We start from the raw sequence: 57,671 nt of genomic DNA, 5'->3' as shown, positions 1-57,671 counted from the left end.
GGACAAATATGGTGTGGCAAGCCATATAAAATATCGCCTACTTTATAGTGATGACCTTCACCTGCATCGGCTACTAAATGTTCTTCGCTTTGGCCTGTGAATTTTAATTCGGAAGCGTTTAAAAAGTAAACCCGTTTGTTCAATTCGTTTTCTGCCGATACCGATTTATGGCCAAGGTCGATACATATCTTACCCTCATCGGGCAAGGAAACAACCCTTGCAACCATAAGAGCTGCTGTTTGGAAAGCTTGTTCAGGGAAAGCCTGCTGATAACCCCTGTCCCAATAAGCAAATGTACCGGGGCTAACCTCTATATCCTTTAATTTGGCAAGTATGGGGAATGTTGGCGATCCTCCTGCAATCACTTTGGGATTTGGATATCCTTTAGCCAAAATATCATCAACTAACTTCAACACTGGCTTAATGCTTTCTAAAGACCGTTTCTTACGAATGCTATAATCAGCGTCGTGGATATGGCCATCGTAGGCATGCAGTCCTTTCAGCACCAGTCCGGGTAATGCTGCACATAGTTCATATAAAGCAATTGCTTCTTCACCGGGTATAATACCTGTACGGTTCATACCCACATTCAGGTCGATATAAACAGAGATGTTGATACCTGTATCTGCTGCCTCTTTTGATATGGCATTTGCGGTAGCCGTATTATCTACCAGGCAAGAATATGCTGTTTGTGGATATGCACTTATCAACCGCACAAAACGCCTGAGCTTTGGCCCGGTTGGCTGATAGGCCAATAATACATCATTTGCACCGGCCATACCCAGCATTTCTGCCTCGGCAATGGTGGCACATTTGAATTTTTTGATGCCCGATTGCATCATTAAACCTGCGGCATCAATACTTTTATGCGTTTTAACATGCGGGCGCAGGCGAGATGGATCATCAATCATGGTTTTAAGAAGATTGATATTGTATTGCACCCTATCGGGGTATACGACCAACGCGGGCGTATCCAGCTCGTCAACGTTATCTATGATATACCAGTCGGTGGCTAACATGCTTATACTAATTCAAATAAGGCTTCTATTTCTACAGGGATATTATCAGGTAACGAGCCCATACCCACAGCGCTGCGTACGCCAATGCCGTTCTCTTCGCCCCAAACTTTAGCAAACAGTTCGCTTGCGCCGTTGATTATGAAAGGATGTTTCTCAAAATCGGGCGTGCAGTTAACCATACCCAATACTTTTATCACGCGCTTTACGCTGTCCAGGCTACCTAAGTTGGCTTTAATAGTTGCCAGCATAGCCAATCCCACCTGCCTTGCAGCAAGTTTACCATCCTCCATATTGATGGTATCGCCAATGCGGCCTATGATCAAACTACCATCGTCCTGTACGGTGCCATGTCCCGATAGATATAGGTATTTGCCATCAATTAAACACGGTTTATAAACCCCAAGCGGTTTTGGCGCAGGTGGCAGGCTTAAGCCTAAATCTTTAAAATTTTGTTCAGCTGAGTTCATTTTGTAAATCTATTATTTTAAAATAAAAAGCATCCGCAATTAAACAAAAAAGGCCGGAAACCACCCCGACCTCTCACTTATATAACCATTATTATCATTTACAATTTAAACGATACGCCAAAGTTTATAACGTAATCTGCAAAGGCTGCATCACCAATAACATATTTGCCGGTAGTTACGCTATTTTGTTTATCCGTAACACTTTGTGTACGGTCTCGTTTTACAGCGATAGGAACATTGGCAAATATGTTGAACCTTTTGAAGCTGTAGTTTACAGATGGTTCTACAGATAATACATAGCCGGGACGGCGGAAATCGTCGCTTTTACCAATTAGGTCATAAACTGGGATACCCTCTAAACGGCCACCTGCAGAAAGCGTAAGCGCTTTAAAAGCACCATCAAAAGTATAATTGAAACCTACCCGTGCCAAAAACTGATCGGGTACGCTCATGATGGTTTCGTTTGCCAAAGCGGCATTTATGGTTTCGCGATAGGTGCGGGTGCCATTGTTATTGCGTGGGTTAGCCATGTAATACAGGTTGGTATAACCACCAAAATGGTTGGTGATGTTTAGGAAGCCATTGAACTCGGCAATGATACCTACCCCACCATCACCTAACTGGATAGACTGATCTACCGGGCGCTGCGATGGTGTAACATTATAAAAGTGGCTCATATAGTTGTAATTACCTGTAGGTAATTTAACACCAAGGCCAACCTGGATATTGCCTTTTTTAGCGGTATGGCTATCAAACAACCACTTGTTACCCACAATGCGCATATCACCAAAACCTTGTGAATATGAATTATGCCTTTCTTTTAAACCATGCTCGTACAAGGATGACCGGGTATTGATCAAATAAGGGATGCCGACCGTTACCGACCAGTATTTATTAAAGTTACGTGTTAGGCTTAGATCAATTGTGTTTTGATAGTTTATTACTTCGTTATGCAGTGTTTGCCTTTGGGGTTGCTCGTCTGTTCCCTTAAAATGGCGAAAGGATTTAAAGTAACGGTACGATGCCGTAACATACCAGCTTTTATAAGAACCCGGTGCTGTGTTGCTATCCAGCATTGGGTGCTCCATAGTAGAGAACGAGCCGTTGCCACGAATAGCCACGCATCCCTGGGCATTAACAGCAGTATTATTGAACAATAAGTATATAGCGATCCCGATGAAGAATTTATATGTAAGTTTCATGTTTTAAGTATGTTATGAATTAAATGTAAAGTACAGCCAAGCCAACCGGCCCGGCCATGACCTGTAATACAGGATATATTTAGGTTGAAGTCCTTTAATTATTTATTAGTATGTGGAGACGCAATTGTGAGATTTGAGAAAAAGTGTTTAGTTGCAAACCATAAAGCTATTAAAGTGCCGTAGCTGCCGCCACGTTCAATCCACTCAAATAACTCATAGTGCGGGTATAGCAATTCGCTTGAGATCTTCCAGAGGATGAATACTAACAGCACCGTGCGGACGGGTTTAATCAATATAATTAAAGCGGCCGCTATTTCAAAAACACCGACAAATTGCGCCATTTTTGCAGGGCTTGTAAACCCAAGTGATGCATATTGGCCAAGCAGGCTCTTCTTTTGTATGAGATTTAACCAACCATGGCCTATCATTAACAAGAAGCCAACTATTTTTAGGCAATTGAATACATTGTTAATGGTTTTTTCATCTACCGAAGCATTAGCATCTATCCGCGCAAATAATTGGCGGAAGCTTTTTATACCACCCGACAGAATCAACAAAGCGAGCGGAGCACCAAAGTTACCCGCGCGCTCAATAAATTCGGCAAATGGCTCACCTGATGCGGGGCGCAAAAATGCTGTAATAGTTGCCCATATCACCAGCCATAAAGCAATAGCGCGTATTGGATAAAACAGCATTACAACCCCCATCAGTATATCCACCGCCCCTACCCATGGCATTAAAGCGTAGGCGGTATCGGTACCAATACCAAAAACGGCAAAGTAATTACACCATACTTCTTTTGTAATGATGCCAAAAATACCGTGCCCAATAAAGCACATGGCTATGGCAACCCGTAAAACGTAATGTATCTTTTGTTCAGTCCTAAGCATTGTGTCTCATCTATTAATTAGACCCATCTGCTTTGCCACGGGCAACAGCATATTCGCCAACTTTTATACCGGTTTGTAAGCCAACTTCGCAATCGCTGCGGTAGTGGATAGCACCGTAAAGCCTCGACATTGCCGCTTCATGCGCCATATCCATAAAAGCACTTGCTTTCTCCGGAACTAAATAACCTAACACTGTTGCAGCCGCGCCGCTAAAGTTTGAGTGTCCTGATGTATATGACGGAAAGTTAGGGATTCCTATGAGCGTTTTAATATTCATTACCATCTGCGTGGGGCGTGGGTTAAAGTAAAAATACTTAGCATCCCAGCACACAATGGCAGCATCCATTTCGGCCATATTAAGTAAAGCGAGATTGCGTGCCCAGCGTACTTCGCTGTAATTATGTTTTACAAACTCATCGGCTGCAATGGTGTTCCAGTGGCCCGGGGGGGTTACCGTACCTACACCATCTGCCCAAAAAGCGGTGATACGCTCATGTTCGCGGCTATGGTTGTTACTCATTGCCAATACCTCGTCGCTTTCTTTCTGAAACTCGGTACTACCCGGTTTGTATGGCGGCGCAGGGCGTAAAGCAACTACGGTAGTTGTTGGGAACAAGAACGGTATAACCTTTGTAAACAACGGCAACATCGGCGGGCGTTTAGGCAATTCTAAACTTATCCATGGGGTGTTACCCGCTGCGGTAGTTGTAGTTGCAAAGTTATCCCAATCGGCCTGCGTACCAATAGCTGCACCTGCTTTATCAGAACGGGCGCGGGCTAAAAATATGGCAGCAACCTGTTTACCTAGGTTTTCGCCTGCATCCATATCAGAGCGGGTGTTGGCACCGGCCATAATACGGTATAGTTTTTCTTCGGCAACTTTCTTTTGGATATAATCCAAGTCGCCTGGGAAAAGGAGTTCCATCATTTTACCGGTAACACCTGCCACAACCGCATCCTCGCTTGGGTATGATGGCAACGTTGATTTTGGCACCAAAGCCTGCACGTTTACATCGTTAATATATGGTGCTGCGCGGTTAAACTGTTTCTTAAACTTCCATGCCTGCACCAGTGCATCATATTGCGCCGCGCTTACATAAGCGTAGGCACGTGCTGCATAAGGTGGGTTAGAGAAAGGGAACAACGGATAAGCCAGCGGGTTAGCCGCACTTGGGAACGGGTAAGTGCCATCCTCCTTTTGGTATGGCGGCAGGTTGTGTTTTGCAACCAGTTCGCGCAAGATCTCGTTCCAGCGTAACACCGAGCCTGCGCTCCAGTATTTAATAATATCCCTTTGTTCGCTGGTAAGGTTACGCTGGTAGCTTTTTATCTCATTTAGGTCGGCCAAATAATTTGGCGTGGTGATCGCATCCGGCGCAGCAATTGTAAACGTGTTAGATGCAGTTAGGATCGGTGTCCACACATCAGCATTAAGGTCTAAATTGCTTGGCGCCAAAGCAGGGTAATCCTCGCTGCGGTCCTTTTCCTGGATATCTTTTTTACATGATGAACTGAAAACCGCAAGGGCGATCATCATCATAATTGGTAATACTTTATATATATTCTTTTTCATCACAATTCTTATTTATCAGATTTATCCTTTTTAACAGAAAATACATAGTAAACACCGGCAAAAAACGACTTGTTTTGGCCAACGTTACGGCCATCAACTACGTAGCTACCCCCTCCGGTAAGTTCTAAACCCGCAACATTTTGAAAGCTGTATTTAAAAATGGCACCCACAGAGGTAGCGTCCATATTATTGCTTGGGAAAGGCATATTATTTTTGGTGATATCAAACCCACCAATGGTGTTTATTTTGGTTACAACCGCTTCCGCGTTGAATTTTAAGCTACGGTAACCGGTGCTGAACAAAAAGTTAGTCATATTTGGCAATGCAACCTGGTCGGTATAATGCATTTCGGTAGTGTAGTAAGAATCTTTATCAATGGTGATGTTACTCCTGCGTAAGTACTGACCGGAACCGGCTACGAAAAAACGGCCTGTTTGATAGTTAATCAATGCTTTTAAGCCAACGCTTTTGCTGCGCGAGCCAATTGCTAATGGCAAATAATCTGCCTGGTAATTGCCTAAAGGTAAGCTACCGTTTAAAATAGCATGTAAGCTTAGTAAGCCACTGCCTACCTCCTGCTTTATAGCCATCCATTTAACGGCAAGGTTAATATCCTGTATGCCGCTTTGGCCCCTAAGGGTACCTGCAGATGCGTTTGTTTTGATATAAGGAATCATGAACAATAAGTTAACCCTGTTACTTAACCCGTAGTTACCACCCACAGCATAAACGTTGCTACTGATGGTTCCTAAGTTTAGGTTTTCGCGTTTGAAGGTGCCTTCCCAGTATTTATCCCAGCTATTGTGGGTATATAGGCCGGCAGCGCAGAAGAAGTTTTTGGGTATCATTAGTGCATCATTTTCGGTTTGGGCGCTTACCGATTGAGTGAAAGCGACGCAAGCCAAAATGGCAAAAAAATACCTGCTTATATATTGTAAACAGTGTTTCATATAATAATTTAAAATAATGGACTTAGATAGACTTTATAAAGCATCAGCTGCTAAAAATCTCACAAATCAGTAGCTGATGCTTGATATTTTTCATCTTAATTAGGCTTAAAAAAACATGATGCATACGACAAATGCACAGATCTTTCAACAGTCTTAACTAAGAAACAATAAATCTTTTGGAATATATTAATCAGCTGATGTAATTGGGAGGTTTACCCGGCGATTTAATATAAGGACTTGTCAATTTGGAAGATATAGGGATTACTATTCTTTCTACAGAATCATCAAAACAAAGGAAGCTATAACTAACCACAGGGTTGTTGTATTCCGAAACTGATGAGGGTGCTTTTTTTGCAGGTGCTTCGCCCTTTTTACTTAAGGGGGCATCACTTACATTTTTTGCTACTATAATATTGGCATTAAATAATTTCGTTTTTGTGCTATTGGCAACACAAACTAAAAACATGGTATCCTGCGTCATTTTAACGCCAACGTAGTTATAAAAGCCATCCTTTAGTTGAATTTGCCCTTGTACACGTTCATAATCGGGCCAGTTGGTTATGCCTTTATTGTTTACAGGTACCTTAATTTGGACAAGTTGAGTAGCATCTACTTTGTTTTCGTAAATGTTTTTAATAATGCTAAGCTCGGACTGGTGGATGAAATATTGAAAGGCAAAAGTATAGCCGCCCGTGTTAAACAGATGTATGCTTAATAAGAATAGGGCAAAAAACCTTTTCACTTATCTGGTATGCTGGTGCACTAATTAGGGTTATATTTTGTAAATATATATAAAATTTCAATTCCAGCAAAAAAATTACAATTGATGAAAACAATATATTAAAAAAAATTGTACATAAGCTTTATTAGATACACTTATATAGTGTCCCACAATTTATAACCAGATAATTATAAATATACAACTACTTGATATTTAATAATTTGTATTTTTAAAAAATACCACCTTAGCTAAATAATTACTTTACACAAATAATTTTATATACTTGTTAAACAATTAATTAAATAAAAAAACAAAGGTGTCTCACTTATTTCTGAATGGGACAGAATGGGACACCCTCACTTACTGCTTTGTTTAGCGGATTAAAGACGGCTACCCCCACCCTAGAATCAGCACACCCATAATAAAGGAACCATTTTTTTTTAAAATATACCAATCCTTCCATAAATACGGTGCCTGCCGGGTACTGCCCGCTTTTTTCAAATGCTTCTTGCGGTACAAAAAACGGTTTATCTAAACGGCTTATAGCCTTTGTTGGGTCTGTTGACGAAAACATAACCTGTCCGCCGCAATATGAGTTGGCGGTGTAATGCTTATCCCCATGGTCTTTATTGTTTTTACCGTTGTATAGTAACAAGATGCCTTTAGGTGTCATGATAGCGGGCGGGCCGCATTCGGTAAGGTCACTATCGAAATAGTTTTTACGGGGCGATATCAGCGCTTTTAGGCTACCATCTTCATTCATCAACGGCGACCAGTTTATTAAATCGGTTGATGTGGCTGCAAACACCCCCAGTTCGCCCCAATACATCCAATATTTACCGTTTATTTTGGCTATAACCTGCTTGCCATTTACCAATTTGGTGATGATAGATGCAGATTTACTGGCAATGTTAAAGAATTTACCATTATAAGCTTTACGAAAGATAGGACCGTGCTTTACCCATTTCTTTAAGTCTTTGGATGTAGCTACGCCAAGGCGCGGCATATCGTGGTTCCATTGGGTGTAGAAAACCACGTAGGTACCGTCGGCTACCATGGCTACACGCGGGTCTTCGCAACCGCCTGTCCATTCAAATTCTTTCTGGCTGTCGTTATCCGGATAAAGCACTGGCACCGGCAAACGTTTAACCGTTGTGCCGTTACTGCTTTCCGCCAAACCAAGGCGCGATGTACGGCCGCCTATTCCTGTTCCAGATTTATCTTCGGCGCGGTAAAGGATATAGATCTTACCGTTTTTTATGGTTGCTGCCGGGTTAAACGTATCGTTCGATTCCCAATCCATTTGCCGTTTGCGCATAGGGTCATAAAAACGCGTGGTGGTATCGGGGCTGATGAGCGGGTTTACCCCTGTAGGCCTAGTAAAGGGGCCAAAAGCCCAGGCAGGCAATTTTTCATTTTGTGCCGATACCGTGCCTGCTGTTAATATCAGCAGGACTACAATCTTGATGAACCTGTAAACGTTTTTCATACTTTCTTAATTAACCGGTGTTAACCTCGCCAGGTATTGATCCATATCATCTTCATACAAAACCTCTGCCGCCCAGCCTTCTTCGGCAGCTATGATTTTTAGTTTTTCTGCATCAATATAAAGCCACTTAAACCAATCGGTTTTATGGCTTTGATAGGCGTACCTATAGGATAACTCGCCGTAGTAGTCTAAGCTATTAGGCAGGTCACCTTCATACAAGTAAGCAATATCAGAAGAATCGAATAATAATTGCCCGCCCTTGTTCAGAAGCGTTTTGGTATGCTGTAAAAACAAGCGTAATTGTTGAATGGTACCGCATAGTCCGATACCGTTCATCATCAGTAATAAGGTGTCGTATTCACCTTGCTGATAAGTAAATATATCTGCAGCTATCGCGTGTTTAACGCCACGCTGCAGCATTATGGTTACGGCAAGGTCAGATATATCCAGCGCGTTAACATCCAGGCCTTTATCCTGTAAGATTAAAGCGTGGCTACCTGCGCCTGCGCCAATATCTAAAACCTTACCCCTGCAGTTATTAAGGGCAATAAGTTCCAGTTCGGGCATTTCCTCTTCGGTGCGGAAATAAATATCCTGCGGCATTTCCTCTTTAGGTCCGTAAGTATTATTTATCCAAAGTTTATGCCCGCCTTCGCCTTTAAAATAGTCGAATAGTGCCTGTCCAAAAATATCTTTCAAGTTTGTCTTTAATTTGTCAAACAAAGAAAAGAAATGTTAGCTGATTTGACAAAGGCTATAAACAAAAAGAGACTGGTTAAAAACCAGCCCGTCTTCTATTACAACTTGAAATTTAATATTTACCGGGTATTATTCCTATTCCCAGGGGTTTAAAACAACCTTAACACAGTCGTCTTCCTTCTTGTCGAAGATCTCTTAACCTTTGATAACCCCGCTAAGCGGTAACCTGTGGCTAATGATGTCATCTAACACAACCTTTTTTTCTTTCACCAACTCGATCAAATGATCGAGTTGGTCATTACCGGTGTCTGACCTTGTTTTACCGTGTTGCCTTTATCAAACATGCGGTGAATTGGGAAGTTATCGTAAGTAGAACCATATACGCCCATTATAGATACCGTACCCGTCCGTCGAACCGCTTTATACCGTAGTCTCTTTGAGGTACACCGCCGCTCAAAATATGCAGGTCGGATCCGCAAATGGCGGTTGAGGTTACTTCAGGATAACATCCCTTGGGTTTTCTATCAGTGGGTCTTCTACAGTTTCGTATCTAATATCGCCAGGTTTGTGAAATACTGCTGCTTTCGTAATATTTTTTGTTTTCGTTAGTTTCAAATTACATCACGGGTTACAGAATAATAATTTTAAGAAATATTATTATTTAAACTATGCAATTAAAACTCATAAAAGTATTTAACCACAAGAGGCACTAAGAAAAAACACAAAGAATACAGAGCGTAATGCACGGCTTTTTGACCTATGTAAAAAACCTCTGTGTACTTTGTGGTTAAAATTTTACTTTCACTTTTTAATAAACCGAGTTACCATGAAGCTACATACCATTGATACCGGCTTTTTTAAACTGGACGGCGGCGCGATGTTTGGCGTTGTACCCAAGGCTATATGGCAAAAAACAAACCCCGCCGACGATAAAAACTTGTGCACCTGGGCCATGCGCTGCCTGCTGATAGAGGATGGCAATCGACTGATCCTTGTTGATACGGGCATTGGCGATAAGCAGGACGAGAAGTTTTTTAGTCATTATTATTTGCATGGCGATGCTACCATGGATAGTTCGTTAGCCGCTAAAGGTTTCCACCGCGATGATATTACCGATGTGATTTTAACCCACCTGCATTTTGACCATGTTGGTGGAGCTGTAAAGCGCGATGGTGAAAAACTATTACCCGCGTTTAAGAATGCAACCTACTGGAGCAACCCGCAGCACTGGGACTGGGCAGTTAATCCTAACGACCGCGAGAAATCATCGTTCCTGAAAGAGAATATTTTGCCGATACAGGAAAGTGGCCAGCTCAAATTTATAAACGCTGAAGAAGGTGTAAGTTTTACAGGTGACATCAGCATAAAGCTTGCCTACGGCCATACCGATGCTATGATGCTGCCGCTGATAAATTATAAAGGCAAACAGGTTTTATACATGGCAGATCTGCTGCCATCTGTAGGCCACGTGCCCCTACCCTATGTAATGGCTTATGACATGTTCCCGCTGAAAACGTTGGAAGAACGTAAAGTTTATTGGAATGAGGCGGTAGAAAAAGAATACATCCTGTACCTGGAACACGACCCTATAAACGAATGCTGCACGCTGCAACAAACCGAAAGAGGCATCAGGGTGAAAGAGGTGTTTAAACTGGCCGAGTTTTGATTTTTTAACGATAAAGAAATTTATCGTGGCAATGATTATAAATCTACAACCACAAATATTATTCCAAAAACGGGTGTTTAAAACTTTCTCATAAATTAGTAAAATACAGGTGATTTTCTGTGTGAAAATACTATTTTTAGAAACAAATTAATAGTTTTGCACGTTCAATTTTAAATTAAAGATTAGAGGTTAATTAAATAAATGAGACAACTCAAAATAACTCAATCCATTACCAATCGTGAGTCGCAATCCCTCGACAAATATCTTCACGAAATTGGTAAAGTTGACCTGATAACTGCCGAAGAAGAAGTAATCTTAGCCCAAAAAATAAGAGAAGGTGACCAGGCTGCTTTAGAGCGTCTAACCAAAACGAATTTACGTTTTGTGGTATCAGTAGCTAAACAATATCAAAACCAGGGCCTTACCCTTGGCGACTTAATAAACGAAGGCAACTTAGGCCTTATTAAAGCTGCAAAACGCTTTGACGAGACCAAAGGTTTCAAATTTATATCATACGCCGTTTGGTGGATCCGTCAATCGATACTACAGGCTATTGCCGAGCAAAGCCGTATCGTTCGTTTGCCTTTGAACCAGGTAGGCTCTTTAAGTAAAATAAGCAAGGCATTCTCTAAATTGGAACAGGAATTTGAGCGCGAGCCATCGCCCGAAGAACTTGCCGACATGCTTGAGACTACTGTAGATAAAATATCTGATACGCTAAGTAATAGCGGCCGCCATGTATCTATGGATGCGCCGTTTGTACAAGGTGAAGAAAATACGCTATTAGACGTACTGGAAAACTCTGAACCGAATACAGATTCGATCCTGATCAACGAATCGTTGTCTGAAGAGATCAAACGTTCGCTATCTACCCTAACCGAGCGTGAGCGGGAGATCATCGTGTTGTTCTTTGGCTTAGGTAGCAACCATCCGTTATCGCTGGAAGAAATTGGCGAAAAATTCAATTTAACCCGCGAGCGTGTACGCCAGATAAAAGATAAAGCATTGCAGAGATTACGCCATACCTCGCGTAGTAAGATCCTTAAATCATACTTGGGATAAGCCTTTAGTTAAAAAAATATGAAACACCCGTTTAAACAAGCGGGGGTTTTTTTGTTATGAAGTTATGGATCCATTCGGCTACTAACATATATAGAGAACTGTAATAAACCCATCCCCTAATACAATTTATTAGATTGATTTACGTATTGTAAGCAATCAAAAATGAAAAGGCTGATTACTCTTACCCTGCAGTATTATCGTACGCTACTTGTTTACAATATAACTTTTACTTTTCTCTGCTTTTTTTTTATTGGCTTAAGTGCCGGCAACAGCTCTGTTAGTTTATTCTTTTCTAAGTTCGTTGGCTTTGTAGGGGCTGTCGCCTTGCACAATTACTCGTCAGCTAAAACTTATTTTTACTACCGTAATGCAGGCCTAAGCATTAGGCGATTATATGCATACGCTTACTTAGTTGATTTCATTGTATTGTTAATTTCGGTCATCCTATTAGCTATATGTCGGCACTTATTTTAAAAGTTGATAGCGTCCGGTTGGCGTTTGAGGATCGCAAGATATTACAGGATGTGCATATTACGTGTCGCCAGGGCGAGGTAATAGGTTTATTAGGCAGGAATGGCTGCGGTAAATCGTCTCTTTTAAGAATCATTTACGGCACCTTAAATGCATCCTATAAATACGTGAGTATTGATGATCTGTTTATTCATAAAGGATATCATAAAAACCGAATCGCGTATCTTCCTCAGCACAGCTATTTACCTGACAGTTTAAAAATAAAAAATTTGGCAAAAATGCTGGTAGATGAAAACTTTTGGGACGAGTTTATCGATCTAACTATATATAAGGTAAACTGTCACAAAACAACGGGCCAACTCTCCGGCGGTGAATTGAGGCAATTAGAAATGCTAATGATCATCCATAGCAAGGCCGATTTTATTTTACTTGATGAACCTTTCACCCACATCTCCCCAATCCAGGCTGACGAATTTAAGCCTGTCATCCGCGCGTGTGCCAAACGCAAGGGCATTATCATAACAGACCATCAGTATTATAATATTTTGGAGGTGAGCGATAAGGTGATCCTATTAAAAGATGGCGTTACAAAACACATTACAAATAATGATGAATTGGTTACTTACGGTTATCTTAGCGGTAAGTAAAGCGATGGTTTATTTGAAAGGCTCCATTGAGATAAAAGCATAAAGCCAAAAGCAATAAAGCTTTGTGCTTTCAGCTAAAATCGTTATTTTCCCATCCTGTTTTTTAATACTACCGTACTAATTAATGCAACTTACCAGGTTAGAAATCAAGGGCTTCAAAAGCTTTGGCGATAAAATCACCATTAATTTTAATGAGGGGGTTACGGCTATTGTAGGCCCTAATGGTTGTGGTAAAAGCAACGTGGTAGATGCTATCCGTTGGGTTTTAGGCGAGCAAAGCACCCGCGCCCTGCGTTCCGAAAAAATGGATAACATCATTTTTAACGGAACCAAAAGCCGCAAGGCCGCCAACCTTGCAGAGGTTTCTCTAACTTTTGATAATACCAAAAACGCACTCCCTACCGATTTTTCGCAGGTTACACTTACGCGTAGGCTTTACCGCACCGGCGAAAGCGAATACCGTTTAAACGATGTACAATGCCGCTTAAAGGACATTACTGACCTATTCCTGGATACCGGTATCGGCTCTGACTCCTACGCTATCATCGAACTAAAGATGATTGATGAAATCATCAATAACAAAGAGGGGTCGCGCCGTAATTTGTTTGAGGAGGCATCGGGTATCTCCAAATATAAGCTCCGTAAAAAACAAACATTCAGCAAGTTAAAAGATACCGAAGCTGACTTGGAGCGCGTTGAGGACCTGCTTTTCGAGATAGAAAAGAACTTAAAAACGCTGGAGAACCAGGCTAAAAAAACGGAGCGTTATTATAAACTACGAGATCAGTATAAGTCGCTGAGTATTTCACTGGCATCATTCAGGATCGCCAATTTTAGCAAATCGCTTGCCGAGATTGAAGAAAAAGAACAAAAACAGCGCGAGCAAAAATCAGGCATCGCAACCCAAATTGATAAACTGGAAGCTACCCTGCAGCAAAACAAACTAGACAGCCTTACCAAAGAGAAAAACCTTGCCGCGCAGCAAAAAGCCAGCAACGAATTTTCGGCCAAGATCCGTGCTTACGAAAGTGAAAAACGGGTAAAGAACGAGCAGCTTAAAAATCAGCAGGATAAAGAAAGCCGTTTAAAGGAAGAATTAGAACGCGATAACAACCAGTTTAAACACGTCCAATACAACATTAAACGCCTTAACGAGGAAAAATTGCAGGAAGACGAAAATCTGCAAACCATCACCTCCCGTGTAGGAGAATTGAAAGAAGCGGTTGATGAGCTTCGCGCCCAGCAGGCAGAAGCCCGTAACGAGCTAAACGAACTTAACAGCATAAACGGCCGCCTGCAAAACCAGGTTTACAAGGCCGAAAAAGATATCGACATCCTTAACATACAACAACAAGCGCTTGAGCAGGAAAGCCAGCGCAATATGGAGGATACCACCAACAAGGAGGCCGAACTTTCGCATTTCAACAAAGTTATTGCCGAATTAGATAACTGCGTTGCAACCCTTGAAAGCGAATACGACCAAGCTGTTGAAGCAGAAAACAAACTACAGGAACAAGTTGCCGAAACAGAAACCGAACTTAAAACCGTTACCGACAGCATTGCCGCCAATGGCCGTAAACTGGATGCCAAACAAAACGAATACAACCTTACCAAAAGCTTGGTTGATAATTTAGAAGGCTTCCCGGAGAGTATCCGCTTCCTAAAAAAGAATGCCAACTGGGCAAAAACAGTCACCCTGTTTAGCGATATATTATTTTGCAAGGAAGAATACCGCGTAGCGATAGAAAATTACCTGGAGCCGCTAATGAACCATTATGTGGTGAACACTTATGATGAGGCCATCGCGGCGATAAATCTGCTAAGCAATTCGTCTAAAGGGCGCGCGCAGTTTTTTATATTAGATAATTACGAGGCAGCCCCACTGAAGCCCTCCCTTTCAGAGAGGGCTTCAGAACAAAAAATTTCCCCTACCGGGAAAGATTTAGAGGGGCCTCCTGCCCTATCTGTTGTGGAGATTGAGGAACGTTATAAGCCGCTTTGTAACTATTTGCTTAAAAACGTTTATTTGGTAAACGATGCTACCGAAAACGACATCAATGGTATACAACTACCGGATGGTGTGGTCCTGATCGGTAAAAGCGGTAAGTTCAATAAATCTAAATATACCATGGCCGGCGGGTCGGTTGGGTTGTTTGAGGGCAAGCGTATTGGTAGGGCAAAGAATTTAGATAACCTGCTTAAGGAGATCAAACAAGCCGAAAGCCGCATCCAGAATTTCAAGAATAAAAGCGAGGAACTACAAAGCCGTTTAGCTGCGCTAAAGGTATCTAACAAAACAAACGAACTACGCCAGCAACAGTACGAACTTAACCAAGTCAATACCGAGCTGATCACCGTTAAAACCAAGCAAGAGCAATACCAGGCCTTTATTGAGAACAGCCTTAACCGTAAGCAGGATATTGCCAACAAGGTTGCGGGCATCAAAAATAATATTATTACCCTTGGCCCGCAGTTAATACATCTAAAAGAACAAAAGCAGGCACAGGCGGTTCTGATGCTGGATAAGCAACAGGCCTTCAACGAACTGAACGAGATGGTTACGGTGCAATCAAACACCTATAACCAGGAGAATATCCGCTTCCACCAGCAGCAAAATAAAGTTTCGGGGTTATTAAAGGACCTGGATTACCGCGAAACTCAACTTGAACACCTGGATGTACGCATCCGCCAAAATAATATCGAGCTTGAAAAAGCAAAGGCTGCCATATTAGAGAACCTTCAGGAAACCGGCGACAGCGACGAAAGCCTGCTGGAAATGTACGGGCAAAAGGAAGCATTGGAAAAAGGAACAGCCGAAACCGAGCAGGAATATTACGCATGGCGCGCCACCATTACCGAAAGCGAAAACGAAGTATTAAAACTCCGCCAGCGTAAAGACCAAACCGAGACCCTGGAGAACGAATTAAAAGATGAACGCAATAACCTTAAACTGGAGCTGAACGCCCTGCGAGAGCGCCTGTCCGTTGAGTTTAATGTAGACATCAACGACCTGTTAGAGATCGATATCGCCGAAACCAGCGACGAAGACGAGATCCGTGATAAAACGGAGAGAATGAAACGCCAGTTGGACGACTTTGGCGCCATTAACCCAATGGCTGTTGAAGCCTATAACGAAATGAGCGAACGCCATACATTCATCCAAACACAAAAGAAGGATCTGGCTGAAGCTAAAGCATCGTTACTGGCCACTATAAAAGAGATAGATGATACGGCCAAAGAGAAATTCATGTCGGCGTTTACGATGGTGCGAGAGAATTTTATTAAGGTGTTCCGCTCGTTATTTAACGAGGAGGATTCGTGTGACCTGATCCTGAGCAATCCCGATCAGCCTTTGGAATCTGAAATTGATATCATCGCAAGGCCAAAAGGTAAACGCCCGCTATCTATCAACCAGTTATCAGGTGGCGAAAAAACACTTACGGCTACTGCCATCCTGTTCTCGCTATACCTGCTAAAGCCTGCCCCATTCTGTATTTTTGATGAGGTGGATGCCCCGTTGGATGATACCAACATCGATAAGTTCAATAACATCATCCGTAAGTTCTCTAAAGAATCGCAGTTCATCATTATATCGCACAACAAGCGCACCATTGCCTGTACCGATATTATTTATGGCGTTACGATGGTAGAGCAAGGTATCTCGAGAGTGGTGCCTGTAGACCTGCGCGAACTGGCAGATTAAAACTCGTAAGTGGTCTTTATTGGTAAAGTTTGAATAATAATATTCTTATATCCCGCAAACGAGAGATATCTTACAGTTGTAGGTCTGTAAAGCCCTTCGCCTTGAACGGGCGGGCCAAGTATTTGTTGAGATAACTTATTTAATACCTGATAATTATATCCGATAGAAAAATTAAATCCGCGTTCGCTTGTAGGGCTAAGCAATGAATATCCTATACCAAAACCACCTTTAAAACCTGTATGCCAATCCATTCCTGTTATAAAGGAATAGCCTGCCTGGCCGTATACGAAAAAGCCCCTTTTTGTATTATTAAAAGTATATTTCAGATCTCCAAAAATTGCACTGTACGGCTTGAGCGGCCTTCAGATAGGTTATTGTAAAAGTCAACATCTATCCCCAACCCTAATCTCAACTTTGGTGACACATATTGGCCATAACCAACACCAATAGTTGTGCTGGAAAAGGTATCCCCATTCATATTTTGATCCCCTTCAGACGATAAAGTATTTATCCAGGGGGTATTTTCCCCCTGGATATTTACATTGCCTAAAGTTGGCATATAACCAATATGTATTTCGAAATAAGACTTTTTTTCAGATTGTCCGAAGGATAAACTACTGATCAAAATGAAAAAAGATAAGAAAAAAAAATAAAGTGTATTTTTATTAAAGGGCATTAACTTAAACATTGATTATAGGTTTAGAAATGGGGGTTATTGACATTGAGTAATCTTTAGTTACCTACAAAAAAGGTCGAAATTAAATTCCGACCTTTTTTCTTGTTATAATATGTAACTTATTTTTTAGCTTTTGAGTTGTTGTAGATCATCCCTCTAAACACTTTACCTTCCGACTGGATACCAGCCTCGCGAGATTGATCGACAGAGAAAGTTTTTAAGCTGCTTAAGCTCTGTGTTTGCTGATTACTACCGGTAAGCACATAGTTACCTTTTGTAACAAAATTGATGGCATATTTCAACAGGCTTTCCGTAGGGTCGCCAAAATCTTTGGTAACATCATCAGATGCCTGTTTGCCCGGGTAATCTACAGTGCCCGGGGTCATACCGGCGTAATATCCACCTTTACCCAGGCTATTCTTAGTCTCAAACTGAGGGATATACATTTGGTATTTGTTAATGTCAATATCAAAGAAACCAACCGGCTTGCCATAGCTTTTTGTACCTATAAGATTAACATTTAAAGAAGTTACCGGCAACAGGTTGTTAATGGTAAGTTCACTTGCTGATGCGGTTGAACCTGTCACAATAAAAAACACGTGGCTTAGGTTAAGCGTTGTTGAAACGCCATCTTTAGAAAACTTAACTGTGTTACCGGCTACCGTGTAATCAAAGTCGTAATATGAATATATTGCGCCTTTATCATCTTTTCGTTTTTGATTAGCCAGTATGGTCGCTTTACGATCAACCATTGTTTGATTAAAATAGTAACTAAACATGGTAGTATTGGTTTTATTGGCCGGTGCAATCAGGTTACTCAAATATTCGGCTGTAGATACGTAACCGCCGCCATTATAACGCAAATCCACAACCAGATCGGTAACTCCTGCAGCAGCGAAAGTTGCAAAAGCTGCATCAAGTTTCGGCCTTGCGTTAGCATCAGATGTAAAACTGTTGAATACAAAATAACCAACTTTTTTGCCACCACCTGCATCAATAACCTTAGTTGCTAATACCGGGTTTACATTATAACTACCAGTAGACATAGTCACATTAAAAGTAGTTAAGTCGGGTCTTTTAAGCGTTAAAGTAATGTTTGAAGAATTAGCGTACGCATTAATTAAAAAGTTAACGTTTGTACCGGCATCATAAGTAAGGCCCGAACCTGTTCGGCCGTTAATGCCTATAATTTGGTAACCACGTTTAAGGTCATTTACATCAGCCGGCGAACCCGGGTAAACATATTTAACCCTAATATCGTCGTCGCCGATCCAAACAGGCGCAAAACCAAAATCGCCTTTTACACCGTTTAATTCACCAGATACGCTACCATCATCTATAAAAGAATATTTTGCTGTACCGGGGTCCTTTTTACGATATTCATACGGCTTGCCTGTTGAAGGGTCAGTACTGTATTGTGTCATCGCGTCGATCTCGGTTTGCAATGCGTCCAAATCATTAGCGCCCGGAAAAGAACGTGGCTTAAATGCCGAATAAGATGGCAGGCTTTCGTTCCAGTAGTAAACCTGTTTCGCATATAAAAATACCGAATCTTTAATAAAATCAAGCGTTGAGCCGGATGTCGGCGGTAAATCAGTGCCGGTTGTACCGCCCGTATTGTCTGTATTACCGGGAGTGATCTTTTTATCTTTTGAACAAGAAATAATAATCACTGTAGCAGATAATAGTATTAAGTAAAATAATTTCTTCATGGTTTAATTAATTATATCGAGTAAACGGTGTTATTGTATTTATATTATCAAAATTTAGTTATATGATTTCGCCGGTATTAATATAGTCAATTCCGCAGGTTTCGGCACATAACCTATCTGTTTCAGAGCCTGATATCATTAACAGATCGCGGCGATCTAAATTGTGTTCCTTCATTAATAAATGTATTACATCCGGCTCGGGCTTGGGTAAACTTTCATCAGCAAAATAACATGTTAAATAGGGTTCTAAACCGTGCCACTCTATCTGCCTTAACTTATTAAGCTGCTGTTGCGGGCTGCCGTTTGTAACTATAAATAGCCTTTTACGGTCGGTAACAACCTCCTGCATAAAGCTAAGCATATTTTTAAATAAGAGCAATTTTAAAGGCAACCGCGATGTTAACAACATTATCTCCAACTTATCGCGATACTTCTCTTCAATGCTAAGCTGTGAAACAAGCTCACTATATACCTTTCCTGCTCCTTTTTTAATATACGTATCTATCATCAATTCGGTTGTCCTGGCAGCACTATTAAATTCGGTGTACTCCAAAAGGTTGGCAAAAAGGTAATAAATCTGGTAGTAGTAATCTTTTGCGGGATACAGCACATCATCCAACTCAAATATGAATGCTTTTTTACCCGGGTCTATATCGTTATAACTTATCGCAGGCATTTATAATAATGATGTTGTATTCGTTAAAGAGTTGTTCGGATAAGATAAGCACGTCCAGTTCCTGCTTATTTAAAAGGTAAATATTTTTGAACCCATTATCTAAGCTAAGGGTCAGCATTTCGTGCGCATAGGTGTCATTTGCCGGGTTAGGTAATTTTATGATACCCATAAACGATGGAAACTCATTAAAATCGCCTAACACAACCTCATCACGGGTAAGTGTATTTTTAAGCTTATGCGCTTGCGCGGATGTAGCAGATGTGATAAGTACTTTCAACTTATAAGTTATTTACAATTAAACCATCCTTCATTAATATGGTACGGTCGCTCATATCTGACAGGTGCTGGTTATGGGTTACAATTACAAAGGTTTGGTTAAAATCCTTACGGAGTTTGATGAAAAGCTCGTGCAGTTCAAGCGCATTCTTAGAGTCGAGGTTACCCGATGGCTCGTCGGCAAATATCAAAGCCGGGTCGTTTATAAGCGCCCGTGCTACTGCAACACGCTGCTGCTCGCCGCCGGATAGTTCCGCAGGTTTGTGGGTAACCCTGTCGCCAAGGCCAAGCATCTGTAAAAGTTCAGTGGCTTTCTTTTCGGCTTCGGCACGTGGCACACCTGCTATAAAAGCAGGGATACAAACATTTTCCAGCGCGTTAAACTCAACCAATAAATGGTGAAACTGGAAGATAAACCCGATCTTTTGATTGCGGAACGCACTAAGGTTCTTATTGTTAAGCTTGCTCACCTCAACATCATCAATAAACAACTGGCCACTATCGGCATTATCTAAAGTACCTAGTATGTTTAACAACGAGCTTTTACCCGCGCCCGATGCCCCTACTATGGTTACAATTTCGCCGCGTTTAACTTCAAGGTCTACCCCTTTTAAGATATGCAGGTTGCCGTATGATTTATTTATAGATAGCGCTCTAAGCATGGGCGAATTTAGTGAATAGTTGATTAGAGAACAGCGATTAGTTAAATATTTTAACAGATGTTTAACATAAGCCGCGCTTGTATTATTTCATAATTATTGCGATAAATATTACAAACAGCCGTATCCGGGCTGTAATCTCTAAAAACAAAATAGTAGCTTTACCGCAAATTCTTCAACAAATATGAACATTCACGAATATCAGGGCAAAGCGATATTGAAAAGCTTTGGCGTACGAGTACAGGAAGGCATTGTTGCAGACACACCTGAAGAGGCTGTTGCTGCTGCTCAGAAAATGAAGGAAGACTTTGGGTCGGACTGGACAGTTATAAAAGCACAAATACACGCAGGTGGCCGCGGTAAAGGTGGCGGTGTAAAAGTAGCTAAGAACGCAGACCAGGTTAGGGAAATTGCAGGCAATATTATTGGCATGCAGTTAGTAACCCCGCAAACCGGCCCCGAAGGTAAACTTGTTAAAAAGATTTTGGTTGCGCAGGATGTTTACTACCCCGGCGAAAGCGAAGTAAAAGAATATTATATAAGCGTATTGCTTGACCGTGCCAAGGGCCGTAACATTATCATGTACAGCACCGAAGGCGGTATGGACATTGAAGAAGTAGCGCACTCTACACCAGAACTGATCCACAAAGAAGAGATTGACCCTAAAGTTGGCTTGCAAGGTTTCCAGGCGCGCAAGATCGCGTTTAACCTGGGCTTATCCGGTGATGCCTTTAAGGATATGGTTAAATTTATCACTGCTTTATACAAAGCGTACGATGCTACCGATTCTTCTCAATTTGAAATTAACCCCGTATTAAAAACATCTGATAACAAAATTTTAGCGGTTGATGCTAAGGTTAACATTGATGATAACGCTTTATACCGCCACCCTGATTATGCAGCCATGCGCGATACGGATGAAGAAGACCCTACCGAGGTTGAAGCAAGCAAAAGCAACCTTAACTACGTAAAGCTTGACGGTAACGTTGGTTGTATGGTTAACGGTGCAGGTTTAGCTATGGCTACTATGGATATCATTAAAATTGCCGGTGGCGAGCCCGCTAACTTCCTTGACGTTGGCGGAACCGCGAATGCACAAACGGTTAAGGCCGGTTTTAATATCATCCTTTCGGATCCAAACGTTAAAGCTATCCTGATCAACATTTTTGGTGGTATAGTACGTTGCGACCGTGTTGCACAAGGTGTTATTGATGCTTATCATGAAATTGGCAACATCCCTGTACCTATCATCGTTCGTTTACAAGGCACAAACGCCGCTGAGGCAAAAGAACTGATCGACAATTCTGGCTTAAAAGTATTCTCTGCTATCCTTTTAAAAGAAGCTGCAGACAGGGTTAAAGAAGTGTTAGCATTATAATTAAAGTCCCGATAGCTATCGGGAAGTATAAACAAAAAAGGGAGCCATAAGGCTCCCTTTTTTTGTTTATTATCATATTGTAAAATTAAAAGTTTAAACAAACAATCCTTCTATTGCGCAGATATTTAGTAATGTATGTATGTTTTAATTCTTTAATAAACCAATGTACGTTTAAACATCTACTAGTATATTTGTATTATCACTAATAGAGAACCAACAAAAAATATCATGGCAAAAACTAAATGGGTTTTAGATTCAATGCACTCAGAGGTTCAATTTAAATTAAAACACTATGTAATATCAACCGTAACAGGTTATTTCAAAACATTTGAAGGTGCTTTAGAAACAGAGAACGAAGACTTTAGCGGCGCAATCGTTGAGTTGTCCTTAGATGTTAACAGCATTGATACTACCCAACCACAACGCGACGAACACTTAAAAAGCGCTGAGTTTTTTGACGCGGCAAGCTTCCCTAAGATCAGCTTTAAATCAACGTCGTTTACCAAAGACGGTGACGATTATAAATTAGTAGGTGAACTAACTATTAAAGATGTAAGCAAACCGGTAACATTTGCTATTGAGCACGGTGGCGTAGCAGGTGACTTTTATGGCAATACCAAAGCAGCTTTTGAAGTAACTGGCAAAATTAACCGTAAAGATTTTGGCCTTACCTGGGATGGCGTAACCGAACCAGGTTCTATTGTAGTAGGAGAAGATATTAAATTGATTGCCAGCATACAGTTTGCTAAACAAGCGTAATTAATTTTGGATTTCGAATGTTCGTTTTCGGAATTATAAAATTAAAGCCGCCGGGTTTATGCCTGCCCATTGGCAAATGCAATCTCAAACGAGGTTGCATTTGTTGTATATTGCAAAACTAAATCAGGCTTTTTTAATTATATATATATAATAATAAAAAAAGTTAAATCCGAAATCGAAAATTCGAAATCCGAAATACAAACATGCTGATACGAATTTACCCCGAAAACCCGAACGAGAAAGCCATTGAGCAGGCGGCTGATATATTGCGCAAAGGCGGCATCATCATCTACCCTACTGATACAGTTTATGGGTTGGGCTGCGATATTACCAATCAAAAAGCTGTCGAGCGGATTTGTAAGATCAGGAATATCAAACCTGAGAAAGCTAATTTCTCATTCATCTGTTACGATCTTAGCCATATCTCAGATTATATCAAACCGATAGACAACGCTACCTTCCGTGTGCTAAAGAAAGCATTACCGGGGCCGTTCACTTTTATATTTAATGCCAGCCATGCGGTGCCTAAGTTGCTAAGTAGTAACAAAAAAACTGTAGGTATCCGTGTACCGGATAATAACATCGCTCGCGAAATTGTAAAAGCCCTGGGAAACCCTATCCTATCTACCTCCATCCACGATGAGGATGATATCATCGAATACTCTACCGATCCCGAACTGATCCACGAGAAATATGAAGATCTGGTCGACATGGTTATCGATGGCGGCTATGGCGAAAACATCCCATCAACCGTTGTAGATTGCACAGCGGGCGACTTTGAGGTTATCCGCGAAGGTAAAGGCGACCTGCGAGAATATTTATAACCGTATCTTTACGCAATAACATCGACAAAATTTGATCAGCAACATTAAACAATTCGCCGAATTTATCCGCTCTTATGCAACCGGCGGGGTCATCCTTATTGCCTGCGTGATTATTTCGCTGGTAATTGCAAATACAGGACTGCATACCCCTTTCGCCCATTTTCTTAATACTCATATCGGCCCATACAGTAGAATAACCTGGATTAACGACGGGCTGATGGCTATCTTTTTCTTGCTGGTGGGGTTAGAAATTAAAGACGAGGTATTAAACGGGGAACTATCCGACAGGCCATCAGCTACATTACCTGTTTTTGCGGCAATTGGTGGCATGCTGGTACCGGCCGGCATTTACGCGCTTATCAACTTCCATACAAACACCAGCGCGGGTTGGGGTATCCCTATTGCTACCGATATCGCTTTTGTGGTGGCTATAATCAGCGTTATTAAATCGAGGGTACCTCAATCATTACAGGTATTTATAAAGGCATTGGCTATTGTTGATGATTTGGGCGCGATATTGGTTATAGCTATCTTCTACTCGGCAGGGTTGCACACCACCTACCTGCTCTTAGCATTGGCGATGTTTGTATTACAATTGCTACTTAACAAGTTTAATGTTCGGTATTTGTTGGCCTATTTAATTCCCGGTGCATTCATGTGGTATTTTATCCATCATAGCGGTATCCACGCGACAGTTGCAGGTGTACTTACGGCAATGACTATCCCACATAACGTAAAGCTTAATTATTCGCCTTTAAAGAAACTCATCCACCTGTTAGAGAACCCTGTAAATTTTATCATCATCCCAATATTCGCGTTAGCAAATTCAAACATCAATATTGGTGAAAGTTTGGCGGGTGGTAATATCATCAATCCATTATCTGCAGGGATCTTACTGGGGCTGATGTTGGGCAAACCCATAGGCATTACCCTCTTCAGCTGGCTTGCTGTAAAACTAAAGTTATCCAAACTGGCCGATGGTGTTAAATGGATGCAGGTTTGGGGGATCGGTCAGTTGGCCGGTATAGGCTTCACCATGTCGATATTTATGGCGCTGTTATCCTTTGCCGACGTGAGTTTGCAAAGCCAGTCAAAATTTATTATTTTAGTTACTTCGGTATTGGCGGCGGCTGTAGGTTATACCATACTCCTTAAAATTAAAAAAGCGTAGAGACGCAATACTTTAAATCTCCGTTAGGTAATCATATTCAATCAGACGCGAAGTATCGCGTCTCTATAAATTTTTGATGCCTTTAATAAACGCCGGGATCTTCTCCATAAAATTATCCTCACCCAAAAGTTTCACAAAGGCGCTGCCTACAATGGCACCATTGGCGTATTCGCAGGCTTTACTGAACGATCTTTTATCCGAGATCCCGAAACCTATAATAGTTGGGTTATTCAATTCCATAGCTTTAATGCGGTTGTAATAACCCGCAATACTATCGGTTAACTGCAAGCTGCCACCGGTGATAGATGATGATGAAAGCAGGTAAATAAAACTATTGCTCAAGGTATCTATTTTACGGATGCGCTCTTCGGACGTTTGCGGGGTAACCAGAAAGATATTGCTTAAGCCGTTATCCTTAAAGTGGTTGATATACAGCATCTCATACTCATATATCGGCAGGTCGGGAACGATGATGCCATCTACACCAACCGATGCCGCTGCTTTGCAAAAGCGTTCTACACCATACTGTACAATAGGGTTAACGTAACCCATTAATAAAATCGGGATGCTTACCCGGCTGCGTAGATCTTTCAATTGCTCAAACAGCAGGTTAAGCGTCATACCATTATCCAACGCCGTTTGTGAGCTATGCTGAATGGTTGGCCCATCAGCAACCGGGTCAGAATATGGAAAACCTATCTCCAGGAAATCAGCACCCGCTTTTTCCAATGCTTCGGCAATATCTACAGTAGCATTAAGCTTTGGGTAACCGGCGGTAAAATATATCGAAAGCAGGTTTTTTTTCTTAGTTGAGAAAAGTTGGTTGAGACGGTTCATGGGAGTGGTTGGATTAGCCATGTGCAAAAATATCTTTTAATAAACGTCTTTTATAGTATAAAAAATGATTTTTTACCACAAAGCACACAGCGGTTTTTCACAGAGTGCACAAAGCTTTGCGAATTATTAATCTCTGTGCTCTTCGTGGTTCTTTCTTGGTACCCTTTGTGATTAATTCTAATTCAAATATTTTTGCTTTGCCACCTTAAACTCCTACTTTAGAGCAATCTGCTTTTGGCAGGCATGCATTTAAACCTGAAGAATATGTCGCCCGGAATATTACTCTCATTTATAATTGGTTACTTTTTGGTACTGCTGGTTATCTCCTACTTCACCTCCAAAAAATCATCAGATAACGATACCTTTTTTGTGGCTAACCGCAATTCTAAATGGTACCTCGTAGCTTTTGGGATGATAGGTACAGCCTTGAGCGGGGTAACTTTTATATCCGTTCCCGGCAAAGTTGGCGCGCCAAGCGGCGATCAGTTTGCTTATTTTCAATTTGTACTGGGTAATGCTGTAGGGTTCCTCATCATTGCCACCGTTCTACTGCCGCTCTACTATCGTTTGAAACTAACCTCTATTTATAGTTATATTGAACAGGCTTTAGGTACGTGGAGCTATAAAACAGCTGCGGGTATCTTCCTCTTAAGCCGTACTATAGGCTCATCATTCAGACTTTATTTGGTGGTTATTGTGCTGCAAAAATTCATCTTTGACAGTTATGGCGTGCCCTTCGCGGTAACGGTTTTGATTTGTTTGGTACTAATCTGGTCGTACACCTTTAAAGGTGGGCTAAAAACCATTATTATTACTGATAGTCTGCAAACCCTGTTCCTGGTATCATCTGTGTTCCTGTCCATTTATTTCATTTGCGATAGCCTTCATTATAATATATTCCAGGCTGCGGAAGCCATTAAAAATAGCAGCTACTCCAAAATCTTCTTTTTTGACGATTTCACGATCAGCCACTTCCATATCAGCAAGCAATTTCTCGGCGGGATATTCATTACCATTGGTATGACCGGCCTTGACCAAGACCTGATGCAGAAAAACCTGAGCCTTAAAAACATCAAGGAGGCACAAAAAAACATGTTCAGCTTTACGGCTATTTTCGTGGTGATCAACATCTTCTTTTTAAGTGTGGGCGCACTTTTATACATTTATGCGCAACGCTATGGCATCAGCGTAGCAAAAACCGATTACCTATACCCTACCATTGCCCTGCAATACTTAGGCATAATTCCTGCTATGGTATTTATGCTGGGCTTAACTGCGGCCACATTTGCTACGACCGATTCGGCTTTGACCGCATTAACAACTTCTTTCTGTGTAGATTTCCTGAACTTTAACAAACGTGGCGATGTAAACAGCAAAAAAATGATCAATGTTCGCCATTATGTGCATATCGCTTTTTCGGGGTTAATTTTCCTAACGATCATAGCGTTTAACGCTTTAAATAACGATGCTGTAGTTACTGCCATCTTTAAAGTAGCATCCTACACTTACGGCCCGCTTCTTGGCCTTTATAGTTTTGGTTTATTTGTGAGCAAAAGGCAGGTTAACGATAAGTTAGTGCCATTTATTTGTTTGATCTCGCCTGCGGTTTGTTACTTCCTCAGCACAGAGTCAAAAGAACTATTGGGCGGTTATGTTTTCGATAACGAACTCATCATTGTAAACGGTTTAATTACTTTTGCAGGCCTGTGGATATCATCGAGCCCGAAAGTCGGGAAGACTGCAAGTCTGCAAGTGGCTTAAATTCACATTATAAAACTTAAAGGAAATTTTGTTGTAATATCTATCACACATACTTCCGGACTTAACCGACTTCTCGGACTTCCGGACTAATTTACTAACATGACTGGTGAAGAAAAAATAAGACAAGCATTTGAGAATAAAAACTGGCAGGAAATTAAGGTGACCGATTCCTGGCAGATCTTTAAAATTATGGCCGAATTTGTAGACGGCTTCGAGAAGCTAGCAAAAATAGGCCCATGTGTATCCATCTTTGGATCGGCACGCACGCATAACGATAACCCATACTACAAGCTGGCCGAAGATGCTGCCCGACTGCTTACCGAGCGTGGTTACGGTGTGATATCCGGCGGTGGCCCCGGTATTATGGAAGCTGCCAACAAGGGCGCTTACGAAGCTGGAGGTAAATCGGTAGGGTTAAATATCGAGCTGCCGTTTGAGCAGTTCCATAACAAATATATCGACAGGGACAAGATCCTGGAGTTTGATTACTTTTTTATCCGTAAGGTAATGTTTATGAAATACTCGCAGGGTTTTATCATCCTGCCCGGTGGTTTTGGTACTATGGACGAATCTTTTGAGGCCATCACGCTAATCCAAACCGGCAAGATCGCCCGTTTCCCAATCGTATTTGTCGGGGTTGATTATTGGGGTGGATTATTTAAATGGGTGGAAGAAAAAATGCTTGCAAATGAGCACAACATCAGCCCAGATGACCTTAACCTTTACCGGGTGGTTGATACCGCCGAAGAAGCTGCAGAACACATTTTCCGTTTTTACGATAAGTATGTGTTGAAGCCGAACTTTTAATAGAGTTATTGATTCATTAAGAGATTTTTTTAATTCATGAACTGCGCTAATCTTCATTCGTTTACTCAACTATCTTATCCTAATACTGCATTGGCTATTTTTGAAAGTTCGCAAAATTTTTTATTTTCTTGTCGGAAATTGTTTAATATTTAACATAATAAAGATGTACCACCTTTTTGAAAATCAACACATTGAAAAAATTAAAAGCCTTAAAATCCCGGATTTGGATTTTAAGGCTTTTGAAATCACTTACATAATTTCAGCAATTGTAGAATACTATGCGAAGCTGAAATATAAATATTTGTATTTTAACTGGCACCACCGGGTACAGTAGTGCATCGATAATCACCCGGGCAGATAGAGTCTCCGACATTAGTACAGCCATCTAAACTTATACAACCCCACTCCCTAAAGTTGGTTTGGCATGCGCACTGAAACGTTCCTCCCACCCCGCCTCCACCTGGTAGCGTACCTCCTAAAATATTTTTCATTTCATTTCTCGAAAGCAAATTTTTCTTAAACTTTTCCATAAGTGTAATGTGTTACATTATTTATAAATGATTAAAATTCAAATAAATCATGGATGAAATTAGGCTTAAAATTAATTAAACTAAATTTTTAGTCGATTTACTAAAATAGATATATTACTTCCAAATATTACCTAATAATTAATATCGATTTGTAAATTATTAATTGTTAATTTACAGTAATGGATGCGCTTACCCAACCCAAAAAAAAGGCTGCACTAAGCTTTATATTTGTTACCCTGCTTATTGATGTTATTGGATTAGCCATCATCATCCCCGTTTTTCCGAAATTGATAGAGAAGCTGATCCACGGTGACCTAAGCCAGGCATCCCGCTATTCGGGATTATTGCTGGTAGCTTACGCGGTTATGCAATTCCTGTTTTCGCCGCTTGTAGGTAACCTGAGCGATAAATATGGCCGCAGGCCGGTATTGCTTTTTTCTCTTTTAGGTTTCGGGATCGATTATCTTTTCCTGGCGTTTGCCCGCACAATCGGCTGGTTATTTGTCGGGCGGATTATAGCTGGTATAACCGGTGCGAGTTTCACAACAGCATCGGCATATATTGCAGATGTAAGCGAACCCGAAAAACGTGCGCAAAACTTTGGGATGATTGGCGTTGCCTTTGGCCTTGGCTTTATTATTGGCCCGGTCATAGGAGGCGTATTAGGTAAAATAGACACACATTATCCATTTTATGCCGCTGCTACTTTGGCTTTGTTAAACGCTGCTTACGGATATTTTATTCTTCCGGAGTCTTTAGACAAAGAACATCGCCGGGACTTTAACTGGAAACGTGCTAATCCATTAGGATCCTTGATCCAATTGAAAAAATATCCCGCTGTAATTGGCCTGGCCGTTTGTCTGTTTATAGTTTACTTCGCCGGGCATGCCGTACAAAGCGTTTGGACTTTCTATACCATGGAAAAATTTAAATGGACGGAAGACATTGTTGGCTACTCCCTCGGTTTTATTGGCCTAACCATTGCCATTGTACAAGGCGGGTTAATACGCATCGCTATCCCAAAACTTGGCCAGCACCGCAGTATCTGGATAGGATTGGTTTTATATGCCATAGGCATGCTATTATTTGGCCTGGCCAACCAAAGCTGGATGATGTTTGCCTTTATGATTCCGTACGCCCTTGGTGGTATCTGCGGCCCGGCATTACAGGGAGTAATGACCAACGAGGTGCCTAAAAATGAGCAAGGCGAGCTACAAGGCGGACTTACCAGCCTAATGAGTTTAAGTTCGATATTCGGCCCCTGGTTTATGACGTTTGTATTTTACTATTTCACAAAACCTGGCGCCCCTGTACATTTGCCCGGTGCGCCATATTTTATCGCTTCGGTTTTGATGCTGATAGGTGCCGTGCTTGCTGTAAGAAGTTTTAGAAAAGAGAAACAATCTGCCGAAACATCTGCTTATAATACCGGGTCAAATTAAGTAACTGATACTTTAAACTATGGATCAACCCGTACAACACGGCAAAGCTGCTTTAGGATTTATCTTCATCACCATATTTATTGATGTTTTGGGTTTGGGTATTATTATCCCTATCCTGCCGAAATTATTGGAAGAACTGGCACATGTGGATATAAGTATGGCCAGCCAGTATAGCGGATGGTTAACTTTCACCTATGCGTCTATGCAGTTCCTGTTCGCGCCGGTATTAGGTAATTTAAGTGACATGATAGGCCGCAGACCTGTTTTGCTATTCTCGCTGTTCGGTTTCGGGATAGATTACCTATTTATGGCCTTTGCCCCTACCATTGCCTGGCTGTTTATTGGCCGATTGATAGCTGGTATAGCAGGCGCAAGTACCACCACAGCAACCGCATACATTGCCGACATTAGCACCGGCGAAAAACGCGCTACAAATTTTGGTTTAATTGGCGCAGCAACAGGTTTAGGGTTTATCTTTGGTATAGGCTTGGGTGGGTTTTTAGGTAATTACTGGATAAAGCTACCTTTTATAGTAGCCGCCGGGTTAGCCTTGCTAAATGCCCTATATGGCTTTTTTGTATTGCCCGAATCGCTAACCTTAAGAAACCGCCGGCGTTTTGAGTGGAAACGCGCTAACCCAATTGGTTCGTTGTTAAGATTGAGAAAATACTCTATGGCGATAAGTACCTTAATTACTGCTTATACCATCGTATACATCGGCCAAAAAGCTATTGAAAGTGTACTGCCTTTTTATTTAATTGAGAAATTCCAGTGGACTTTACCCAGCATTAGCGCACTGGGTATATTTATAGGGTTGCTGATTGCCGCTATACAAGGTGGCTTTGTACGATGGACGATCCCCAAATTTGGGATGCGCAAGAATATTTTGGCGGGTATAACCTTTTATGGGATAGGTTTGATATTTATCGCGTTTAATAATGTTGGATGGCTGATGTATATTTACATGATCCCTTATTGCCTGGGTGGCATTGGCGGCACGGCACTGCAGGGCTTTATATCCGATAACGTACCCGCTAACGAGCAGGGCGAACTTCAGGGTGCTTTGGCAAGTTTAGTGAGCCTCACAACCATCATAGGCCCGTTGATGATGACAACGTTGTTCCACCATTTTACGCTAAAGGGCGCAGCGGTTTATTTCCCGGGGGCGCCGTTCCTGATGGGGGCTGTGCTGATGTTTATAGCCATTACATTAACGATTCGCAGTTTTAAAAAGAAAGATCCGAAATTGCTGCTGCAGAACGCAGCTAATCCAAGCCGCTAACCCCGCCCGAGATCACAAATTTCATCACATCGGCAGCGCTGCGGTTAATGGGTTTTATTTTATCTACCGAAACGATAACCACCTGCCCCGCGAATGAGTACGACATAGGGAAGTACACCGCAACCTCGCCCGGCAGGCCAAGTGCTTTCATGTCTTTCTGTACCAGGAAACCAATTTTCTTCAGTCCAAACTCATTTACCTCTACCAAAACCGGCTCGTTAAATTTCTTTTCCTCACCTACAAAAGCTTCGGTAAGGTCTTTAATAGACGAGTAAAGGAACTTGAATAACGGCAACCTGTTTAGCCAGCGGCCAAACCATTTTTTGATAGGATCGGTAATTACGTTGGTAACCAATATGCCGGCCACCATAATAATAACCACCACATTAAGAATGCCCAAGCCCGGGATATATAAGGGTTTACCGTGGCTATCCACCAGAATCTCGCTGCTTAAGTTAAGGGAAGTATCTATCCGTGCTATGATCCAGAAAATGAGGAAAAAAGCTGCGAAAAGCGGTACTACAATCAATAGTCCTTTTACAAAATAATTAAGCAGGGCGCGGAATAATCTCTTCATTCTTTTAATTAATGATTTGGTGTCCCGATAACTATCGGGAGAGTGATATATTGATTTCCAAAAGCGCTTTTATCTGCACATCTAAAATTCTCACATTTGCATATCAACACATCTACTCGTAAAAGTACACCCTTTTTACCCGTTGCGAAATATTTGTTAGTATTTCGTATGGGATGGTGCCTATTTGCTGGGCAAGGTCCTCTATCCTTTGTTGCTGGTTAAATACGATTACTTCGTCGCCTTCTTTTACTTCTACATTGCTCACATCCAGCATACACATATCCATTGTGATGTTGCCAACGGTTGGTACCAGCGTACCGTTCACCAGCATTTTGCCAACACCATTACCAAAGGCACGCACATATCCATCGGCATAACCTATACGCACGGTAGCTATTTTGCCGTCAGCTTTTATGCTGCCACTTCTATTATAACTAACGGTTTCCGTAGAAGGCATTTTCTTCACTTGCGATACGGTCGTTTTTAAGGTAGCCACAGGCTGCAAACCGCTTTCGCCGCGCGGTATGGCGGCGTCAACCCCGTATAAACCAATGCCCAGCCTAACCATATCATAACGTGCGTTTGGCCAGCGGCTGATGCCGGATGTATTGCTGATGTGTTTGATAACCGTGTAACCTAAAGCCTCTTCTATCTGTTTATAAGCCGTTTCGAAGATCTGGATCTGCTGAATAGTGAACAAGTCGTGCTGCTCGTTATCACTTGCCACAAAGTGAGAGTAAACGGATTGCACCCGGATGTACGGGTTGATCTCCAGCAGGTCGCACAGCGTTTCCACTTCAAAGGCTTCGAAACCTACGCGGTGCATACCACTATCTATTTTAATATGGACGGGATAATTCAATACATCCTCTTCCTGAGCAAATTTCACAAACTCATCAAGCAAGGTAAAGCTGTAGATGGCAGGCTCTAACTTATTAGCTACCAATTTATCATATGCTAATGTTTCAGGATTTAAAACCATTATGGGCAGGGTGATGCCGGTTTCGCGCAGGGCGATGCCTTCGTCCGTGTAGGCTACGGCAAGATAATCTACTTTGTTATATTGCAGCATATTAGCCACCTCGAACGTGCCGCTACCGTAAGAAAAAGCTTTTACCATGGCCATGATCTTGACTGCGGGTTCCAGTTTGGCTTTGTAGAAGTTGAGGTTGCTAAGTAGTGTATTGAGGTTTATCTCTAATACCGTTTCGTGTGCCTTTTGCACCAGCGCCCTGCTTATCTTTTCAAATTCAAAACTGCGCGAGCCTTTGATCAGGATGGTTTCCTCGTGCAGGTGCAGTTTGCTCAGGTCTTTTAATAATGATGCTGTATCGGCATAAAAATGCGTTTGGGGGACGTTAAAAAGCGCTTTGTGGTCTTGCAGAAACGTACCTACACCAACAAAACGATCTACCTGTTTGGCATTTATCATTTGAGCAACATGTTTGTACAAGGCCTCCTGCTGCAAACCCGACTGGTAAATATCCGACAAGATCAAAGTTTTCTTTTGATGCTGATTTTGCTGATTTAAAAAGTTAAGTGCAATCTCCAGCGACTGGATATCTGAGTTGTAGGAATCATCAATGATGGAACAATCATTGATACCATGCTTCAGTTCCAGGCGCATGCTTACAGCGGACAGGCGCTCGATGCGCTCGTCTGCGTCCTCCGGACTATAACCCATAGCCAGCATGGTTGCCCAGCAAACAATGGCGTTCTCTACCGATGCCTCATCGCGGAATGGCACCAGGCACTCTATCTCCTGCTCTTTGTAAATGGCCCGCATGTAATACTTGTCTTGAATGGTGGTCTCGCTGAAAACGTACAGATCGGCAAGATTAAATTTACGGCTCCATACAAAGCAATCGCGGCTTTTAAGTTCTTCCTGGTGGTCCAGCAATGCCTCGTAGTTATATATGATCTGCTTGCAATTCTTAAACAGCTTTAGCTTTTCTATCAGTTTATCTTCGGGTGTTTCAAAGCCTTCATCATGCGCGGTACCGATGTGGGTAAGCACACCAATTGTAGGCTGAATGATCGCTTCCAGCTTATCCATTTCTCCGGGTACAGAAATTCCCGCTTCAAAGATCCCGAGATTATGCGTTTCGTTGATCTGCCATACCGAAAGCGGAACCCCTATCTGCGAATTATAGCTTTTTGGGTTACGTACAATGCTTTTCTCTGGGTTCATCAACTGGTAAAGCCATTCCTTTACAATGGTTTTGCCGTTGCTGCCGGTAATGCCAATCACCTCCAAATTAAACTGCTTGCGGTGATGCGCAACAAGTGACTGCAAAGCGGCCAATACATCTGCCACCAATAAAAAATTAGCGTCGGGCATAATGGTATCGGGCTGGTGGTCCACCACAAAATTACGTACACCGGCAGTGTAAGTATCGCCTATAAATTCGTGCCCGTTGCGCCTGCCGCCCAATGCAAAAAACAGAGAACATGAGGGGTTGTTGATACGGCGGCTATCGGTAAGCAATACACTTATGGTAGCATCGCTAACAATCTCCCCCGTGGCATTTATAACCTGTTTTACATCATTTACGGCGTACGAATTTTGCATGATACGAATATCGTACACTTTTATTGATTTAATAACCTTGATATAAGAAAATAAAGCTTAGAATACAGCGAAAATACGTATTGAACCGGGTGAATACACGGTGACGACAATTATTATAAAGCTGTAATTTTGATGCTAAACAAACTAAGCATAAAATCATGGAATAAAATCTGGAAAAGCACGAAACCGTTGTTAAGGCTAATGACAGTGCAGACGAATTATTAGAATTAGTAAGGCTGGACCCAAAGATAGCCGAGTATAAAACATCTGATATTATTAGAATTGAGGAAGCACGTTCTGGCAGTTGGAGCGGCGTTAGAGGCTGTTGTGATCAAAACACGGTTGACGCTAATGCGGAAGGGGTATTCAAAAGCTTTTTGGAAGAAAAGATCTACCAAAACCGCCATTTACGCTATATCAATTCCGGCCATGGTGGTGGCACTGCACATTGCAGAGGCCATGGAGGTGGTTGGGGTGGCAGTGGCAGAAGCTGTGGCGGTAATTTAAAGCTGCAATGCTGGGCGGAATTTGCTCCTTATTAAAAAAAAGCCCGATGCGGACATGCATCGGGCTTTAGTACTCAGAGCGGGAATCGAACCCGCACTCCTTTAACGGGAACAGGATTTTAAGTCCTGCGTGTCTACCAGTTCCACCATCTGAGCAGGCGATTAATCATTTAACAATAAATCCCTTCTGTAAGAAAGGGATTTGAGCGAAAGACGAGATTCGAACTCGCGACCCCGACCTTGGCAAGGTCGTGCTCTACCAACTGAGCTACTTTCGCATTGGTATTTCCTGCATAACATTTGGCGTAAGCCTTAGTGCGTTTGCGGGAGTGCAAATATAGACAGAAATGAACGTTCTGCAAGTAAATATTAAACTTTTTTAAAACTTTTTTATAACTCACTGTTTTTCAAAACCTCAACGGTAAGCTCCGTTTCAAAACCGCGGCTTAAAGCATACTGCTGTAGTTTATACCTGCGTTTGTAAGGGTCTTTCTCGGGCAAGGTAACCGCTTTTTTCTCTAATAAACGTATAAGGGTTCCCATGTAATCGCTTGCATCTATCTGCAAAAGCGACTTTTTTATCAGTACCGGCGATACATTTTTCAATTTGAGACCCTGTTTTATCTTGATTTTACCCCAGGCTTTCTGGTTGAATTTCCCCTTCGCGTAGGCTTTGGCAAAGCGCTCCTCATTTAAATAATTTTCTTCAATTAAACGGCTAATTATATTTTCGACAGCATCCGTCCACAAGCCTAAATCATAAAGTTTATTGCGCACCTCCTGTTGCGAACGCTCCTGGTAGGCACAGTAATTTTCGGCCTTTGCCATGCCAACATTTACATCGGTAATTCTTATTTTTTTAGGGGCGTCCATTCCAGTCAAAAATGGATAAAATTATACTAAAATTAAAATCCGAATCAAAAGCCTTTCCTCACAACCAGTTAACATTAACTTAAAACCCCAAGATTAAGTTTGCACATTGTATTTGCAATTGAAACATTATGGAAAGAAGAGCTGTATTAAAAAATATTGGCGGGTTATTGTTAACCCCTGCATTAATACTTCCGGCGGCTGCGGCAGATAGAAGGTCTGTTTTGCGGATAGCGCATTTAACGGATATCCACTAAAAAAACAAATTTGACGCACCTAAAAGGTTCGAAAAGTGTCTGCATAATGTACAGAAGCAATCGCCAAAAGCAGACTTAATCCTGAACGGTGGTGACGTGGTTTTTGATATGAATAAAGAGAACGTGGCTACCATTGATGAGCAATGGAAACTGATGAAGGGCATTATGACAAGCGAATGCAACATCCCGGTAAAATACTGCTTGGCAACCACGACATCTGGTGGAACGAGAACGACAAAGGGCAGACGCTTTACTGCAAAAAGTATTCGATGGATCAGTTACAACTGACCAGGCCCTACTACAGCATGCAAAAGAACGACTGGAATGTCATCGTTCTGGATAGGGTTCGCCTAAACGTGGAAGATATCTGGTACATAGGCAGATTTGGCGATGAGCAATTTAACAGGCTGAAGCAGGAATTGAAAAAACACCGGCAACACTACCCCAGTACTCATCTTATCACATATCCCGATACTTACAGCTACGAACCTGATCCAAGATGATATTGTAAACAAATGGACAATATATGGCGGCGATATGCATACCACCACCTCGAAGATAATTAAGCTGTTTTACAAGCATCCCAACTTTAAACTTTGCCTGAGTGGCCATATTCATCTGCGCGAAAAACTGGTTTACAACAACGTAACTTATATATGTGATGGCGCGGTATCCGGCGCGTGGTGGGAAGGCAACCGACGCGAAACCGCTCCCGGCTTTGGCCTTATCGACCTATACTCCGACGGTAGTTTTGATGAGCGTTATATAAACTACTAAAGCATTTAAAGCCAGGCGTATCCCTCCGTCTGGCTTTTATAAACTGATTTACTAAATTTTATTCAGAGTCAAACTCCACCATCCACTCAATGCCGTATTGGTCCCTAAAAATACCAAAATAGGTACCCCATGGGCTATCGCAAATTGGTCCTTCTATATCCCCACCCACAGAAAGGCCGTTAAATAACTTATCGACTTCTTCTTTGCTTTCTGCAGAAATCACAATTTTGCTTCGGTTCTCGTTTTCGTTTGTCCGGCCCAAAACTTCGGGGACATCGTTTGCCATCAGCACACTACCGTTACCTATGGGTAAGGCAATATGCATGATCTTGTTTTCTTCATGTTCCGCTACCGGGAACTCGTTACTTGCAAGGTCTTTAAAACGGATAACTTTCGTGAACTCGCCGCCAAATACCGATCTGTAGAAAGTAAATGCTCTTTCAGCGTTTCCGTTGAAGTTAATGTGGGGATTAATGAGTGGCATAATTTTAATTTTTTTATTGATTAAATTAAAAGTAGCTCCAGTATATAGTATTGATTTAAATATACTAAAAAAAACGAATGTTACTAATTTCCTGATACAATAACTACTCTTTAAGCGCGCCAAGGTGCTTATAAGTATTAAGCAACAAACCTGTAGGGGTACTTTGCGAACTCACAAATTCAAGTTTTCGCGCATCGAAGTCTTCACCAAATAAGCGTTTTCCTTTACCAAGCAAAACCGGGTAAATAATGAGTACAACTTCATTGGCAAGTCCTTCGGCGAGTAAAACGGATGTAAGCGTAGAACTTCCCAACACGATCAGGTCGGGGCCATCGGATGATTTGAGATCACGAATACCCGCTACGATATCTTCACCCACGCTCTGTACCGGCCCCCATTCCAAGCTGTCGGGCCGGTGGGTAACGATGTGTTTGGTTGCTGCGTTTATAGCATTTGCCATCGGGAAATCTCCGGCATTAGGCCAAAAATTGCTGAATATATCATAAGTTTGGCGGCCAAGCAATAGGTCGAAATCCGGTCCGTATGCATCAAAAAGCATTGCCGCACCGGCAGGGCTGCGGTATGGTGTAGTCCATGCGCCGTAGGTGTAATTCCCGTCATGTTCGATCACACCATCCAGCGAGATATGTTCAAAAATCCTGATCTTTCTCATGTTGTATTTTTAGTTTGTTTTGATAATTCAAAGATAGAATGAACAGGCGAAGCGCGTGAGGTGTATTTATGACAATAAAAGGGTGATTTGCGACGTGTGGATGGTAGTGATATGGTGTGGTGATAAAACCGACTATAGGCTAAAAAATGTTCACGTTCACGATGTGAACACACATTCATGTTTTTATAAATATTTGATATTCAAATATTCAATTTTTAGACAAGTCTAAAAATTGACGTTTACTAAGTGATTAAAGTAGATTGGCATAGCGGTTTATTGGCAACAACATCAACAAAGGCAAAAAATAAACAATTATTCTTTTACATTAGCTTTTCGTTAATTGTTAAAGACGATATGTGTAAGGTTTATAATCAAATAGGTTGTTTGACGGCGGTGAAATCACACTTGGAAATGCACAATGTGAATGAATACAAGTCGATTACTGAATTGATTAATTTTCAGAACAGTTACACTGCTGACCGTCAACAAATTGTCGCTAATCATGAAATCTTGATAGAGCAAGAACAAAATACATTAAGCGACGAATTAATCCAAATTCTCAGTGTAATTGACAGCACAAAAAATGAAGTTGAACAGCAGTTATTGTTGAAGCAGGAGAAACTGAAACAACGATTAGATAATTTGCCGGTAGCTCATTCCAATTATATAGGTTCGGTTGTCAACTATTTTAAAAAAAGCGAATTTAAGTTCAAAATTCAATTTAGCAAACTCTCTTTTAAATTTAAAGTTCAAAATTCAATTAAGGATTTTGTGAAGATCCAAAACATTAAAAGTAAGCGTCACCAATTTATCGTCACACTTTTTAAAGAAGCCGTATTGCAAAGCGGTTATACACATCTACAAGAAATAGATAGAAGAAAAGAGATAGTCGATCAAATAAATAATTCGATTTACGGTGCTTTAGGGGAGCATGAAGTGGTTAAAGAATTAAAGCGATTATCGGACGATCACATTCTAATAAATGACTTCAACCTTATATTTAATAAACCCCTTTATAATAGATACGAAAATGATTATATAAAATCGGTACAAATCGATCATATTTTGGTATCTCCCTCCGGGGTTTTTCTAATTGAAACCAAAAATTGGAGTAAACGCTCATTAGCAAATTTAAGCCTGCATTCACCTGTTCATCAAATAAAAAGAGCAAGGTTCGCTTTATCTACAGTGTTGAATGGAGGAGTTTCGAGGAATAAATTAAACTTAAACAAACATCATTGGGGAGATAGAAAAATTCCCGTAAAAAACTTAATAGTATTCACAAATCATAAGCCAATTGAAGAGTTTCAAGATGTTAAAATATTGACGGTAAATAATTTATTTAGCTACATAAGTTATTTAAGTCCGTGTTTTAAAAGCGGAGAAACACAAACAATAGCTAATTATTTACTAAAAGCAATTGGAAAATAAGTCATCACTACACCCCCTCTACCCCAACACACCTACCGCCAAGCTAATTATATCATCAAAAACGGCTCGCTCGATGGTCGATTTTGTTGTTACCTAGATGCCTTTTACGGTATTGAATATAAAACGGGCTAAGGCACGGGCGTCTTGTTAGTTGGATATCTCGCCGCTCTCCTGCCCTTTTTGGATCACACGGAAAAAAGCGTCTTCCACATTCTGGTCATTTTTTTGAATCATGTCGCCCACTTCCTTGTCGTGCAGGGCTACCTCTACCTCGGCATTTACAATAAAGCAGCCTTTCTGGCTTTTATCGTCCAGTAGGTTATCGGAAATAAATTTCAGCAGGGCTTTTATGGTTTCCTTTGCAGATTTGCCACCTTCAATAATCGTTACAAACTTGCCGGTATTGGTGCGCTAGTAGCTCTCCAACGCTTTAATAAACAGCGAATGCTTGTCGCCGTAGGTATCGTACAAACTGGATCGGCTGATGCCTAGCCCGTCCACCAGATCCTGCATAGACGTAGCATTATACCCCTTTAACCAAAAAAGGTCAACCGCTTTCTTCAGCACTGCATCCTCATCAAAATCTTTCGTTCTTGCCATAACAGAAATAGCCTTGCTTAATAATAAGCAAAGCTATTCATTTTAAAATACTTATTTAAAACGCGGGGATTATCTTACACCGCCACCTGCAAGCAGTGTTTCGTTGGTTAACCAACGAGAATCTTCCGACGCAAGGAAAACCGCGATCAAAGCGATATCTTCCGGCTGACCGATACGGCCCAATGGTGTGGTTTTAACCGCTTCGTGGTGGAAATCGCTACCGATAAAGCCCGCGGTGTGCATGCCTTCGGTTTCTACCATACCCGGGTTAATCGAGTTCACCCTGATGTTTTTAGGGCCAAGCTCTTTTGCCAACACGTGGGTAATGGCGTCAACAGCACCTTTTGTAGCGCTGTATACAGCACTTCCTACCGGGGTAATAGCACTCACCACCGACCCAATATTGATGATGCTGCCACCATTTGTATTAAAGTTTGCTACGGCGGCCTTTATGGTTAACAATAAACCAAGTACGTTGGTATCAAACTGTTTGTGAAAATGTTCCTCAGTGATCTGGTCAATGGGTCCAAATTCATATATACCGACGTTGTTCACCAGTATATCTGTAGGGCCAAATGCTTTGGTGGTTTCTTCAAACAAACGGGTTACGTCAGCCGTGCTGATTACGCTTGCCTGCACCGCGATGGCTTTACCACCTGCCGCTACAATCTCGTCAACCACTTTATCGGCGCCTGCTTTTGACGACGAATAGTTTACTACTACCGACGCGCCTGCTGCTGCAAGGCTTTTTGCTATGCCCGCGCCAATACCTTTAAAGGCGCCGGTTACTACTGCTACTTTATTTTCTAACTTTTTCATTTTGCTTACCGCTCACCAGTATGCGATAGATGCCGCCCGCCACAGAAAGGTTATCACCATCTTGCGGGCCGGTTGCTGTTAAAAAATTACCTGAATTTTCCATAATATTTTAATAGCAAAAAAGCGTTCCGCTGTTGATATGGAGCCTAATAATTATAAACTAATAACATAGATTTAATATATTGCGTTATAGTATCAACATAACTATGAACAAGCCAAGCAAAACAACAATTACCCGCAGAAAATTCATCACCGCATCGGCAATCTCTGCCGGGGGTTTAGCCTTATTGTCTATGAAGCCCGCCTTTGCGCACGGTTTACTATCGGCACAAAAGCAATATACGGTGCGGCAGGTGATAGATCTGATCCTGAAGGAAGGTAACCTCTTGCCTATCCCCAATACTGTTGATACCTTTAAATCGGGTGATGGCAATACAATTGTTACGGGGATCGTAACCACCATGTTTGCTACGGTTGACGTGATCAAACAAACGGCAAAACTTGGTGCAAATTTCATCATCGCCCACGAGCCTACCTTTTATAACCATTTAGATGACCCAAATTGGGTGAAGGACAACAGCGTCGTAAAACAAAAACAAGCCCTGCTTAAAAAGTATGGCATTACCATTTGGCGTTTTCACGATTATATCCACAACCTTAAACCCGATGCTGTTGAGTACGGCTCTATGAAGAAACTAAACTGGCTGCCCTATTTTAAAAGCGACAGCCCTACCCTAACTATCCCGCAAACAAACTTGGGGGCATTGGTTCAGCATGTAAAAACATCGTTAGGTATTGCGCACCTGCGTATCATAGGCGATCTGAAACAGCCCTGCAGCCGCATTACTTACCTGCCCGGCGCATCCGGTGGTAAAATGCAGGTCGATTTTTCTGAGCGCGATAAACCGGATGTGCTCATCGTGGGCGAACTATCTGAATGGGAAACTGCCGAGTACATCCGCGACGCGCGGTTATTTGGTTCTAAGATCTCGCTCATTATTCTGGGCCATAACTTTAGCGAAGACCCAGGTATGGATTATTTTGTGGAATGGCTGCAGCCAAAACTTGCCGGTGTAAAAATATCGCACATCAAATCGGGCGACCCTTTTACCTGGATGTAATAAAAACGCGGGTACTTAACCTACTTAAAAGTAAGATAAATACCCGCAGGTATATTTTAAAAATTAACGACTATTAATAAACCGCGTCTGGCGCGTTATAGTCGAATATAAAATCAACTATCTTTTTCAGTTCGGTGATCTTTAGCTTGGTACCTTTGTATTCCCATTTTTCTTGTTCCTTGTCTATGCTGATTTCGCCCAAGAAGTTGGGGTCGTTGCTATCTGTTGGCTCTTTAGGTGCGTCTTTGTAAGATAACCTGCTCAGGAATTTGGCGGCAAATATTTTATATGCCCCGCTACCCCAAACACCTCTTTCACTTACAATTTCAACATGCTGTTCCGGTCCGTTTTCTGTACCTACTTTTAAGATTACCATATCGCTTTAAGATTATAATATAATGACAAACGCTTTTAGAAGTTGTTTCAGATATTTTAAATTTCTATCTAAATTTCTATGCGAATAAAGCAAATATCAATTTAAATAATCATTAACAATATGTTATTTAATTTCTTCTTCATCTACGTCACGTTTAATAATTAAACTGCATTCGCCAACAAATATTGCCATGGCCCCAGCTGCTGCCAATACCTGCGCCAATACTACGGCAACCATACCAATATTTAACGGGAAACTCATTAACTCTTTACCGTGTTTATCGCTTATGGTAATGTTGTTGATATTGCCTTCTTCAACAAGCTCCTTTATCTTGTTTACAAGTTCTTTACCGTGGATGCTAAATGTTTATTTCTTTATTATATTAATTAAATACACTACTAACCAGTAAGTTACAAGTATTTAATGTAACGATTTTTGCATAGCCGTAGCCGACTCCAGGCAAACGTATGTAAATTCCTGCGATTCTTTTACAGCATCGGGGATATCCATACGGGCAATATGCTCGTAACCCTTTTCTTACAAATATTCATTAGCGGTTTCGGTGAGCAGGTAAATAGCTTCGAGGTCTTTTTCAGCTGAGGTAATCAAGGCTGTAGCACATCCCTACCTTATCGTTAATGTTTTGTTAAAGCCTATTGCTGTTTTTGAAATACACAACGGCACTGTCCAGCTTATTGTCATTTAAAAACATTAATCCGCGGTTATTGACCGCCGTGGGCAGCATTTTTTCATTCCCTGTAATTTCCGTACGTTGAATTGCCTTTTTATTTACCTCATCCGCCTCTTTAAATTTCTTTACCCGCAAGTAAAAAATGGTAGTATCCGAATACAGTTCGGCAAGGCCTGCAGTTTCTTTTACAGTAGTGTAAAGCGGTTTTGATTTAAAATACCAGCGAAGGCATTCATCATATTTACCCAGAAAGGTAATTGCCCATGCCACGTACAAAAGCGCTTTCGGCTTCCAGTTTGGTTTCTTTTGCGGCTTTTGCTTTGTAGTATGCCTTTGTAGAGAAAGAGATCACCTTAGCAAAGTCTTTTTGTTTGTTATGACGAGCTGAGTCAATCAACTGGTGGATACTTTGTGCCGAGCAGCCATAGTACAAAAAACAAGCAGGATAATGGTTAGGGGAAAACGCTTCACATAGGTTTTGATTTTGAAATATACCTCACACAAAACTGATATACTGCATTTTAATGGCAAAATACTACATATATAGTACTAAAAAAGCCCTTTTTAAGAACTTGTAGGCCCGCGGTTTGTAGTATTACTTATATTATTGCCGTTATGAAAATATTTCAACAAACACTCGACATTCCTCAAAAGCACCGTGGCTTCCATATAATCACTTATGAGGTATTAAATGCCATACCGGAGTTATCGCAGATCAAAATTGGGATTTGCCAAGTGTTTATCCAGCACACTTCCGCCTCGCTTAGCATCAACGAAAATGCCGACCCAACCGTAAGGCAGGATTTTGAAATGTATTTTAATAAAGCAGTACCCGAGAACGACCCCGATTACCGCCACGACGATGAGGGCTCTGATGATATGCCCGCGCACCTGAAGGCCGCAATGCTGGGTTGCTCAGTCCAAATCCCAATTCGAAATGGCCGACTGGCTCTTGGCACCTGGCAGGGCATCTATTTATGCGAACACCGCAACCATGGCGGCACAAGGCGATTAATGATCACTGCCTGGGGCGACTAAAACACACAAAATGTTCACGTTCACGTTTGCGAACACACGCATATATTTGTAATTACTTAATAACTAACATTTTAAATTTTACCATACTGACAAAATGATGCCACCACACTTTCAAAATAATTATTTATAATACATTTTAAACACGGAAAAAATCAGTCATTCTAAAGATTGGACTCCGTCAAAAAAATGTCGTAAAAAGACCTAAATCCGCCGCAATACCACCTCACGTATGGCCGCATTTTTGTGAACTTTGTATCACACTAACAAACTTTGAAATGGATTTAGTAGAGATCATCAATTGCCAAAAACAGCTTAACTTTTACGAATAAACTGCTTTTTTTGTCATGCTGAACGTTTGAAGTATCTATTCGCCACCATGCATTCCGATTACAAAGTTCGGTAATAGATCCTTCGCTACCGCTTAGGATGACAAAGTTGAAATACCCTCATGTTTCCTAATCTTAATAAACACCAATTTGCTTGTAGGGCAATTGCTTTTTAAGGCTACGCTGTTTATCGGCACTAAAACGTTTCCTTCTGGGTAATAGGTTGCCGTATTACGCTCAGGTATATTGTAAGGCACAATGATGAACAGGCGTGCAACACGTTCAATATCATCGTAATAGTTGAAAAGATCCACCTTATCTCCCTGCATAAAACCGGCTTTAGCAATGTCTTTGGGGTTCATAAAAATTACCCGGCGCTCATTGTGGATACCGCGGTATCGGTCTTCCATACCGTATATGGTAGTGTTAAACTGGTCGTGGCTGCGAATGGTGGTCATCATATACTCATCATCTGCCATAACATGATCAGGCAACTGCGTTACCGTGAATGGCGCTTTATCTTTAAAGGTTTCGGTCTCAAACTTCCCCTCGCGCGCGGCATTGGGCAGGTAAAACCCACCCGGCAGGCGCACCCGCTGGTTATAATTTTCAAATCCCGATATCACCTTACCAATATCATCGCGAATAGCATCGTAGCTGTTGGCAAACCTGCCCCAATCTACAACCGTGCGGTTTTTTAAGGTTGCTTTGGCCAGTTCACAAACTATCTGTGTTTCGTTGAGCAATTCCTTAGAAACAGGGTCTAAGATCCCTTTCGACATTTGTACCACCCCCATCGAATTTTCGCAACTAATGAATTGATCTTCTCCATTTACAACATCCTTATCGCTGCGGGCAAGCGTAGGCAGTATTATCGCTTCTTCGCCATGCACCAAATGGCTGCGGTTTAACTTGGTTGATACATGCACGCTTAATTCTAATTTGCGCATAGCTTCTGCAGTAAATGTGGTATCCGGCGTCGCCGAAATGAAATTCCCCCCCATCGCGAAGAATACTTTAAGTTTACCCAAATGCATAGCTTTTATAGAATCGACCACATCATAGCCATGCTCTTGCGGCGGGGTAAAACCATATATCTCTTTCAGTTTAGCCAACTGTTTCTTTTTGGGTTTATCCCATATCATCATGGTACGGTTGCCCTGCACATTACTGTGCCCGCGTACGGGGCATAAACCGGCACCGGCTTTACCAACGCTACCCTTTAGCAGTGTAAGGTTAACGATCTCTTTAACCGTGTCCACTCCATTTTTTTGCTGTGTAATACCCATTGCCCAGCAAATAATGATCTTGCTTTTGTATTTAAGCAATTCGGCAGCTTGTTTAACCTGGTCAAAGGGTACACCCGCGGTGTTGCAAAGGGCCTCTACATCAAAATCTTTTACACCCTTAATAAACTCATCGTATCCAACGGTACTTTTACCGATAAATTCGCGATCAAATACTTTTCCTGGCTCTTGCTGTTCGGCATCATACAAAAGCTTCTCTAAGGCCTTTAAAAGGGCCATATCGCCATTTATTTGCACCTGCAGGTACAAATCTGCCAGTTGGGTAGTAATCCCCATAATACCGGTTAACGACTGCGGATTTTTAAAACCCATTAACCCGGCCTCGTGCAAAGGATTTATGGCGATGATCTTAGAGCCATTTTTCTTGGCTTTTTCCAATGCGGTGAGCATCCTTGGACTATTTGTACCGGGATTTTGACCCATAATGATAATCACTTCCGAATCGTAAAAATCGTTTAACGTGACCGTAGCTTTACCTATCCCTATAACCTCGGCAAGTGCCACACTGGTAGATTCATGGCACATGTTTGAGCAGTCGGGCATGTTGTTGGTACCAAATTCGCGCACAAAAAGCTGGTAAACGAAAGATGCCTCGTTACTGGTACGACCAGATGTATAAAATGTGGCTTCGTTTGGCGATGCCAGGCTATTCAATTTATTACCAATCTTATGAAAAGCATCGTACCAGCTTATCGGTTGATAATGTGTTGCCCCTTTTGGCAGGTACATAGGTTGCGCAATACGGCCGTTTTTACCAATGGTCATATCGTCCAGCTTAGACAGATCGGCAACGGAGTTTTGGGCGAAAAAATCCGGCGTTAGTTTCTTAGTAGTTGCTTCCTCAGCCAATGCCTTGGCACCATTCTCGCAATATTCTGCAATTGGCGATCGGTCATCATCCGGATCGGGCCAGGCACAGCTGGAGCAATCGAACCCACCTTTTTGGTTCATTTTAAATAACGCAAGCGGGCCACGTACAGCACCCGTTTCTTCCAAAATATCCGCAAAAGACGCTGCCACAGCAGGGATACCTGCAGCCCATTTTTTAGGCTGACTAACCGTTAGCTTATGCAGCGTTTCGGGGTTTTCTGCAGCTGGTTGTTCTTTGGTTTCTTTACTCATCGCTTTGCCGCTAAAGGGTTAGGGTAATTATCGCTTTGGTCTTCTTCAACCTCATCGAGGCAGGTAAAATCTTTTTCTACTAACAGGTGCAGATCATCCATTTTGTGTTCAAACCCAACCTGATCTGTATTTGTCCATTCATCGGCCAACTTTTCGGGCACCAGCATGGTTATGATGTTATTTTTAAATGATGCTGAAAGTTGATCTTCAGCCGTGCGTTGCAGAATATAAATAAGCGCACCATCGCCAATTTGCACCTTTTCTTTAAAGATGCCCTCGTTGGCAAACGTCGCTACCTCGTTGCGGGTTAGCCTATATCTTAATCCGTTATTTTTGATCCGAATTTTCATAACTTGATATTAGAATGCGCTGTGGCGCGGTATAAATATTAAAGCGTTGCCCACGTAAAAAACCGGCAAGTGTAATGTTAAATTCCTGTGCTAATTGTACTGCCAAACTCGATGGCGCACCAACTGCAGCGATGATATTAATACCAGCCATGGCCGCTTTTTGTACCAATTCGAAACTGGCCCTGCCGCTTAATAATAATATGGTATTATTTAACGGCAAGCAATATTGTTTGATTGCCGCACCGATCAACTTATCTAAAGCATTATGCCTGCCCACGTCCTCGCGAACGGACAGTAATTCTCCTTGAGGTGTAAACAATGCCGAAGCGTGCAACCCGCCTGTATCGGCAAAAACCTTTTGATGTTGTCGTAATTTATCGGGCAATTCGGTTAATATATCAGTTGAGATAAAGTTTTTATCTAATTGCACATCAGCATAATTACTTACGGTACGTATAGCGTTTATAGAACCCTTACCGCAAACCCCGCAACTTGATGTGGTGTAGAAGTTACGTTCGGTATTTTGCAGATTTGGGGTGATGCTTTCTGATAGCGAAACCTGTATCACATTCTCCCTGTTTTCGGCACAGGTTATAAAACAATGTTCAGCAGTTTGTATTGCTGAGATATTTTTGATGATGCCCTCGGTGAATAGAAAGCCGGTAGCCAATTCAGCATCGTTGCCAGGTGTACGCATAGTAACCGAAATATTCTGCACTTTACGCTCTCCTGCGGCCCCATATTCCAGGCGGATCTCTAAGGGTTCCTCTATCGCGATGGCATCCAAAACGTCTTCTGTATTGGCATCGGTAACCCGCGTAACCCGAATATTTTGAACAGCGTTGTTGGCCATAATCAAATATACAATTCGGCAGTAAAAATTGTTCTGATTTTATATCAACCCAGGAGGGTTAATTTATGTTATGAACAAGATTGTTGCATATTTGCATAATGGAGATTACCATACTCGCGTTCGGCATTGCCAAAGATATATTCGGGAGGGCGTGGATAAAGGTAAAGTTAGCAGAAGCTGCTACTACTGCTGATTTGAAAAGTCACTTAGAAACGCAATATCCGCGACTGAAAAAACTGGCCAGTTATATGGTAGCAGTGAATAATGAATATGCGGAAGACGACGGGATTTTAACAGTGCACGACGAGGTGGCGATAATACCACCGGTTAGTGGAGGATAATATGCAAACCCAGATAGAAATACATTCCGAACTGTTAAACATCCAACAGTGCATCGATTGGGTGATGTCGCCAGACTCTGGCGGAATCGATGTTTTTATTGGTACGGTGCGTAATGCCACCAAAGGCCGAACGGTATTAAAACTTGAATTTGAAGCCTATAAACCAATGGCTATCAAAGAAATGCAAAAGATATCTGAACTGGTTTTTGAGCGATGGCCCGTACAAAAAGTGCTTATCCATCACCGTACCGGCACACTACAGGTTGCTGAGATCCCGGTAATAATCGCAGTATCAGCCAAGCACAGGGATGCTGCTTTTGAGGCCTGCCGATATATTATAGACACCCTAAAACAAACGGTACCTATTTGGAAAAAAGAATTTTTTGAGGATGGGGAAGTTTGGGTGGCGGCGCATCCGTGACCGGGATTTGTATTACACATGTTATTGCGAGCGATAGCGTGGCGATCTCATAGGACAATGGGATATGCTGATGTTACCAGGTCACTACGTTCCTCTCAATAACATATTATCTATTCCACTCACCCAAACCACCATCTAAAGAGTATGCCTTCACCCCAGGCAATTTCTGTTGAAGTACCCTTACAGCTTCCGCGCTTCTTTTTCCTGAGGAACAGTAGAATACATAGGTTTTGCCTGCGTTAAATTCATCGAGATTATCTGCCAATTCATTTAGTTCAAAGTGAATACCGCCGATGTTGTATTCATCCCGTTCCTGATCGGTGCGGATGTCTACTAGTTCAATAGTGTGGTTTGCTAAGCCATGTTTGGTTTCGGCTGCGGAGATGATGGGTATATCAGCACTTTGTTGTAAAGACGTAATATTTGTTTTAGTGGAGGTGCTTATCTTAATGATCCTGCTTTGCATGGTTTGGGCATCAAATATCAAAACGTTGCCAACAAGTTGCTCACCAGTTTTAGTAATAAGCTTTATTACCTCATTAGCCTGCATACAACCTATAATTCCGCAGACGGTAGGTATAACCCCACCCACGGCACAATTAGGAATCTGGAAGGCATCTACCTGTGGATACAGGTCACGATAGTTGGGTGATGATTTTCCATCTTGATCTTTGACATTCCAAACCGCTACTTGTCCTTCATATTGATAGATGGCGCCGTAAACCAAAGGCTTGCCCAAGATAACCGCGGCATCATTAAGCAAATACCTTGTTTCAAAATTATCGGTACAATCAACTATAACATCATAACCATCAATAATTTGCAAAATGTTAGCTGGAGTTATTTTATCAGTAAATGATAGCAAATTCACATCCGGGTTTTGCTTCTGCAGTTGCTTACAAGCTACTTCAGCTTTTAACTTACCTACATCATCCGGGCAATACAAGATCTGCCTGTGCAGGTTACTTACCGATACGGTATCAAAATCGACAATGCCAATAGTACCCACCCCGCTTGAGGTTAGGTATTGAGCAGCAGGGCAACCTAAACCGCCGGCACCTACTATCAGTACTTTTGCCTGTTGCAACAAATACTGCGCGTGTTCGCCAAAGCCCGGTAATGCCACCTGGCAACTATATCTCGATAAATTAGGATGCATTGCTTGCAGTGGTTTTTTGACGAAGGATACGTTTGATGCGCTCCAGTTCTTCGGGAGTATTTACATTGGCCAAAGCATCCAAGTCGAGAGCCTTTAATATTGTGACATCACTATTGATAAGCACCTTACGTGGACAAGAATATCCCTGTGCTAAAAATTGAAGTAAAACAGGGTAACTTTTTGGCTCATAAATAGTTATTAATGGTTCCGGAAAATCCTGATAGTTACTTTGATAAGCTGTGGCGATGGTTGCCGTGTTGCGGTTATCTACCAAATACTGTATCACCCCGGCATCTACCAAAGGCAAATCGCAGGCGATAATGAGCCATGCTGCATCGGGCTGTTCGCGAAAGGCCGACAGGATAGCGCCATAAGGCCCAAGGCCGGTAAAAGTATCGGGCAGACTCAAATACTCCGCATCTATCTCCTTTTGCTGCTCCACGTCCCGACAGGAAATATAAACCTGGTTACAATGTTTCTTGAGCAGGTCAGCCATGTGGTAGCGTTGCTCCTTACCGTACCAGTTTATAGCCCCCTTATCAACGCCCATGCGGGTGCTTTTGCCGCCGGCGAGAACCAAGCCATTCAGTTTTGGTATCAGTTTGGATAATTCCTCTTGATTGTTATGCTCGTTTAAAGTCACGCTTACCCCCTGTTTTTGAGATCAGTTTGGTTTCTTTTATCACAATATCGTGGCTTAGGGCCTTGCACATATCGTAAATGGTTAGGGCTGCTATGGATGCGCCCACCAATGCCTCCATCTCAATACCGGTTTTGGCGCTAATGCTTGCCGTACATTCTATTACCACTTCATTACCGGCAGATAATTCAATAGTGATCTTACAGTTATCCATCCCCAGCGGGTGACAAAGCGGTATCAGGTCGCCCGTTTTTTTGGCGGCCATAATACCGGCGATGATCGCTGTTTGAAAAACCGGCCCCTTTTTGCTTTGTAGTTCGCCATCATACAAAAGTTGCAAAACCTCATCGGGCAAAACCACAATACTGTGCGCAGTTGCCGTACGTTGTGTAATCTGCTTTTCGGACACGTCTACCATCAATGGGTTGTTATTTTTATCTAAATGACTAAAGGTTTGTACCATTTGATTACACCGATTTAAATAAATGAACTTTGAATACCTCTCCTGCTTTAAAGTCATTTCGTTCTAAAGGTAATTCCATAAAAGCATCGGTATCAGCTAAGTTAACAAAATCACCTGAGCCATTGCCTTCTATTGGCGTGGCTAATAGGATACCTTGCGCTGTAAAATTAAGCTTTACCTGTAAAAAATACTTTAGCAGCGGCAAAAAGGTATAATCGTTAGCCAGTTGTGCATATACAGGTTGTTTTGCCGGCAAGCCGAGTGTAGCTTTTAACCACAATAAAAAATAGCGGTGCATACACATAAATGTAGCTACCGGGTTGCCGGGGAACGCGAATACCAGCGTACCATTATCATGCTTGCCAAACCAGAAAGGTTTGCCTGGGCGCTGTTGCACTTTGTAGAATAACTTATTAACCGCCATATCTTCCAATGCCTGGGGTATATAATCAAACTTACCCATACTGATACCACCGCTCAGAAGTATCACATCATACTTTTGCAGGCAATGTGCTATTTGTTGTTTGGTTACTTCTGGGTCGTCGGGGATGTGCAGCATGTCTGCTTCCAGTCCCTGTTGCTTTAAAATGGCTTTAATTGTATAATTATTTGACCGCCGGATCTGGTAAGTTGATGGATTATCAGCTACATCAACCAACTCATCTCCTGATGATATGATCATCATCTTTGGCAATTTCTTCACAAATAACTCTACTTTCCCTACCGATGAAGCTAAACTGATAATAGCAGGAGTTACATATTGATTAGCAGCAGCAACCACATCGCCCTTCTTTTTATCTTTCGCTTTTTGGTGAATGTTTTGGCCTTGCTTGATATTAGTGACAATCAACCTGGCAACACCCTCTTTTATCTCCAGATCTTCATAACGGATAATGGTATCGACGGTTGATGGTAAGGCTGCGCCCGTCATGATCTCGACACACTCCCTCGCCTCTTCGATATCTACGGGTTTATCACCTGCTGCCTGGGTGGCTTTTATTGTAAAGGTACTTATACCCTGTTCAATAGCTTTATATGCTATCGCGATGCCATCCATAGTTACACGGTTATACGGCGGCAGGTCACGGTCTGCTTTTAGGTCTTCGGATAAAACATGGCCTAAAGCCTGCTCAAAAGGAACGGCTTCTGTACCATAGTCTTTTATTTGGGCAAGTATTATCTTTTCGGCTTCTTCTACCGTTATCATATATTGATTATGTTATCCGCCTATAGTAGCCATTGATTCGTGGAAGTTCGGGTTTTCTAAACGTTTAAGGTCAGCCTCCCAACCATCTTTCTCGCGTACGTTAAAAGCTTGCCTTAACGTCGCTTCCAATTTAATATCATCCATACCCAAACGCATCAGGTCTTTTATATTCAGTACGCCATCATCGTACAAACAATTCTTAAGTGTACCCTGCGGTGTGATGCGGATGCGGTTACAAGTGCCGCAAAACGTTCGCGAATAGGCGGCAATGATACCTACACTACCTTGATGTCCCAATACCTGGTAATTATATGATGTTGAAAACTGAGGGTCGGGAATCTTTTGAATCTCCGGGAAGGTTTGACGGATCTCATTAAAGATCCTTACATAATCCCAAACAATGCCGCTGTGGCTGTGCCCGTCTCCGTTAAAGGGCATTTCTTCGATAAAGCGAACGCTTACCGGCAAATCTTTAGTTAACCGCACCAGCGGGATAATATCCTGCGTATTCTTGCCGGCCATGACCACGGCGTTTATCTTTACCTCTATATCGTGCGCTAACAACGCATCCATAGTTTGCATCACACTGGCAAATTCGTCGCGGCGGGTAATGGCAAAAAAGCGGTTGGCATCCAGCGTGTCCAAACTTAAGTTTACCGACCGCACACCTATCGCTTTTAATTCAGCTACATGCGGGGCGGTTAAAACGCCATTAGTGGTTAGGCTAAGTTCTTTTAGCCCATCCAGTTTTGAAAGCGCCGTTAGCAGCTGCATAATATCCTTACGCACAAATGGCTCGCCACCGGTAATGCGGATCTTCTCAATGCCCATTTTAACCAGTAAGGAGCATACCTGCAGCATTTCCTCGTAGGTCATCAACTCCTTGCGCGATAACCAGTTTAATCCTTCCTCGGGCATGCAATAAAAGCAGCGCAAATTGCAGCGGTCGGTAACGGCCAGCCGCAGGTAATTGATCTTTCGTCCGTGGTTATCTAAAAGCATTTGCTAATTAAACGCAAAAGAGGCACTATTGTCGCACCTCTTTTGTAAATTATTTTACAACAGAAAATTTGTAGATAGATTGGGTTTTGTATGTCTGCCCCGGCCTTAATTCTGTTGAAGGGAATGTCGGCTGGTTTGGCGAATCCGGATAGTGTTGTGTTTCCAAAGCAAATGAAGTACGGAAATCATCTTTCTTGCCGCCTTTCATCACGTTTTGGCTTTGCATAAAGTTACCGCTATAAAACTGTATGGCAGGCTCTTCGGTAAATACTTCCATTTTAATACCGCTTTTATCACCAACTACCGTCGCTATAGGCGTGCTGATATCATGTTTGCTCAATACAAAGTTATGGTCGTATCCTTTGCCATCTTTGAGTTGCACATTATCGGTATTGATACGCGCACCAATTTTAGTTGCATTTGTAAAATCGAATGGTGTGCCCGCTACCGCTTCTATCTTACCTGTAGGGATCAGCGTGCTATCCACCGGGGTATAATTATCAGCTGCTATTTGCATGGTATGATCTAAGATAGTACCGCTACCTTCTCCGTTCAAATTAAAGAACGCATGATTGGTTAGGTTAACAACTGTGCTTTTATCAGTGGTTGCCGAGTAGCTCACTTTCATAGCGTTATCATCCGTTATCTGATAAGTAACTTTAACATTTAGGTTACCGGGGAAACCACCTTCCATGTCTTTTGCAAGGTAGCTCAATTCTAAAGTTGCGCTGTCTATCTGCTTAGCATCCCATACCACTTCCTGGAAACCCGGGTGGCCGCCATGTAAGGTATTAGGTCCATTATTGGTAGCCAAAGTATACTCTTTGCCATCCAGTTTAAATTTACCTTTGGCAATGCGGTTGCCGTAACGGCCAATGGTTGCGCCGTAATAAGGTTCTTTTGAACCGATAAAACCGTCTATACTTTCAAAACCTAAAACCACATCGGTTAGTTTGCCATATTTATTTGGCACCAACAGGCTTACGATACGGCCACCATAGTTGGTTACTGCTGCCTCTACCCCATTTTTATTTTTAAGAATGTACAAGTGTGTTTGTTTACCGTTAATGGTTTTCTCAAAGGCGGATGCAGTTGGTAATTTTGGTGTAGTTGTGGTACTATCGGTCATGGTTGATGTGGTTTTTTTGGCAGAATGGTCACAGGCTGCAAATAGCATGCTCCCTGCAAGTGCAAGTGCCAATGTTGGTTTATTAAATGTGTTTCGCATAATATTTATAATAGTCGATTATCGTTATTTGCGTTGCGATGGTATGGCTAATACCATACTTTCCTTTACCGGCTCACCAAATTTTGGCGAACCATCTTTATTCCAGGTGAATTTTTGCATCCTTGGAGAACGGAAACCTCCGCAGCCCTGCCCCGGTTTTGCATTTGCATGGTATATGATCCAATCCTCCGTCCCATCCGGCGATTTAAAGAACGAATTATGACCCGGCGCGTACACACCATTCTTAACAGAACTTTTGAAAACAGGTTTTGTCGATTTTTTCCACGACCGTACATCCATCAGATCGCTATTGGCAGATGCAGTTAACATTCCAAGCGCGTAAAAATCTGTCCAGCAGCCACTTGCCGAGTATATCAGGAATAGTTTATTACCATGTTTAAGCACTTCCGGCCCTTCGTTTACATTTACATGTGGCGGGTTACTATTTTTGCCTAAATCGCCATTCTTCTCCCAATCGTATAGCGGACTGGAGATCTTTGCTCGTTTACCATCAATCGTCCATGGATTTTTTAGCTTGGCAATATAAATATCCTGCTGACCGTTGTAATCACCTTCCCATCCGGCCCATATCATGTACAACTGGCCTTTATGGGTAAATATCGAGCCATCTATCGCCCATTTATCAGTATCGTCGCCTACTTTACCTTTAAATGTCCACTCGCCTTCTAGCGGGTCGGCAGAGCTGTTTTCTATCACATACATACGGTGATGGTTATTGTCTCCATCATCGGCAGCAAAATACATGTACCATTTGCCATTTAAAAAGTGCAGTTCGGGTGCCCAAAGTTCTTTTGAATATTGTGTACCAACGGGTGGTTTCCAAACAGTTTTCTTCCAGGCAGATTTTAAATCGGCCATATTTTTGGTTTTCCAAAGCACCAGGCTATCTTGCGATGAATTGGTGTAGTAATAATATCCGCCTTTATATATCACCCATGGGTCAGGACCCGATGATTTCAAGGGGTTAATAAATATTTTCTGCTGTGCTAAAGCCGGCATTACAAACACCAGCAACAATGCAAACAAAATATTTAAAAAAAGCTTTTTCATAGGTATAATTTATAGCGCCAAAGCATCCGGGCCTAATACGGCGCTATCACAAATATAAGTTGGTATAATGCCGGTGGCCTCAATCCGGTTCTCGTATTCGGTTGCCTGGGTATTACCAGTAAGAACCAATACAGTATCCAGCCCAAATTTATTGCCACCCATAATATCGGTTTGCAGAGTATCGCCTACCATTACGATCTGCTTTTTGCTGATGGTGCGGTACTCGCGGATCAGGTCATAAGCAAACATAAACATTTGCGAATCGGGCTTACCAAAACGGATGAACTTTTTGCCCACTATGGTTTCAATCATTTGCGCCAAACCGCCAATGGCGATGCCTACATCGGTTTTTGAAACGGGGTACGCATAATCGGTATTGGCAACAATAGCTGGTATGGTTCGTTTACGCAGCAGGTTAACGGTTTTATTCAAATCTTCGAACCAGTCGAAACCTTCATCGTCCATAAATATCAAGGCATTAACTTTATCGATATTAGTACTGTTTACATCCCTAACAGGCAGGGTTTTTAACCCCGCGCTTTCAATGTAGTGCGCAGATTCTAAAGTGCCTAAATAAGCGACGTAACCATCGTTAACTTTAAGCTCCAGATACTCTTTAGTTAACTGGCCCGATGAAATGATCCTGTTGGATGTAATGGCGTACAAACCTTTATCATGATAGGACTGTGCCAATTGCTCCGGGCTGCGCGATGCATCATTGGTAACAATATAATACTCCTTCTTTTGCTGCTCCAGGTATTCAAACGTACGCTCAATGCCGGGCACCAGGCCGCTGTGGGTTTTAAGCACACCAAACGCATCGAAAAATATAATTTCGTAACGGTCTATTATCGATTTAAAATCCTCAATGCGTTTCATAGTTTAGTTATTGGTTGATTGAGTTAAATTATGTTGATTGGTTTTAAGCGGCAACTACTCACTATTTAACCTAATCAACCACTCACTATAAATTTAATGCTTTAATTATTACTTCCGCGTCAAAGTCGCGATCAACCGATGGCAGGTAAATTTCCATGGCCTCGGCTTGTAGCTTTTTGGCGTATTGTTCGTTAAAAAAGTACTTGCCATCTTTTATCACATAGTTCAAAATAAAGAAACGGTAGGCCTCTTTCAGGAAACGGATCTCATCGGCAGTAACGGGGTTTACTTTGTGATACTCTTTCAGGAAGGTGATAAACCGATCCTCCATCATTGGGCCAATTACATAACTGAATACGGTTCGGTCGCCTGCATCAGATACCACGCGACTAAAAAAGTAGAAATCGAGCAAGCGGTAACTCATCCTGAACCAATCATAATCCCATCGCGAATAAAGGTCCAGATCGGGCGTTACCGAGAAGTTGCCAATATTCCAGTCGATAAATACCGGGATGATCTCAAATGAGCTCATATTATAGCGCGACCTGTTCTTTAAAAATTGTTCGCAATGGTATTTCAGCAAATCAACCTGCATACGCGAGCCAAACTTGCGTTCGTCTTTCTCCAATTGGCGTTGCAAATCGTAAATATCTGTACGCAGGGTTTTGGATGATTTTGGCAACACGTTTTTGATCCTTGAACAAGCCTTATGGAATTTACCCAACTGCGAGCCCAGCTTTTTGATCATATCCTCATCTAAGCGGCGGGGCATGCTGTCCATGATCCTGGTTGGGTTGTAAAACACTACCCATGCGTCGTTTTTACCTTGTTTATAGCGATATACATAAACGCGGTTATTCTTAAGTAATGACTTAGAGAGCAGGTTCTCGAACGGGTAAAGCAGATTGTTTGACAGGGACTGAATGATGCGGTGATCTTCCTTAAAATGCTCAAACTTACCAAAGAATGAAAGTTTGGCAATGATAATATCCTCGTCATCAAAGGTAATACGATACACATGATTGGTAGATACCATCGCGCTGATATCCTCAATATCTCTGATGGTTTTAGAAGCGTCGTAATCTGCCCAGGCAGATCTTATAATGAGATGAAAGTCCATTACCGGGATTGGTTTATAATTGCATAGTTACCTAATTAAGT

Annotated in this window: 62 protein-coding genes and 2 tRNA genes (1 of these 64 running past the window's edge); 21 read left to right on the top strand and 43 right to left on the bottom strand. The window is 41.9% G+C overall.

What is annotated here, in order from left to right; all coding sequences use genetic code 11:
* From NAF17_RS04815 to NAF17_RS04775, 9 genes are all read right to left on the bottom strand, one after another.
* Positions 1–1,019: the 5' portion of a D-TA family PLP-dependent enzyme gene (locus tag NAF17_RS04815; RefSeq protein ID WP_252756844.1), read on the bottom strand. It extends 97 nt beyond the left edge of the window; only the first 1,019 of its 1,116 coding nucleotides appear in the window; the start codon lies at positions 1,017–1,019; its stop codon lies off the left edge, out of view.
* A 2-nt stretch (positions 1,020–1,021) separates the two neighbouring features.
* Positions 1,022–1,486 (bottom strand): RidA family protein, encoded by a 465-nt coding sequence (locus NAF17_RS04810; protein ID WP_252756843.1) that lies wholly within the window; start codon positions 1,484–1,486, stop codon positions 1,022–1,024.
* A gap of 98 nt (positions 1,487–1,584) precedes the next feature.
* Positions 1,585–2,688, bottom strand: a complete 1,104-nt coding sequence (locus NAF17_RS04805; RefSeq protein ID WP_252756842.1) for a hypothetical protein — start codon at positions 2,686–2,688, stop codon at positions 1,585–1,587.
* A 98-nt stretch (positions 2,689–2,786) separates the two neighbouring features.
* Positions 2,787–3,578: a hypothetical protein gene (locus NAF17_RS04800; protein WP_252756841.1), complete on the bottom strand. Its 792-nt coding sequence runs from the start codon at positions 3,576–3,578 to the stop codon at positions 2,787–2,789.
* Positions 3,579–3,591: 13 nt separating this feature from the next.
* Positions 3,592–5,151: a vanadium-dependent haloperoxidase gene (locus NAF17_RS04795; RefSeq protein WP_252756840.1), complete on the bottom strand. Its 1,560-nt coding sequence runs from the start codon at positions 5,149–5,151 to the stop codon at positions 3,592–3,594.
* Positions 5,152–5,159: 8 nt separating this feature from the next.
* A complete protein-coding gene (locus tag NAF17_RS04790) occupies positions 5,160–6,101 on the bottom strand; it encodes a hypothetical protein (RefSeq protein ID WP_252756839.1) in 942 nt (313 codons plus the stop codon).
* Between the two features lie 190 nt (positions 6,102–6,291).
* Entirely contained in the window at positions 6,292–6,843 is a 552-nt protein-coding gene (locus tag NAF17_RS04785; RefSeq protein WP_252756838.1) for a hypothetical protein, read from the bottom strand.
* 304 nt (positions 6,844–7,147) lie between these two features.
* Complete coding sequence (locus tag NAF17_RS04780; protein WP_252756837.1) at positions 7,148–8,311, bottom strand: beta-1,2-mannosidase; 1,164 nt, start codon at positions 8,309–8,311, stop codon at positions 7,148–7,150.
* 6 nt (positions 8,312–8,317) lie between these two features.
* Positions 8,318–9,010 (bottom strand): class I SAM-dependent methyltransferase, encoded by a 693-nt coding sequence (locus tag NAF17_RS04775; protein ID WP_252756836.1) that lies wholly within the window; start codon positions 9,008–9,010, stop codon positions 8,318–8,320.
* A gap of 826 nt (positions 9,011–9,836) precedes the next feature.
* Here NAF17_RS04775 and NAF17_RS04770 point away from each other — a divergent pair.
* The 4 genes from NAF17_RS04770 to smc all read left to right on the top strand — a co-directional run bounded on the left by NAF17_RS04770 (position 9,837) and on the right by smc (position 16,559).
* On the top strand, positions 9,837–10,676 hold the full coding sequence (locus tag NAF17_RS04770) for an MBL fold metallo-hydrolase (RefSeq protein ID WP_252756835.1): 840 nt from the start codon (positions 9,837–9,839) through the stop codon (positions 10,674–10,676).
* A 201-nt stretch (positions 10,677–10,877) separates the two neighbouring features.
* Positions 10,878–11,738, top strand: a complete 861-nt coding sequence (locus NAF17_RS04765) for a sigma-70 family RNA polymerase sigma factor (RefSeq protein ID WP_252756834.1) — start codon at positions 10,878–10,880, stop codon at positions 11,736–11,738.
* A gap of 455 nt (positions 11,739–12,193) precedes the next feature.
* Positions 12,194–12,856 (top strand): ATP-binding cassette domain-containing protein, encoded by a 663-nt coding sequence (locus NAF17_RS04760; protein ID WP_252756833.1) that lies wholly within the window; start codon positions 12,194–12,196, stop codon positions 12,854–12,856.
* Between the two features lie 124 nt (positions 12,857–12,980).
* Positions 12,981–16,559 (top strand): chromosome segregation protein SMC, encoded by a 3,579-nt coding sequence (gene smc / locus NAF17_RS04755; RefSeq protein ID WP_252756832.1) that lies wholly within the window; start codon positions 12,981–12,983, stop codon positions 16,557–16,559.
* Here the strand turns inward: smc and NAF17_RS04750 are convergent.
* The 6 genes from NAF17_RS04750 to NAF17_RS04725 form a co-directional block, all read right to left on the bottom strand.
* Positions 16,556–16,810, bottom strand: coding sequence for a hypothetical protein (locus NAF17_RS04750; RefSeq protein WP_252756831.1), 255 nt, complete (start codon positions 16,808–16,810; stop codon positions 16,556–16,558). The genes smc and NAF17_RS04750 overlap by 4 nt on opposite strands.
* 71 nt (positions 16,811–16,881) lie before the next feature.
* Positions 16,882–17,118 (bottom strand): hypothetical protein, encoded by a 237-nt coding sequence (locus tag NAF17_RS04745; protein ID WP_252756830.1) that lies wholly within the window; start codon positions 17,116–17,118, stop codon positions 16,882–16,884.
* Positions 17,119–17,354: 236 nt separating this feature from the next.
* Positions 17,355–18,947 carry a S41 family peptidase gene (locus NAF17_RS04740; protein ID WP_252756829.1) on the bottom strand — a complete coding sequence of 531 codons (1,593 nt, stop codon included), beginning with the start codon at positions 18,945–18,947 and terminating at the stop codon, positions 17,355–17,357.
* Between the two features lie 58 nt (positions 18,948–19,005).
* Positions 19,006–19,623 (bottom strand): HAD family hydrolase, encoded by a 618-nt coding sequence (locus NAF17_RS04735; RefSeq protein ID WP_252756828.1) that lies wholly within the window; start codon positions 19,621–19,623, stop codon positions 19,006–19,008.
* Positions 19,604–19,900, bottom strand: a complete 297-nt coding sequence (locus NAF17_RS04730) for a hypothetical protein (protein WP_252756827.1) — start codon at positions 19,898–19,900, stop codon at positions 19,604–19,606. Before NAF17_RS04730 ends, NAF17_RS04735 begins: the two co-directional genes overlap by 20 nt.
* 1 nt (position 19,901) lies before the next feature.
* Positions 19,902–20,561, bottom strand: a complete 660-nt coding sequence (locus NAF17_RS04725) for an ABC transporter ATP-binding protein (RefSeq protein WP_252756826.1) — start codon at positions 20,559–20,561, stop codon at positions 19,902–19,904.
* 181 nt (positions 20,562–20,742) lie between these two features.
* On the opposite strand from NAF17_RS04725, the gene sucC reads away from it, so the two are divergent.
* The 4 genes from sucC to nhaA all read left to right on the top strand — a co-directional run bounded on the left by sucC (position 20,743) and on the right by nhaA (position 24,690).
* Positions 20,743–21,936, top strand: a complete 1,194-nt coding sequence (gene sucC, locus NAF17_RS04720; protein WP_252756825.1) for an ADP-forming succinate--CoA ligase subunit beta — start codon at positions 20,743–20,745, stop codon at positions 21,934–21,936.
* A 228-nt stretch (positions 21,937–22,164) separates the two neighbouring features.
* Complete coding sequence (locus NAF17_RS04715; RefSeq protein ID WP_252756824.1) at positions 22,165–22,695, top strand: YceI family protein; 531 nt, start codon at positions 22,165–22,167, stop codon at positions 22,693–22,695.
* Positions 22,696–22,898: 203 nt separating this feature from the next.
* A complete protein-coding gene (locus tag NAF17_RS04710; RefSeq protein ID WP_252756823.1) occupies positions 22,899–23,519 on the top strand; it encodes an L-threonylcarbamoyladenylate synthase in 621 nt (206 codons plus the stop codon).
* 31 nt (positions 23,520–23,550) lie between these two features.
* Positions 23,551–24,690 carry a Na+/H+ antiporter NhaA gene (gene nhaA / locus NAF17_RS04705; protein ID WP_252756822.1) on the top strand — a complete coding sequence of 380 codons (1,140 nt, stop codon included), beginning with the start codon at positions 23,551–23,553 and terminating at the stop codon, positions 24,688–24,690.
* Positions 24,691–24,753: 63 nt separating this feature from the next.
* On the opposite strand, the gene trpA is transcribed toward nhaA, so the two are convergent.
* Positions 24,754–25,527, bottom strand: coding sequence for a tryptophan synthase subunit alpha (gene trpA, locus NAF17_RS04700; RefSeq protein WP_252757477.1), 774 nt, complete (start codon positions 25,525–25,527; stop codon positions 24,754–24,756).
* 264 nt (positions 25,528–25,791) lie between these two features.
* Here trpA and NAF17_RS04695 point away from each other — a divergent pair, with 264 nt between their 5' ends.
* The 4 genes from NAF17_RS04695 (at position 25,792) to NAF17_RS04680 (ending at position 31,349) form a co-directional block, all read left to right on the top strand.
* The gene (locus NAF17_RS04695) at positions 25,792–27,288 is read left to right on the top strand and encodes a sodium:solute symporter (protein ID WP_252756821.1); all 1,497 of its coding nucleotides are present in this window, start codon (positions 25,792–25,794) and stop codon (positions 27,286–27,288) included.
* Positions 27,289–27,387: 99 nt separating this feature from the next.
* Positions 27,388–28,095, top strand: coding sequence for an LOG family protein (locus NAF17_RS04690; protein WP_252756820.1), 708 nt, complete (start codon positions 27,388–27,390; stop codon positions 28,093–28,095).
* Between the two features lie 709 nt (positions 28,096–28,804).
* Positions 28,805–30,067 (top strand): TCR/Tet family MFS transporter, encoded by a 1,263-nt coding sequence (locus tag NAF17_RS04685; RefSeq protein ID WP_252756819.1) that lies wholly within the window; start codon positions 28,805–28,807, stop codon positions 30,065–30,067.
* 19 nt (positions 30,068–30,086) lie between these two features.
* Entirely contained in the window at positions 30,087–31,349 is a 1,263-nt protein-coding gene (locus tag NAF17_RS04680; RefSeq protein ID WP_252756818.1) for a TCR/Tet family MFS transporter, read from the top strand.
* Here NAF17_RS04680 and NAF17_RS04675 read toward each other — a convergent pair.
* Complete coding sequence (locus NAF17_RS04675) at positions 31,333–31,926, bottom strand: DUF502 domain-containing protein (RefSeq protein WP_252756817.1); 594 nt, start codon at positions 31,924–31,926, stop codon at positions 31,333–31,335. The genes NAF17_RS04680 and NAF17_RS04675 overlap by 17 nt on opposite strands.
* A 112-nt stretch (positions 31,927–32,038) precedes the next feature.
* Positions 32,039–34,498 (bottom strand): bifunctional UDP-N-acetylmuramoyl-tripeptide:D-alanyl-D-alanine ligase/alanine racemase, encoded by a 2,460-nt coding sequence (locus NAF17_RS04670; protein ID WP_252756816.1) that lies wholly within the window; start codon positions 34,496–34,498, stop codon positions 32,039–32,041.
* A gap of 282 nt (positions 34,499–34,780) precedes the next feature.
* On the opposite strand from NAF17_RS04670, the gene NAF17_RS04665 reads away from it, so the two are divergent.
* Positions 34,781–35,005: a hypothetical protein gene (locus NAF17_RS04665; protein WP_252756815.1), complete on the top strand. Its 225-nt coding sequence runs from the start codon at positions 34,781–34,783 to the stop codon at positions 35,003–35,005.
* Positions 35,006–35,075: 70 nt separating this feature from the next.
* Here the strand turns inward: NAF17_RS04665 and NAF17_RS04660 are convergent.
* The 3 genes from NAF17_RS04660 to NAF17_RS04650 form a co-directional block, all read right to left on the bottom strand.
* Positions 35,076–35,160 (bottom strand) — tRNA-Leu (locus NAF17_RS04660).
* 49 nt (positions 35,161–35,209) lie between these two features.
* A tRNA-Gly gene (locus tag NAF17_RS04655) sits at positions 35,210–35,282 on the bottom strand.
* Positions 35,283–35,394: 112 nt separating this feature from the next.
* On the bottom strand, positions 35,395–35,877 hold the full coding sequence (locus NAF17_RS04650; protein ID WP_252756814.1) for a regulatory protein RecX: 483 nt from the start codon (positions 35,875–35,877) through the stop codon (positions 35,395–35,397).
* A gap of 128 nt (positions 35,878–36,005) precedes the next feature.
* On the opposite strand from NAF17_RS04650, the gene NAF17_RS18055 reads away from it, so the two are divergent.
* The 3 genes from NAF17_RS18055 (at position 36,006) to NAF17_RS04640 (ending at position 36,908) form a co-directional block, all read left to right on the top strand.
* Entirely contained in the window at positions 36,006–36,131 is a 126-nt protein-coding gene (locus tag NAF17_RS18055; protein ID WP_256474422.1) for a hypothetical protein, read from the top strand.
* Between the two features lie 143 nt (positions 36,132–36,274).
* Entirely contained in the window at positions 36,275–36,634 is a 360-nt protein-coding gene (locus NAF17_RS04645) for a metallophosphoesterase family protein (protein WP_252756813.1), read from the top strand.
* 34 nt (positions 36,635–36,668) lie between these two features.
* Positions 36,669–36,908: a hypothetical protein gene (locus tag NAF17_RS04640; RefSeq protein ID WP_252756812.1), complete on the top strand. Its 240-nt coding sequence runs from the start codon at positions 36,669–36,671 to the stop codon at positions 36,906–36,908.
* A gap of 58 nt (positions 36,909–36,966) precedes the next feature.
* On the opposite strand, the gene NAF17_RS04635 is transcribed toward NAF17_RS04640, so the two are convergent.
* Positions 36,967–37,392, bottom strand: a complete 426-nt coding sequence (locus NAF17_RS04635) for a VOC family protein (protein WP_252756811.1) — start codon at positions 37,390–37,392, stop codon at positions 36,967–36,969.
* Positions 37,393–37,495: 103 nt separating this feature from the next.
* Positions 37,496–38,065 (bottom strand): dihydrofolate reductase family protein, encoded by a 570-nt coding sequence (locus tag NAF17_RS04630; protein ID WP_252756810.1) that lies wholly within the window; start codon positions 38,063–38,065, stop codon positions 37,496–37,498.
* Between the two features lie 246 nt (positions 38,066–38,311).
* Between NAF17_RS04630 and NAF17_RS04625 the strand changes: the two genes are divergently transcribed.
* Complete coding sequence (locus tag NAF17_RS04625; RefSeq protein WP_252756809.1) at positions 38,312–39,496, top strand: nuclease-related domain-containing protein; 1,185 nt, start codon at positions 38,312–38,314, stop codon at positions 39,494–39,496.
* Positions 39,497–39,643: 147 nt separating this feature from the next.
* Here the strand turns inward: NAF17_RS04625 and NAF17_RS18400 are convergent, their stop codons facing one another.
* The 4 genes from NAF17_RS18400 to NAF17_RS18050 all read right to left on the bottom strand — a co-directional run bounded on the left by NAF17_RS18400 (position 39,644) and on the right by NAF17_RS18050 (position 41,018).
* A complete protein-coding gene (locus NAF17_RS18400) occupies positions 39,644–39,847 on the bottom strand; it encodes a TetR family transcriptional regulator C-terminal domain-containing protein (RefSeq protein WP_440347858.1) in 204 nt (67 codons plus the stop codon).
* A gap of 60 nt (positions 39,848–39,907) precedes the next feature.
* Positions 39,908–40,096 carry a TetR/AcrR family transcriptional regulator gene (locus NAF17_RS04620; RefSeq protein WP_252756808.1) on the bottom strand — a complete coding sequence of 63 codons (189 nt, stop codon included), beginning with the start codon at positions 40,094–40,096 and terminating at the stop codon, positions 39,908–39,910.
* Between the two features lie 69 nt (positions 40,097–40,165).
* Positions 40,166–40,915: an SDR family NAD(P)-dependent oxidoreductase gene (locus tag NAF17_RS04615; RefSeq protein ID WP_252756807.1), complete on the bottom strand. Its 750-nt coding sequence runs from the start codon at positions 40,913–40,915 to the stop codon at positions 40,166–40,168.
* Complete coding sequence (locus NAF17_RS18050) at positions 40,896–41,018, bottom strand: hypothetical protein (protein ID WP_256474421.1); 123 nt, start codon at positions 41,016–41,018, stop codon at positions 40,896–40,898. Before NAF17_RS18050 ends, NAF17_RS04615 begins: the two co-directional genes overlap by 20 nt.
* A gap of 103 nt (positions 41,019–41,121) precedes the next feature.
* On the opposite strand from NAF17_RS18050, the gene NAF17_RS04610 reads away from it, so the two are divergent.
* On the top strand, positions 41,122–42,036 hold the full coding sequence (locus NAF17_RS04610; protein WP_252756806.1) for a Nif3-like dinuclear metal center hexameric protein: 915 nt from the start codon (positions 41,122–41,124) through the stop codon (positions 42,034–42,036).
* Positions 42,037–42,109: 73 nt separating this feature from the next.
* Here the strand turns inward: NAF17_RS04610 and NAF17_RS04605 are convergent, their stop codons facing one another.
* From NAF17_RS04605 to NAF17_RS04590, 4 genes are all read right to left on the bottom strand, one after another.
* Positions 42,110–42,412, bottom strand: a complete 303-nt coding sequence (locus NAF17_RS04605) for a hypothetical protein (protein WP_252756805.1) — start codon at positions 42,410–42,412, stop codon at positions 42,110–42,112.
* Positions 42,413–42,535: 123 nt separating this feature from the next.
* Complete coding sequence (locus tag NAF17_RS04600; protein WP_370340876.1) at positions 42,536–42,769, bottom strand: DUF4342 domain-containing protein; 234 nt, start codon at positions 42,767–42,769, stop codon at positions 42,536–42,538.
* 289 nt (positions 42,770–43,058) lie between these two features.
* Positions 43,059–43,373 carry a hypothetical protein gene (locus NAF17_RS04595; protein ID WP_252756804.1) on the bottom strand — a complete coding sequence of 105 codons (315 nt, stop codon included), beginning with the start codon at positions 43,371–43,373 and terminating at the stop codon, positions 43,059–43,061.
* Positions 43,345–43,500 carry a hypothetical protein gene (locus NAF17_RS04590; RefSeq protein WP_252756803.1) on the bottom strand — a complete coding sequence of 52 codons (156 nt, stop codon included), beginning with the start codon at positions 43,498–43,500 and terminating at the stop codon, positions 43,345–43,347. Before NAF17_RS04590 ends, NAF17_RS04595 begins: the two co-directional genes overlap by 29 nt.
* A 218-nt stretch (positions 43,501–43,718) precedes the next feature.
* Between NAF17_RS04590 and NAF17_RS04585 the strand changes: the two genes are divergently transcribed.
* On the top strand, positions 43,719–44,141 hold the full coding sequence (locus NAF17_RS04585) for a secondary thiamine-phosphate synthase enzyme YjbQ (protein ID WP_252756802.1): 423 nt from the start codon (positions 43,719–43,721) through the stop codon (positions 44,139–44,141).
* 421 nt (positions 44,142–44,562) lie between these two features.
* On the opposite strand, the gene NAF17_RS04580 is transcribed toward NAF17_RS04585, so the two are convergent.
* The 3 genes from NAF17_RS04580 to fdhD are packed head-to-tail and all read right to left on the bottom strand — an operon-like array spanning position 44,563 to position 48,099.
* Positions 44,563–46,896 carry an FdhF/YdeP family oxidoreductase gene (locus tag NAF17_RS04580; RefSeq protein WP_252756801.1) on the bottom strand — a complete coding sequence of 778 codons (2,334 nt, stop codon included), beginning with the start codon at positions 46,894–46,896 and terminating at the stop codon, positions 44,563–44,565.
* Positions 46,893–47,246, bottom strand: coding sequence for a DUF7009 family protein (locus tag NAF17_RS04575; protein ID WP_252756800.1), 354 nt, complete (start codon positions 47,244–47,246; stop codon positions 46,893–46,895). The genes NAF17_RS04580 and NAF17_RS04575 overlap by 4 nt, the downstream gene beginning before the upstream one ends.
* Positions 47,224–48,099 carry a formate dehydrogenase accessory sulfurtransferase FdhD gene (fdhD, locus tag NAF17_RS04570; RefSeq protein WP_252756799.1) on the bottom strand — a complete coding sequence of 292 codons (876 nt, stop codon included), beginning with the start codon at positions 48,097–48,099 and terminating at the stop codon, positions 47,224–47,226. The genes NAF17_RS04575 and fdhD overlap by 23 nt, the downstream gene beginning before the upstream one ends.
* 98 nt (positions 48,100–48,197) lie before the next feature.
* Here fdhD and NAF17_RS04565 point away from each other — a divergent pair, with 98 nt between their 5' ends.
* Positions 48,198–48,440: a MoaD/ThiS family protein gene (locus NAF17_RS04565; protein WP_252756798.1), complete on the top strand. Its 243-nt coding sequence runs from the start codon at positions 48,198–48,200 to the stop codon at positions 48,438–48,440.
* 1 nt (position 48,441) lies between these two features.
* On the top strand, positions 48,442–48,861 hold the full coding sequence (locus tag NAF17_RS04560; RefSeq protein ID WP_252756797.1) for a molybdenum cofactor biosynthesis protein MoaE: 420 nt from the start codon (positions 48,442–48,444) through the stop codon (positions 48,859–48,861).
* 106 nt (positions 48,862–48,967) lie between these two features.
* On the opposite strand, the gene NAF17_RS04555 is transcribed toward NAF17_RS04560, so the two are convergent.
* The 9 genes from NAF17_RS04555 to NAF17_RS04515 form a co-directional block, all read right to left on the bottom strand.
* Positions 48,968–50,020: a HesA/MoeB/ThiF family protein gene (locus NAF17_RS04555; RefSeq protein ID WP_252756796.1), complete on the bottom strand. Its 1,053-nt coding sequence runs from the start codon at positions 50,018–50,020 to the stop codon at positions 48,968–48,970.
* Positions 50,010–50,663 carry an NTP transferase domain-containing protein gene (locus tag NAF17_RS04550; protein ID WP_252756795.1) on the bottom strand — a complete coding sequence of 218 codons (654 nt, stop codon included), beginning with the start codon at positions 50,661–50,663 and terminating at the stop codon, positions 50,010–50,012. Before NAF17_RS04550 ends, NAF17_RS04555 begins: the two co-directional genes overlap by 11 nt.
* Entirely contained in the window at positions 50,644–51,123 is a 480-nt protein-coding gene (gene moaC / locus NAF17_RS04545) for a cyclic pyranopterin monophosphate synthase MoaC (RefSeq protein ID WP_252756794.1), read from the bottom strand. Before moaC ends, NAF17_RS04550 begins: the two co-directional genes overlap by 20 nt.
* A gap of 4 nt (positions 51,124–51,127) precedes the next feature.
* Positions 51,128–52,330, bottom strand: coding sequence for a molybdopterin molybdotransferase MoeA (locus NAF17_RS04540; protein ID WP_252756793.1), 1,203 nt, complete (start codon positions 52,328–52,330; stop codon positions 51,128–51,130).
* A 12-nt stretch (positions 52,331–52,342) separates the two neighbouring features.
* Positions 52,343–53,332: a GTP 3',8-cyclase MoaA gene (moaA, locus tag NAF17_RS04535; RefSeq protein ID WP_252756792.1), complete on the bottom strand. Its 990-nt coding sequence runs from the start codon at positions 53,330–53,332 to the stop codon at positions 52,343–52,345.
* A 49-nt stretch (positions 53,333–53,381) separates the two neighbouring features.
* A complete protein-coding gene (locus NAF17_RS04530; protein ID WP_252756791.1) occupies positions 53,382–54,560 on the bottom strand; it encodes an aldose epimerase family protein in 1,179 nt (392 codons plus the stop codon).
* 24 nt (positions 54,561–54,584) lie between these two features.
* On the bottom strand, positions 54,585–55,631 hold the full coding sequence (locus NAF17_RS04525; protein ID WP_252756790.1) for a glycoside hydrolase family 43 protein: 1,047 nt from the start codon (positions 55,629–55,631) through the stop codon (positions 54,585–54,587).
* A gap of 9 nt (positions 55,632–55,640) precedes the next feature.
* Positions 55,641–56,510, bottom strand: coding sequence for an HAD-IIA family hydrolase (locus tag NAF17_RS04520; RefSeq protein WP_252756789.1), 870 nt, complete (start codon positions 56,508–56,510; stop codon positions 55,641–55,643).
* Positions 56,511–56,595: 85 nt separating this feature from the next.
* Complete coding sequence (locus NAF17_RS04515; RefSeq protein WP_252756788.1) at positions 56,596–57,630, bottom strand: hypothetical protein; 1,035 nt, start codon at positions 57,628–57,630, stop codon at positions 56,596–56,598.
* Positions 57,631–57,671: the final 41 nt, after the last annotated feature.

The organism is Mucilaginibacter aurantiaciroseus, assembly GCF_024055595.1.
Lineage (GTDB): Bacteria > Bacteroidota > Bacteroidia > Sphingobacteriales > Sphingobacteriaceae > Mucilaginibacter > Mucilaginibacter aurantiaciroseus.
The sequence above is the reverse complement of the archived record's forward strand: the minus strand, read 5'-3'. Positions and strand labels throughout refer to the sequence as shown.

Excerpts from the sequence above, each read along its gene's own strand:
- NAF17_RS04810 (WP_252756843.1), bottom strand. The coding sequence starts at position 1,486 with ATGAACTCAGCTGAACAAAATTTTAAAGATTTAGGCTTAAGCCTGCCA.
- NAF17_RS04805 (WP_252756842.1), bottom strand. The coding sequence starts at position 2,688 with ATGAAACTTACATATAAATTCTTCATCGGGATCGCTATATACTTATTG.
- NAF17_RS04800 (WP_252756841.1), bottom strand. The coding sequence starts at position 3,578 with ATGCTTAGGACTGAACAAAAGATACATTACGTTTTACGGGTTGCCATA.
- NAF17_RS04795 (WP_252756840.1), bottom strand. The coding sequence starts at position 5,151 with ATGAAAAAGAATATATATAAAGTATTACCAATTATGATGATGATCGCC.
- NAF17_RS04790 (WP_252756839.1), bottom strand. The coding sequence starts at position 6,101 with ATGAAACACTGTTTACAATATATAAGCAGGTATTTTTTTGCCATTTTG.
- NAF17_RS04780 (WP_252756837.1), bottom strand. The coding sequence starts at position 8,311 with ATGAAAAACGTTTACAGGTTCATCAAGATTGTAGTCCTGCTGATATTA.
- NAF17_RS04770 (WP_252756835.1), top strand. The coding sequence starts at position 9,837 with ATGAAGCTACATACCATTGATACCGGCTTTTTTAAACTGGACGGCGGC.
- NAF17_RS04765 (WP_252756834.1), top strand. The coding sequence starts at position 10,878 with ATGAGACAACTCAAAATAACTCAATCCATTACCAATCGTGAGTCGCAA.
- NAF17_RS04760 (WP_252756833.1), top strand. The coding sequence starts at position 12,194 with ATGTCGGCACTTATTTTAAAAGTTGATAGCGTCCGGTTGGCGTTTGAG.
- smc (WP_252756832.1), top strand. The coding sequence starts at position 12,981 with ATGCAACTTACCAGGTTAGAAATCAAGGGCTTCAAAAGCTTTGGCGAT.
- NAF17_RS04750 (WP_252756831.1), bottom strand. The coding sequence starts at position 16,810 with ATGGATTGGCATACAGGTTTTAAAGGTGGTTTTGGTATAGGATATTCA.
- NAF17_RS04745 (WP_252756830.1), bottom strand. The coding sequence starts at position 17,118 with ATGCCAACTTTAGGCAATGTAAATATCCAGGGGGAAAATACCCCCTGG.
- NAF17_RS04740 (WP_252756829.1), bottom strand. The coding sequence starts at position 18,947 with ATGAAGAAATTATTTTACTTAATACTATTATCTGCTACAGTGATTATT.
- NAF17_RS04735 (WP_252756828.1), bottom strand. The coding sequence starts at position 19,623 with ATGCCTGCGATAAGTTATAACGATATAGACCCGGGTAAAAAAGCATTC.
- NAF17_RS04725 (WP_252756826.1), bottom strand. The coding sequence starts at position 20,561 with ATGCTTAGAGCGCTATCTATAAATAAATCATACGGCAACCTGCATATC.
- sucC (WP_252756825.1), top strand. The coding sequence starts at position 20,743 with ATGAACATTCACGAATATCAGGGCAAAGCGATATTGAAAAGCTTTGGC.
- NAF17_RS04715 (WP_252756824.1), top strand. The coding sequence starts at position 22,165 with ATGGCAAAAACTAAATGGGTTTTAGATTCAATGCACTCAGAGGTTCAA.
- NAF17_RS04710 (WP_252756823.1), top strand. The coding sequence starts at position 22,899 with ATGCTGATACGAATTTACCCCGAAAACCCGAACGAGAAAGCCATTGAG.
- trpA (WP_252757477.1), bottom strand. The coding sequence starts at position 25,527 with ATGAACCGTCTCAACCAACTTTTCTCAACTAAGAAAAAAAACCTGCTT.
- NAF17_RS04695 (WP_252756821.1), top strand. The coding sequence starts at position 25,792 with ATGTCGCCCGGAATATTACTCTCATTTATAATTGGTTACTTTTTGGTA.
- NAF17_RS04690 (WP_252756820.1), top strand. The coding sequence starts at position 27,388 with ATGACTGGTGAAGAAAAAATAAGACAAGCATTTGAGAATAAAAACTGG.
- NAF17_RS04685 (WP_252756819.1), top strand. The coding sequence starts at position 28,805 with ATGGATGCGCTTACCCAACCCAAAAAAAAGGCTGCACTAAGCTTTATA.
- NAF17_RS04680 (WP_252756818.1), top strand. The coding sequence starts at position 30,087 with ATGGATCAACCCGTACAACACGGCAAAGCTGCTTTAGGATTTATCTTC.
- NAF17_RS04675 (WP_252756817.1), bottom strand. The coding sequence starts at position 31,926 with ATGAAGAGATTATTCCGCGCCCTGCTTAATTATTTTGTAAAAGGACTA.
- NAF17_RS04670 (WP_252756816.1), bottom strand. The coding sequence starts at position 34,498 with ATGCAAAATTCGTACGCCGTAAATGATGTAAAACAGGTTATAAATGCC.
- NAF17_RS04650 (WP_252756814.1), bottom strand. The coding sequence starts at position 35,877 with ATGGACGCCCCTAAAAAAATAAGAATTACCGATGTAAATGTTGGCATG.
- NAF17_RS18055 (WP_256474422.1), top strand. The coding sequence starts at position 36,006 with ATGGAAAGAAGAGCTGTATTAAAAAATATTGGCGGGTTATTGTTAACC.
- NAF17_RS04645 (WP_252756813.1), top strand. The coding sequence starts at position 36,275 with ATGGAAACTGATGAAGGGCATTATGACAAGCGAATGCAACATCCCGGT.
- NAF17_RS04640 (WP_252756812.1), top strand. The coding sequence starts at position 36,669 with ATGCATACCACCACCTCGAAGATAATTAAGCTGTTTTACAAGCATCCC.
- NAF17_RS04635 (WP_252756811.1), bottom strand. The coding sequence starts at position 37,392 with ATGCCACTCATTAATCCCCACATTAACTTCAACGGAAACGCTGAAAGA.
- NAF17_RS04630 (WP_252756810.1), bottom strand. The coding sequence starts at position 38,065 with ATGAGAAAGATCAGGATTTTTGAACATATCTCGCTGGATGGTGTGATC.
- NAF17_RS04620 (WP_252756808.1), bottom strand. The coding sequence starts at position 40,096 with ATGGCAAGAACGAAAGATTTTGATGAGGATGCAGTGCTGAAGAAAGCG.
- NAF17_RS04615 (WP_252756807.1), bottom strand. The coding sequence starts at position 40,915 with ATGAAAAAGTTAGAAAATAAAGTAGCAGTAGTAACCGGCGCCTTTAAA.
- NAF17_RS18050 (WP_256474421.1), bottom strand. The coding sequence starts at position 41,018 with ATGGAAAATTCAGGTAATTTTTTAACAGCAACCGGCCCGCAAGATGGT.
- NAF17_RS04610 (WP_252756806.1), top strand. The coding sequence starts at position 41,122 with ATGAACAAGCCAAGCAAAACAACAATTACCCGCAGAAAATTCATCACC.
- NAF17_RS04605 (WP_252756805.1), bottom strand. The coding sequence starts at position 42,412 with ATGGTAATCTTAAAAGTAGGTACAGAAAACGGACCGGAACAGCATGTT.
- NAF17_RS04585 (WP_252756802.1), top strand. The coding sequence starts at position 43,719 with ATGAAAATATTTCAACAAACACTCGACATTCCTCAAAAGCACCGTGGC.
- NAF17_RS04580 (WP_252756801.1), bottom strand. The coding sequence starts at position 46,896 with ATGAGTAAAGAAACCAAAGAACAACCAGCTGCAGAAAACCCCGAAACG.
- NAF17_RS04575 (WP_252756800.1), bottom strand. The coding sequence starts at position 47,246 with ATGAAAATTCGGATCAAAAATAACGGATTAAGATATAGGCTAACCCGC.
- fdhD (WP_252756799.1), bottom strand. The coding sequence starts at position 48,099 with ATGGCCAACAACGCTGTTCAAAATATTCGGGTTACGCGGGTTACCGAT.
- NAF17_RS04565 (WP_252756798.1), top strand. The coding sequence starts at position 48,198 with ATGGAGATTACCATACTCGCGTTCGGCATTGCCAAAGATATATTCGGG.
- NAF17_RS04560 (WP_252756797.1), top strand. The coding sequence starts at position 48,442 with ATGCAAACCCAGATAGAAATACATTCCGAACTGTTAAACATCCAACAG.
- NAF17_RS04555 (WP_252756796.1), bottom strand. The coding sequence starts at position 50,020 with ATGCATCCTAATTTATCGAGATATAGTTGCCAGGTGGCATTACCGGGC.
- moaC (WP_252756794.1), bottom strand. The coding sequence starts at position 51,123 with ATGGTACAAACCTTTAGTCATTTAGATAAAAATAACAACCCATTGATG.
- NAF17_RS04540 (WP_252756793.1), bottom strand. The coding sequence starts at position 52,330 with ATGATAACGGTAGAAGAAGCCGAAAAGATAATACTTGCCCAAATAAAA.
- moaA (WP_252756792.1), bottom strand. The coding sequence starts at position 53,332 with ATGCTTTTAGATAACCACGGACGAAAGATCAATTACCTGCGGCTGGCC.
- NAF17_RS04530 (WP_252756791.1), bottom strand. The coding sequence starts at position 54,560 with ATGCGAAACACATTTAATAAACCAACATTGGCACTTGCACTTGCAGGG.
- NAF17_RS04525 (WP_252756790.1), bottom strand. The coding sequence starts at position 55,631 with ATGAAAAAGCTTTTTTTAAATATTTTGTTTGCATTGTTGCTGGTGTTT.
- NAF17_RS04520 (WP_252756789.1), bottom strand. The coding sequence starts at position 56,510 with ATGAAACGCATTGAGGATTTTAAATCGATAATAGACCGTTACGAAATT.
- NAF17_RS04515 (WP_252756788.1), bottom strand. The coding sequence starts at position 57,630 with ATGGACTTTCATCTCATTATAAGATCTGCCTGGGCAGATTACGACGCT.